This is a genomic window from Defluviimonas sp. D31, from assembly GCF_033436765.1.
Classification (GTDB): Bacteria; Pseudomonadota; Alphaproteobacteria; order Rhodobacterales; family Rhodobacteraceae; genus Albidovulum.
This window is the reverse complement of the sequence record NZ_JAWQFN010000001.1, coordinates 577,602-633,331: the sequence shown is the minus strand read 5'-3', so window position 1 is coordinate 633,331 and position 55,730 is coordinate 577,602. Positions and strand designations below refer to the sequence as shown.

Genomic DNA, 55,730 nt, shown 5'->3' with positions numbered 1-55,730 from the left:
CGGGCGCTGCACTGGGGACCGCTCTACCGGATCGCCCACAGCTTGCATCACCGGAACGTCAATGTCGGCCCCTGGTCGGGCCTGTCGATGCACCCGGTCGAGCATCTGATCTTCTTTTCTTCGATCCTGATCCATTTCCTGATCCCGGCGCATCCTCTGCACATCCTGTTTCACATGCAGCACCAGTCGCTGACGGCGGCGACCTCTCATACCGGATTCGAGAACCTGCTCGTCAAGGACCGCAAGCGTCTTGCGCTCGGCACGTTTCACCATCAGATGCACCACCGCTATTTCGAGGTGAACTACGGCAATCTTGAGATGCCGTGGGACAAGTGGTTCGGCTCGTTCCACGACGGCACGTCCGAAGCGCATGAGATGATGAGGATCCGGCGGCAAAAGCTCGGACGCTGAACGCCCTTCCGGCGGAAGGTTCAGTAGCTCGCGCTCCAGGTCATCGAATAGAGCTCGTCGGGTTTCATCACGAGTTCGAGCCCGATCTTGGCGCAGACCGCGAGCACCAGGAGCGCCAGTAGGATCCTGAGCTGCTCGGCCTTGAGCTTCAGCCCGATCCCGGCGCCGATCTGCGCGCCGATCACGCCGCCGACGAGGAGGATCACCGCGAGCACCATGTCGACGGTGTGGTTCGTCGTCGCGTGCATGAGGGCGGTGAAGGCCGAGACGAAGATGATCTGCAGAAGCGAGGTGCCGACCACGACCCGCGTCGGCATGTTCAGAAGGTAGATCATCGCCGGCACCATGATGAAGCCGCCGCCCACCCCCATGATCGCGGCGAGAAAGCCCACCGCCGCGCCGACGCCGAGCGGCGGGATCACCGAGATATAGAGGCCCGAGGTGCGGTACTTGATCTTCAGGGGCAGGTTGTGGACCCAGTTGTGCTTCTTGCGCGCCGGCACCGCGCCCGGCTTGCTCGCGCGGCGGATGGCACGCAGGCTCTCGACGAACATCAGCGCGCCGATGGCGCCGAGAAACACGACGTAGAAGATCCGCACCAGGAGATCGACCTGGCCGAGGGCCTTCAGGTGGTTGAACACCACCATGCCGAGGCCCGACCCCGCGAGCCCGCCCGCGAGCAGCGTCCAGCCCATGCGGAAATCGACGGTCTTGCGCCGGATATGGGCGAGGATCGCCGAGACCGAGGAGGCGACGATCTGGTTGGCCGAGGTCGCCACCGCGACCGCCGGCGGCACGCCGATGAAGAACAGGAGCGGCGTGATCAGGAAGCCGCCCCCGACGCCGAACATGCCGGACAGGAGGCCGACCACGCCGCCGATCGAGAAGAGAAGGAACGAGTTCACCGAGACTTCGGCGATCGGCAGATAGAGTTGCATGATTCCCCGAGCCCGTGGCGCTTGGGGCGGCACCCTATCACTCTGCAATCCATTGGCAACGGCTCGTTCGGGGGCGGGTGCCCCTAGGGAAACCTTCGCGGCAATGTGACAACCGGCTGCTCCGCTGGTAGCATGAAACCTTCGCCCGTCGCGTCGCGAGGGAGGACTGCCCTTGGCCGCCAGCTCACCGCCGCAGCCCGCCTACCGCTGGGTGATTGCCGCCGCCTCGGCCGCGATTCTCGCCGTCGCGGTGGGGCAGCTTGCCAACGGGCTTTCGGTCTTCGTGATCCCGCTGGAGACGGAGTTCGGCTGGGCGCGCGGGTCGATTGCGCTGATCAACTCCGCCTGCGTCGTGGGGATCGGCCTCGGCGGGCTCCTGATGGGGCCGCTCGCCGACCGGGTCGGTGTACGGCGGGTCGCCCTTGTCGGCGCGGCGGCGGTCGGCGGGGCGATGCTGCTGGCGGCGCAGGCCTCGGCGCTCTGGCAGTTCTACGTCATCTTCTTCCTCGCCGGGGCGCTCGGCGGCGGTGCGCTGGCCGGGCCGCTCGTCGCGCTCACCGGCAACTGGTTCGCGGTCGGCTCGGGTCTCGCGATCGGCATCGTAGCGGCGGGGCAGGGCGTCGGGCAGGGCGTCGTTCCGTTCCTGACCGTCTACCTGATCGAGGGGCTCGGCTGGCGCGGCGCGTTCGCCGCGACCGGGTTGATATCGCTCGTGATCCTCGTCCCGCTCGCGGCGCTCCTGCGCGCGCCGCCAGCCCGGTTGCCGGGACAGGCCGCTGCGGCGGAGTACATGCCGCTGCCGCTCTCCGTCGTCGTGCCGTGGCTGAGTGCGGCGGCGCTCTTCTGCTGCACGCTGATGTCGGTGCCGCTCATGCATCTCGTTCCCTATATCCAGGGCTGCGGCATCTCGGCGCCCGAGGCGGGCGGCGTGTTGTTCCTGACGCTCGTGGCGGCGACCCTGGGCCGGGTCGCCTTCGGCCGTCTCGCCGACATGATCGGCGCGCTCGGCGCCTACATGACCGCCTCTGCCTGGCAGACGGCGCTGGTCTTCGGCTTCGTCCAGATCGGCGATCTTGGCACCTTCCTCGTCTTCGCGCCGGTCTACGGCTTCGGCTATGGCGGCGTGATGACCGGAGTGCTGACGACGACGCGGCTCCTTACCCCGGCCGCGCGGCGGGCGACCGCGATGAGCATCGTGCTCGCCTTCGCCTGGCTCGGCCACGGGGTCGGGGGCTATCAGGGCGGGCTCTTCTACGACCTCACCGGCGCCTATACCGTGCCCTTCGCGAACGCGGCGATCGCCGGGATCGCCAACCTCGTGCTCCTTGGCCTCCTCTGGCACGCGCTGAACCGGCGGCGGCTCGGCCCGGCCTGAGCCGGATGGCAATCAGCCCCGGCGCGGCTTGGCGCGGAGCGTCGGCTCGGCCTCGGTCGGATCCTCGGGCCAGGGGTGCTTGGGATACTGGCCGCGCATGTCCTTGCGCACATCGGCGTAGGAGCTGGCCCAGAACCCCGGCAGGTCGAGCGTGGTCTGGACCGGGCGCTGGGCGGGCGAGAGCAGCGTTATGCGCAGGGGCAGGCGCTTCGGGCCGACGGTAGGGTGCCGGGTCACGCCGAACAGCTCCTGGAGCCGGACCGAGATCGAGGGATGGTCGCCCTCGTAGTCGATGGGCACATGCCGGCCGAGCGGGGTTTCGAACTGCGCCGGGGCGAGCCGGTCGAGGAGTTGCAGCCCGTCCCAGCCGAGCGCGTGGCGCAGCGGCTCCGCCAGGTCGAGGTTGCGCAGCTCGCCCTCGGTGCGCCTGCCCTTGAGATGCGGCAGGAGCCAGTCCTCGGCCCGGTCAAGGAGGCCCGCGTCGGAGAAGTCGGGCAGGTCGGCGCCCTCGCGGCGCAGGAGCTCCACCCGCGCGCGGAAGCGGCGGGCGGGCTCGCTCCACGGCAGGCCGATCTGGCGGAGCCCGTCGAGTGCCGCGCGGGCGGTGGCCTCGGCGGGCGCGTCGGGCCAGTGGCGGTCGTCGAGGACGAGCGCGCCGAGCCGCTCCTGCCGCCGGGCGGTGACGCGGCCCTCGCGGCGCGACCATTCGCAGAGGTCATGCCAGCCGATGCGGTCGGCGAAGAGGCGGCGGAGCGCGGCCTCGCGGATCGCGATGCCCTGGCGGATCCGCGCCTCGCGCGGGTCGCCGTCGAGATCGGTGGCGACCAAGAGCCGCTCGGCGCCGAGCGGATCACCCTCCGCCGCAATGGCGCCCTTGCCACCCGAGAGCACATAGCGCGGCTGGTCGCCCCTGCGCCTAAGCCCGATCCGGTCGGGATAGGCGAGGGCCGCCATCTCGGCCGGGCTGTAGCCCTCCGCGACGGGCGCGACCATGCGGGCAAGCCGCTTCGCCTCGGCGCGGATGCGTTCCACGGTGCCGCGGTCGACCCGGTCCGGATGGTCGGCCTCGTAGCCCTTCGGATCGCGGATCGCGGCGAGCCTCAGCGCGAGGTCGGCCGGGGCGCCGCGCAGGGGGTCGCGCTCGGCCAGAAGGGCGGCGAGCACCGCCGCCTCCGGCCCGGCGGTGATCAGCATGTGGCCAAGCCGGGGATGCAGCGGCAGCGCCGCGAGCGCCCGGCCGTGGACGGTGATCCGGCCCGCGTCGTCGAGCGCGCCGAGGGCCGCCAGAAGGGCGCGCGCCTCGGCAAGCGCGGGGGCGGGGGGCGGGGTGAGGAAGGCGAGGTCCGCCCCGTCCGAGCCCCAGAGCGCCAGTTCGAGCGCGAGCCCGGCGAGGTCGGCCGCCTCGATCTCGGCTGGCGGGAAGGCGGCGAGGCCGCCTTCCTCGCCCCTGGTCCACATCCGGTAGCAGGTGCCCTCGGCGACCCGGCCGGCGCGGCCGCGGCGCTGCTCGGCCTCGGCCCTGGTCACCCGTTCGGTGACGAGCCGCGACATGCCCGAGCCGGGATCGAACCGCGCCCGGCGCGCGCGGCCGGCATCGACTACGGCGCGGACATCCTCGATCGTCAGCGAGGTCTCGGCGATCGCGGTCGCGAGCACCACCTTGCGGCCCGTCGCGGCGGGCGCGATCGCGGCGCGCTGGGCGGCGAAGTCCATCGCGCCGAAGAGCGGCCGCACGACGCAATCGCCGGGCAGGCGGCCCGCGAGTGCCGCCTCGACCCGGCGGATCTCGCCTTCGCCGGGCAGGAAGACGAGGATGCCGCCCGGGGTTTCGGCGGCGGCCTCCGAGACAAGGCCCGCGACGGCGGCCTCGAAGCGCATGGACCTGTCCACGGGGCGGGCGAGCCAGCGCGTCTCGACCGGATAGGCGCGGCCCTCGGAGGTCACGGTCGGCGCATTGTCGAGAAGGGCGGCAACGGGACCGGCGTCGAGCGTCGCCGACATCACCACGAGGATCAGGTCGGGGCGGAGCGCGCCGCGCACCTCCCAGGTGAGCGCCAGGCCGAGATCGGCGTTGAGCGAGCGTTCGTGGAACTCGTCGAAGATCACCGCTCCGATGCCGGCAAGCTCGGGATCGGACTGGATCATCCGGGTCAGGATGCCCTCGGTCACGACCTCGATCCGGGTCTTGGCGGAGACCTTGGCCTCGCCGCGGATGCGGTAGCCCACGGTCTCGCCGACGCGCTCGCCGAGCGTCTCGGCCATGCGCTCGGCGGCGGCGCGGGCGGCGAGCCGGCGCGGCTCCAGCATGACGATCCGGCCTGTGGTCAGACCGGCCTCGAGAAGCGCGAGCGGCACCCGCGTCGTCTTGCCGGCGCCGGGGGGCGCCATCAGCACGGCGCGGCCCTCCGCCTCAAGGGCGGTGACAAGCCCGGGCAGGGCCGCATCTATGGGGAGCCGGTCGCGCACCTCGCGCTTATCGCCGTTTCAGTCGGCCTTTGCCATAGAGCGTGTCCATCGAAATCTCGACGACACGGAGATGCCCGTTGCCGAGGGGGGCGTAGTGGAGCGTGAAGGGGAAACGGACCTTCTCGGCCAGCTCCTTTTCGGAGAAGCCTTCGAGGCGGCGGTATTCGCCGGTGCAGGTGAGGCCGCCTTCGACGGGCCGGGGATCGGTCAGCATCACCTGGCTGCGCCGCCGCCCGTCGAAGAGGAAGAGCTTCAGCTTGCAGGCCTCGGCTTCCGGCACGTCGCGCAGCGCGGCATAGAGCGCGGTTAAGGGATCCACGGTGCCACCTTGAGTCGCGGGGTCGATGTCGTCCGGGCGCGGCGGCTTCGGCGGATTGTGGACCTTCACCTGCGGCACGCCGTTCTCGTAGCGCATCACCGATTGCGACTGGCGCTTGCCGGTGTCGGCATCCTCCTCGTAGCGGGTGGGCGTGAACACGCCGTCGCGCACCACGCCCCTCGCGCGGGCGTCGTAGCGGATCTTCTTCACCAGAGCCAGAAACCCGCCCGATTGCAGCACGCCCGCGGCGGCGTAGCGCGCGCCCGTGACCGTGCCGCTGACCGAGAGCGACCCGGCCGGGAGGCCGCGGAGCGTGAGGTCGAAGACGGCGCTTTCCTTCGGCCCTGCATGACCGGGACCGGATGCAAGGGCCGCCGCGAGCGCGGCCCCGGCAAGGCAACGAAGAAGGATCCTCATGGCACCGCTCGTCGTTTTTCGCGCCGAGCCACTGGACATCGGCGTCGCCAAGCAGGCAAGAAAACCACCGAGAGGTCAATTCACGACCGCGTTGGATCAGCGAAAGGCCGCCGGAACCGTAACATGGACATTACCGAACTTGCGGGCCGGCTGGCCCAGGGCGACCGGAGGGCGCTGGCGCGCGCGATCACGCTGGTCGAGAGCGGCCGCCCCGATCACCGCGCCGCGGCGGCGGCACTTCTGGACGCGCTCGGTGGCGGGCGGCAGGCGCTTAGGATCGGGCTTTCGGGCACGCCCGGCGTCGGCAAGTCGAGCTTCATCGAGGCGTTCGGTACGATGCTGACCGGGCAGGGGCTCAAGGTCGCGGTTCTTGCGGTCGATCCCTCGTCCTCGCGCTCGGGCGGCTCGATCCTCGGCGACAAGACGCGGATGGAGCGGCTGTCGCGCGACCCCCTTGCCTTCATCCGACCCTCGCCGAGCCAGACCCATCTTGGCGGCGTCGCCCGCCGCACCCGCGAGGCGGCCGCGCTCTGCGAGGCGGCGGGCTTCGACGTGGTGCTGATCGAGACCGTGGGCGTCGGCCAGTCCGAGACGCTGGTCGCGGAGATGGCCGACCTCTTCATCCTCTTGCTCGCCCCCGCCGGTGGCGACGAGTTGCAGGGCGTGAAGCGCGGGATCATGGAGATGGCCGACCTCATCCTCGTCAACAAGGCCGATGGCGAGCTGAAATCGGCAGCGCGGCGGACCTGCGCCGACTATGCAGGGGCGCTCCGGCTCATGCGCAAGCGGGCCCGCGACCCGGAAGGTTTCCCGAAGGCGATGTGCGTCTCGGCGATGGAGGAGGAGGGGCTGGAGGCCGCCTGGGACGAGATGCAGGTGCTCGTCGAATGGCGCCGCCTGCATGGGCATTTCGACCGCCGCCGCGCGGAGCAGGCCCGCCACTGGTTCGAGGAGGAGGTGCAGCAGGGGCTTCTGGCCCGGCTGACCGCCGATCCGGCCGCGCGGGCGCGGATGGCCGAGCTTGGCCGCGCTGTCGAGGAGGGGAGCGCCACGCCCGCAAAGGCCGCCGAGGCGATGCTCGCGGCACTCGCGGGCCGGGCGGAGGACTGACGGAACCGGACGGCCGGGCCTTGCGCCCGGCCGTGCGATGGGGTCTCAGCCGACTATCGTTGCCTCGGTCGCGGCGCGCAGCTCCGCTTCGCTCACGCCATCGGCCATCTCGACGATCTTCAGCCCGCCGGGAACGACGTCGAGAACGCCGAGATTGGTGATGATCCGGTCGACGACGCCCTTGCCGGTCAGGGGCAGGGTGCATTCCTTCAGCACCTTCGATTCACCGTGCTTGGAGGTGTGGTCCATCACCACGACAACGCGGCCGACGCCCGCGACGAGGTCCATCGCCCCGCCCATGCCCTTCACGAGCTTGCCGGGGATCATCCAGTTCGCGAGATCGCCGTTCTCGGCCACTTCCATCGCGCCGAGGATCGCCATCGCGATCTTGCCGCCGCGGATCATCGCGAAGCTCTGGGCGCTGTCGAAATAGGAGGTGCGATTGAGTTCGGTGATCGTCTGCTTGCCGGCATTGATCAGGTCGGGATCCTCCTCGCCCTCATACGGGAAGGGACCCATGCCGAGCATGCCGTTTTCCGATTGCAGCGTCACCTCGACGCCCTCGGGGATGTAGTTCGACACCAAGGTCGGAATGCCGATGCCGAGGTTGACGTACCAGCCGTCTTGCAGTTCCTGCGCCGCCCGGGCGGCCATCTGGTTGCGGTCCCAAGCCATTACACGGCCTCCCGTTTGCGCACGGTGCGCTGTTCGATGCGTTTCTCGTGCTCGCCCTGGATGATCCGGTGCACATAGATGCCCGGCAGGTGGATGCAATCGGGGTCGAGCGAGCCGCGCGGCACGATCTCCTCGACCTCGGCGACGCAGACACGCCCGCAGGTCGCCGCCGGCGGGTTGAAGTTGCGCGCGGTCTTCCTGAAGACGAGGTTGCCGGTGTCGTCGGCCTTCCAGGCCTTGACGATCGAGAGGTCGGCGACGATGCCCTTCTCGAGGATGTAGGTCTGGCCGTCGAAGTCCTTGTGCTCCTTGCCCTCGGCGATCACGGTGCCGACGCCGGTCTTGGTGTAGAAGCCCGGAATGCCCGCGCCCCCCGCACGCATGCGCTCGGCCAGCGTGCCTTGCGGGTTGAACTCCAGCTCCAGCTCACCCGAGAGGTACTGGCGCATGAACTCCGCGTTCTCGCCGACATAGGACGAGATCATCTTCCTGATTTGCCGCGTCTCGAGCAGCTTGCCGAGCCCGAAGCCGTCCACGCCGCAGTTGTTCGAGGCGATGGTGATGTCCTTCACGCCGCTCTCGACCAGCGCGTCGATCAGAAGCTCCGGAATGCCGCAGAGGCCGAAGCCCCCGGACGCGATGAACATGCCGTCGAAGAGAAGCCCGTCGAGGGCCTCCTTCGCAGTGCCATAGACTTTCTTCATGGTCGCTCCCCGAACTTTCGTTGCCGAAGTTGTGGCGCGCGGGCGCGGCGCTGTCAATCGCCGCGCCGCAGCAAGGGGCGGTCCTATTTCGCGGCGGTCTTCTTCGCAGCCGCTTTCTTCGCGGCTGGTTTCTTCGCCGCCGGTTTCTTCGCGGCCGCGGCCTTGGCGGGCTTTTTCGCCGACGCTTTCTTGCGCCCGCCGCCCTTCTTGGCGGCCTTCTCGGCGATCAGTGCCAGCGCCTCGTCGAAGGTGACGGCTTCGGGCGCCATCTCCTTCGGCAGGGTGGCGTTGACCTTTTCCCATTTCACGTAAGGCCCGTAACGGCCCGACATGACCTGGATCGCGCCACCGTCCGGATGCTCGCCGAGCTCGCGCAGCGGGGCGGGGGCGGAGCTTCCGCGGCCGCGGCTGGCCTTCTGGGCGAGCACCTCGACCGCGCGGTTCATGCCGACGGTGAAGACCTCCTCGACATCGGGCAGGTTGGCGTAGACCTTGCCGTGCTTGACGTAGGGCCCGTAACGGCCGATCCCGGCCTCGACCAGCTCGCCGTCCTCGGGATGCGGCCCGATCGGGCGCGGCAGGTCAAGAAGCATCAGCGCCCGCTCGAGGTCGAGCGTTTCGGCCGACCAGCCCTTCGGCAGGCTCGCGCGGGGCGGTTTCGGTGTCTCCTCGGTCGCCTCGCCGCGCTGGACGTAGGGGCCGAAGCGGCCGGTGCGAAGCGAGACCGGCTCGCCGTTCGCGTCCTCGCCGAGCACCCGGTCGCCGCCCGCCTCGGCTTCGCCGTTCACCGCCGACAGCGCGCGGGTGTAGCGGCAGTTCGGGTAGTTCGAGCAGCCGATGAAGGCGCCGCCGGAGCGCGCGGTCTTGAGGTTGAGCCGCCCCTCGCCGCAGGTCGGGCAGACGCGCGGGTCCGATCCGTCGGCGCGCTGGGGATAGAGATGCGGGGCGAGGAACTCGTCGATCTTCTCCAGAACCTCGCCGATCCGGAGATCGGCGGTCTCGGCGATCGCGGCGGTGAAGTCGCGCCAGAAGCGGGCGAGCACCTCCTTGTAATCGCGGTCGCCGGCCGAGATCTCGTCGAGCTCGTTCTCGAGATCGGCGGTGAAGTCGTACTCGACGTAGCGGCGGAAGAAGTTCGTCAGGAACGCGGTGACGAGCCGGCCCTTGTCCTCGGGGATGAGCCGGTTCTTGTCTTTCCGCACATAGTCGCGGTCCTGGATCGTGGTGACGATCGAGGCATAGGTGGAGGGCCGGCCGATGCCGAGCTCCTCCATCCGCTTCACCAGCGTTGCCTCGGTGTAGCGCGGCGGCGGCTGGGTGAAATGCTGCTCGGGGGCGATGGCGCGTTTGTCGGCCTTCTCGCCTTCCATGATCTGCGGCAGGCGGGCGCCGTCCTCGTCGCCCTCCTCGTCGCGGCCCTCGTCATAGACCTTGAGGAAGCCGTCGAACTTCACGACCTGCCCGGTCGCGCGCAGCACAACCTCGCCGTCCTGGCTCGCGACATCGACGGTGGTGCGTTCGAGCCGGGCGGCGGCCATCTGGCTGGCGATGGTGCGCTTCCAGATCAGGTCGTAGAGCTTCCTCTGCTCGCCCTCGGCCTTCAGCTTGTCGGGCGAGAGGCCCATGTCGGTCGGCCGGATGCATTCATGCGCTTCCTGCGCGTTCTTGGCCTTGTTCTTGTACATGCGGGGGCTGTCGGGGACGTAGTCCGCGCCGAAGCGGCGCTTGATCTCGTCGCGCGCGGCCATCACCGCCTCGGGCGCCATGTCGATGCCGTCGGTCCGCATGTAGGTGATGTGGCCCGCCTCGTAGAGCCGCTGCGCGGCGGCCATCGTCGCCTTGGCGCCCATGCCGAACTTGCGGGAGGCCTCCTGCTGCAGGGTCGAGGTCATGAAGGGCGCGTAGGGATTGCGGCTCGCGGGCTTGGCCTCGACCGATTTCACCGTCAGGTCGCGCGAGGTGATCGCCTGCACGGCAAGCTCGGCGGCGGTCTCGTTGGCGAGATCGAACTTGTCGAGCTTCTTGCCGCCGAGGACGGTCAGGCGGGCCTGGAACTCCTGCCCGCGCGGCGTGGCGAGGGTGGCGGTGACGGTCCAGTACTCGCGCGCCTTGAAGGCCTCGATCTCCAGCTCGCGCTCGACGATGAGGCGCAGGCAGACCGACTGGACGCGGCCGGCGGACTTCGCGCCCGGAAGCTTGCGCCAGAGCACGGGCGAGAGGTTGAAGCCGACGAGGTAGTCGAGCGCGCGGCGCGCGAGATAGGCCTCGACCAGCGCCTCGTCGACATCGCGGGGCTTCGCCATCGCCTCGGTCACGGCGGATTTGGTGATCGCGTTGAAGGTGACGCGGCGGACTGTCTTGCCCTTCTTGAGGCTGGAGGCGAGCGCCTCCTTGAGGTGCCACGAGATCGCCTCGCCCTCGCGGTCGGGGTCGGTTGCGAGAATGAGCGTGTCGTCGGATTTCAGCGCCTCGGCGATGGCGCGAACGTGTTTCTTGCTGTCGCTCGCCACCTCCCATTTCATGTCGAATCCCTGCTCGGGATCGACCGAGCCGTCCTTCGGCGGCAGGTCGCGGACATGGCCATAGGAGGCGAGAACCGTGTAGTCCGAGCCGAGATACTTGTTGATTGTCTTGGCCTTGGCGGGGGATTCTACGACGACGACGGCCATGACTGCCTCTTGAAAACGGATTGTCTGCTCTGGGCGCGTTACATGGGCGGCAAGGGCGGGGCTTGTCAATGACCGGCCGACTGGCTCTTCTTCTCGCGGCGCCGGGCTTGGGGCTTGTGTCGGGTGCGCTGCCCCTGCGTCCCGGACCGGATCCGGGGCTTTCCCGAGATATTTCGGGCAAGATGAAGGGCGCGCGAGGAAATGCCGCGCGGCGGGTCCGGCGGGTCAGTCGAGGCGCGACAGGAGGCCGCCGGGCTGACGCTGGATGCGTCCTTCGAGTTCCAGCGCGAGGAGTTCGGGGGCGACGGTCGCGCTTGGCAGGGCAAGGTCGCGGATGAGCTGGTCCTCGGCCATCGGGCTCGGCCCGAGGCGGTCGAGGATCTGGCTGTGGAGCGTCGCCATGTCGCGCCATGTTCGCTGCGGGTCCGGGTCGGGGGCGGTGCGTTCGGAGCGTTCGGGGGCGGCGGCGGTGACGGGCGCCAACGCGGCGAGCACGTCCTCGACCCCGCGGACCAGCGTCGCGCCGTCGCGGATCAGCATGTTGCAGCCCGCTGCGCGACCGTCGAAGGGATGGCCCGGCACGGCGAACACGTCGCGGCCCTGGTCGAGCGCCAGCCTTGCGGTGATCAGGCTGCCGGACCGCGCCGCGGCCTCGACCACCACCACGGCACGGGCGAGACCGGAGATGATCCGGTTGCGCAGGGGAAAGTGCCGGGCCTGCGGTTCGAGCCCGATCGGCTGTTCGGAAAGCCGCAGGCCCTTTTCGCCGATCTCGCGGGCGAGGGGGGCGTTTTCGGTCGGGTAGGTCACGTCGACGCCGCCGGCCATCACCGCGATGGTGCCCGTGGTCAGCGCCGCCGCATGTGCGGCCGTGTCGACGCCGCGGGCCAGGCCGGAGACGACCGTGACCCCCGCCGCCCCGAGCCCCTCGGCGAGCTTGCGCGCCATCCGCTGCCCGAGCGAGGAGGCGTTACGGGCACCGACGAGGGCAACCATCGGGCGGGAGAGAAGGCCGGGGTCGCCGATGCACCACAGGACCGGAGGTGCGTCGGCAAGCTCGGCGAGGGCGGTGGGATAGGCGGGCTCGTGGCGGCAGAGGAGGCGCGCGCCGGCGGCCGCGCCGGCCTTGTATTCCTTGAGGATGACGGGTTCGGGGCAGGGTTCGTAGCCCTGGACACCCGCCGCCTTCGCGATTTCGGGCAGGGCGTGAAGGGCGGCCTGGGCGGAACCGTATTCGCCGATCAGCCGCCAGAAGGTCACCGCGCCGACCCTGCGGGAGCGAATGAGGCGGAGCCACGACAGTCTGTCGTCTTCCGTGGTGGGTGGGGTGAAGGGGGTGGGGTAAGATAACAAACCTTTGTCCCTCGTGCCTTCGCCTCATTCGCAATGCCAATCTGGAGGCTCAAGGTTAATCATTGGTTACGATTCGCGGCGATTTGCGGCGGGTGCGAAAAAATCTTCTCCCGAGGAGAGGCGGACCGCGCAGGCAGGGGAAAGGGATTATGGATGCAGCTTCTTCATCTCACCGAGGACGAGAACGGCGTGTCTCATTTCAGCGATGCCGGCATCGGCCTTGCGATGGTCGATTTCGCGCCGCCGGCCCCGCCGATGCTGGTTTCAGCCTCCGAGGTGGCGCGCGCGCTTGTTTATCTGACGCTTCCGGCTGGCTGGGGCGGGGCGAAGCACCGCTCGCCGTGCCGCCAAGTCGCGTTCTGCCTCGGCGGCCGGCTCCGGGTCGAGGCCGGCGACGGCGAGGTCCGCGAGATCGGTCCGGGCGGCATCTGGCGGATGGAGGACGTCGACGGCAGCGGTCACACCACGACCGTCGTCGGCGACGAGGATGTGCGGCTGGCGATCGTCCAGCTCGACTGAGCTTGCGGCTCAGGCCGCCGAGCCGCCGACCGTGAGCCCGCCGATCAGCAAGGTCGGCTGGCCAACGCCGACCGGCACCCATTGCCCGGCCTTGCCGCAATTGCCGATGCCGGGATCGAGCTTCATGTCTTTGCCGATCGCGCGGATGTTCTTCATCGCGGTCGCGCCGTCGCCGATCAGGGTGGCGCCCTTCACCGGCTCGCCGACGACGCCGTCCTTCACCCGGTAGGCCTCGGTGCAGGAGAAGACGAACTTGCCGTTGGTGATGTCGACCTGGCCGCCGCCGAAGCCCACGGCATAGATGCCGTCCCTGACCTCGGCCACGACATCGGCGGGATCGGCCTCGCCGCCGAGCATGTAGGTGTTGGTCATCCGCGGCATCGGGATATGGGCGAAGCTCTCGCGGCGGCCGTTGCCTGTCGGCGGCACGCCCATCAGCCGGGCGTTCTGGCGGTCCTGCATGTAGCCGACGAGCACCCCGTCCTCGATCAGCACGTTCTTGCCCGAGGGCGTGCCCTCATCATCGACGCTGATCGAGCCGCGGCGGTCCGGGATCGTGCCGTCGTCGAGCACGGTGACGCCCTTCGCGGCCACCTGCTGCCCCATGAGGCCGGCGAAGGCCGAGGTCTTCTTGCGGTTGAAGTCGCCCTCGAGCCCGTGGCCGACCGCCTCGTGCAGAAGGATGCCGGGCCAGCCGGCGCCGAGCGCCACGTCCATCACGCCGGCCGGTGCCGCCACCGCGCGCAGGTTGACGAGCGCGATCCGGAGCGCCTCGCGTGTGGTGGCCTGCCAGTGCTCCGCGGTCATCAGGCCCGCGAGGCCGGAGCGCCCGCCGCTGCCGTGGCCGCCGGATTCGCGGCGGCCGTTCTCCTCGACGATGACCGAGACGTTGAGCCGCGTCATCGGGCGGATGTCGGAGACCAGACCGCCCTCGGGCCTGAGGATGAAGACCTCCTGCAGCGAGGCCGCGATCGTCGCCGAGACCTGCACCACGCGGGGATCGAGCGCGCGGGCGAAGGCGTCGATCTCGCGCAGGGTCTCGACCTTGAGACCGAAGCCCGCGTCGGCCATCGGGTCGGCGTCGGTGTAGAGCTTCACGTTGGTGCCCGCGGGCGGCGGCGCCATCACTCCGCCACCGTCGCCGACGGCGAGCCGGGCGGTCCCGGCGGCGCGCTTGAGGGCCGATTCGGATATCTCGGTGGAATGGGCGTAGCCCGCAACCTCGCCGTTGACCGCGCGCAGGCCGAATCCCTCGGAGGCGTCGTAGCTCGCGTTGCGCAGGCGGCCGTCGTCGAAGACCAGCGCCTCGGAGCGGCGGCGCTCCAGGAAGAGCTCTCCATCCTCGGCGCCACGGGTCGCCTCGCGCAGAATCGCCAGCGCGCGGTCGGGGTCGAGATGGGTCTCGAACGGGGAAAACCGGGTATCTGTCATAGTCGCTCCGTCCGTTGTCCTTGACTTCGATCAAAAAGCGGCACGTGGCCGCGATGGTTTCACTTGTCGCATTGTCACTAATATGATTTGAAAAGGCCCGGATACAACCGGCCCGGCCCGCGGTTCACACGAGGACCGTGCCGGCGCTGGAAGCGGCAGGACAAGCCGCGGCAGGAACGGGAACACGATATGCGCTTTGCGACCATTCTTTCCGGCCTCGGGGCCGCCCTCACCGCCACATTCGCGGCCGTCGCGGCCCGGGCCCAGGACGGGATCACCGGGCTCGAGATCGTCGGGGCACCGCATGCCGACGGCACCGGCTTCCAGCCGGCCGCGACCGAGCTCGCGCGGGAGCAGCAGTGGCTTGACCATGTGCTGCTCTACCTTTGCTTCGGCGTCGTCGCGCTGGTGATGGCACTCTTGCTGGTGGTCATCCTGCGCTACAACCGCCGCGCCAACCCGACGCCGGCAAGGTTCACCCACAACACGCCGCTGGAAATCGTCTGGACGCTGATCCCGATTCTGATCCTCGTGGTCCTCGGCTCGTTCTCGCTGCCGACGCTGTTCAAGCAGCAGGAGATCCCGGAAGGCGACGTGGTGATCAAGGCGACCGGCAACCAGTGGTACTGGTCCTACGAATATCCCGACGAGGGCATCGCCTTCGACAGCTTCATGCTCGGCCGCGACGGGCTCGAGGCGGCGGGCTACAGCCAGGACGAATACCTGCTCGCGACCGATACCGCGGTCGTGGTGCCGGCCGGCAAGGACGTCGTGGTGCAGGTCACCGCCGCCGACGTGATCCATTCCTGGACGATCCCCGCCTTCGCGGTGAAGCAGGACGGCGTGCCGGGGCGGATCGCGGAGCTGTGGTTCAACGCCGACCGCGAAGGCATCTACTTCGGCCAGTGTTCGGAGCTTTGCGGCAAGGACCATTCCTACATGCCGATCACCGTCAAGGTGGTGAGCCAGGAGGTCTATGACGACTGGGTCGCGCGGACCAAGACCGCCGGTCTCGGCACGTCGGCGCCGGTCGAGGTGGCCTCGGCCAACTGACGGAGAGGCGCGCGGCGACGCGCGCCGCCAAGGGGAGGGTAGCGATGAGCGATCTGAGCGCCGTTGACCACGGGCAGGAAGCGGGCTTCGGCGATTACGTCCAGCTCCTGAAGCCGCGCGTGATGTCGCTCGTCGTCTTCACCGCGATGGTCGGGCTGATCGTGGCGCCGGTGCCGGTGCATCCCTTCGTCGCCTTCACCGCGATCCTCTTCATCGCGCTCGGCGGGGGCGCCTCGGGCGCCCTCAACATGTGGTACGACGCCGATATCGACCGGGTGATGCGGCGCACCCAGAGCCGCCCGGTTCCGGCCGGACGGGTCGGCGCGGGCGAGGCGCTCGGTCTCGGGCTCGCGCTCTCGGTCCTGTCCTGCCTGATGCTGGGCTTGGCCGCGAACTGGTTCGCGGGCGCGTTCCTCGCCTTCACTATCTTCTTCTACGTCGTCGTCTACACGATGTGGCTGAAGCGGCGGACGCCGCAGAACATCGTGATCGGCGGTGCGGCGGGGGCCTTCCCGCCGATGATCGGCTGGGCCGTCGCCACCGGCGGCGTCAGCGTCGAGAGCGTTCTGATGTTCGCGCTGATCTTCATGTGGACGCCGCCGCATTTCTGGGCGCTCGCGCTCTTCATGAAGGACGACTATTCCCGCGCCGGCGTGCCGATGCTGACCGTGACCCACGGCCGCGCCGCCACGCGCAAGCACATCCTCGTCTACACGCTGCTGCTGGCGCCGTTCCCGGTGGCGCTCGCACTCACCTCGATCGGCGGGCCGGTGACGCTTGTCACGGCGCTCGTGCTCAACGCGCTCTTCATCCGGGGGGCTGTCCGCATCGCCCGGCGCGACGACGCGGCGGCCGAGGCCGATGGCTACCGGGCCGAGAAGGCGTTCTTCCGGTTCTCGCTCGCCTATCTTTTCCTGCATTTCGGCGCGCTCCTCGTCGAGGCGAGCCTTGCGCCCTTCGGGCTAGGAGGCTGGTGATGGCGATCCGTCAGGCACATGAGATCCACGGTCGCCGCCTTGGCCGGAACCTCGGCCTCGGGCTGGTGCTCGCCGTCTTTGTCGCGCTGGTCTTCGGGCTGACGGTGGTCAAGATCTCGCATCTGAAGGAAGGCAAGCTGCCCGCTGCGGAGGCCTCGCAATGAGCGTGCCCCGGAGCAATGGCCGGATCGCCACGATGCTTTCGGGTGTCGTCCTGACGATGGGCGTTCTGGCCTGGGCGGCGGTGCCGTTCTACTCCTGGTTCTGTCAGGTCACCGGCTACGGCGGCACGCCGAGCGTCCGCGCCGAGAACGCGGGCGACGTGCTAGACGAGATCGTGACGGTGCGCTTCGACGCCAATACCGCGCCGGACATGCCGTGGGAGTTCCACCCGAAGCAGACCGAGATGAAGCTCAAGATCGGCGAGACCGGGATGGCCTTCTACGAGGCCTACAACCCGACCGACAAGCCGGTCGCGGGCACGGCGAGCTACAATGTCGCCCCCGACCTCGCGGGCTACTACTTCTCCAAGATCCAGTGCTTCTGCTTCACCGAACAGGTGTTGCAGCCCGGCGAGCGGATCGAGATGCCGGTCGTCTTCTATGTCGATCCGGAGCTGGTGAAGGACCGCGACGCGGGCTCGATCCGCAACATCACGCTGAGCTACACCTTCTTCAAGACCGAATTGCCCGAGGCGCAGGCGGCTTTGTCGCCCGCCGAGGGTGAAAACTATAACTGAGGCCCAATCAGGGAAACCGACATGGCGCACGCTAAGAACCACGACTACCACATCCTCAAGCCCTCGCTCTGGCCGCTCCTGGGCGCCGTCGGTGCCTTCGTCATGCTGTTCGGCGCGGTCCTGTGGATGAAGGGCATAACGCCGTTCATGTTCCTCGCCGGCCTCGTGCTGGTCCTCTACGTCATGTACGGCTGGTGGGCCGAAGTCGTCCACGAGGGCAACACCGGCGACCATACCCCGGTCGTTCGCATCGGCCTGCGCTATGGTTTCATCCTGTTCATCATGTCCGAGGTGATGTTCTTCTCGGCCTGGTTCTGGACCTTCTTCAAGCACGCGCTCTACCCGATGACCGAGGGCTCGCCCGCGATCGACGGTGTCTGGCCGCCGGCCGGGATCGAGACCTTCGACCCCTGGCACTTGCCGCTCATCAACACGCTGATCCTGCTCTGCTCGGGCGCCGCGGCGACCTGGGCGCACCATGCGATCGCGCATGAGAACAACCGCAAGGACATGATCTGGGGCCTCGCGCTGGCCTGCGGCCTCGGCGTGCTCTTCACCATCTTCCAGATCTACGAATACAGCCACGCAGCCTTCGGCTTCGCCGGCAACATCTACGGCGCCTCGTTCTTCATGGCGACCGGCTTCCACGGCGCGCATGTGGTCATCGGGACGATCTTCCTTCTGGTCTGCATGATCCGCGCGATAAAGGGCCATTTCACGCCCGAGCAGCATGTCGGCTTCGAGGCCGCCGCCTGGTACTGGCACTTCGTCGACGTGGTCTGGCTCTTCCTTTTCGCCGCGATCTACATCTGGGGCCGCTGAACCGGCACCCCTGACGAACCGAAAAAAACGCGGGGGGCAGCGCCTCCCGCGTTTCACTTTGAGGACAATATGAGCCGCTCTCTCTCCGCCCTGATGCTCGGCGCTTTGGGCATTGCCGTTCTGCTGTCGCTTGGCGTCTGGCAGCTTCACCGGCTGGCGTGGAAAGAGGGCGTGATCGCCGCCATCGAGGCGCAGATCGGTGCCGAACCGGTGCGGCTCTCGACGATCGCCTCACCGGACCCGGCGGCCGATCTCTACCGGCCGGTGACGGTTTCGGGCCGCACCACGGGCGAGGAACTTCTGGTTCTCACCGGCCGGAAGGGCGAGGGCGCTGGGTTCGAGGTGATCGCGGTTCTCGAGACAGACGACGGCAAGCGTGTGCTGCTCGACCGTGGCTTCATCCCCGAGGCGGCGCGGGACGATGCCCGCCCGCCGGTCGCGCTCGAGGTCGCCGGCAACCTGCACTGGCCCAGGGATGCCGACAGATACACCCCACCGCCCGATCCCGGCACCGGACTCTGGTTCGCCCGCGATGTCGAGGCGATGTCTGAAAACGTCAACACTATGCCGCTTCTTGTCGTTGCCCGCAAAGTGACGGGCGACGCGCAGGGTATCGTCCCGGTGCCGGTCGACACCTCCACCATCCCCAACGACCACCGCCAGTACGCGATCACTTGGTTTTCGCTGGCCGGGGTCTGGGCGGGGATGACAGGGTTTCTTCTCTGGCGTATCAGGCAGCGGACCGATTGAGGAACTGACATGCGCTACATCTCGACACGGGGAGAGGCCCCGGTTCTTGGCTTTGGCGAGGCGATGCTGACCGGGCTCGCCCGTGACGGCGGGCTCTATGTGCCCGAGACGATCCCGACGCTTTCGGCCGACGAGATCAGGGCGCACGGCGGGCTTTCCTACGAGGAGGCCGCGTTCCGGGTGATGCGGCCCTTCGTCGGCGACGCCTTCACCGACGATGAGTTCCAAAGCGCCATCGCCAGGGCCTATGCGGGCTTCGGCCACACCGCCCGGGCGCCGCTCGTTCAGCTCGCGCCCAACCATTTCCTGCTGGAGCTGTTCCACGGGCCCACGCTCGCGTTCAAGGACTTCGCGATGCAGCTCATCGGCCAGCTCTTCCAGATCGCGCTGGGGCGCGAGGGCAGGCGGGTGACCATCGTCGGCGCGACCAGCGGTGATACCGGCTCGGCGGCGATCGAGGCGTTCCGGGGCCTCGACAATGTCGATGTCTTCATCCTCTTTCCCGAGGGCCGCGTCTCGGAAGTGCAGCGCCGGCAGATGACGACGCCGGCCGAGGCCAATGTCCACGCGCTCGCGCTGAAGGGCGATTTCGACGATTGCCAGGCGCGGCTAAAGGACATGTTCAACCATTTCGAGTTCCGCGACGCGGTGGGTCTTGCCGGCGTCAACTCGATCAACTGGGCGCGGGTGCTGGCGCAGGTCGTCTACTACTTCACCTCGGCGGTGTCGCTCGGCGCGCCGGACCGCAAGGTGAGCTTCACGGTCCCTACCGGCAATTTCGGCGACATCTTCGCGGGCTACATCGCCAAGCGCATGGGCCTGCCGATCGACCGGCTGGTGATCGCCACCAACCAGAACGACATCCTGCACCGCTGCCTGACCACCGGGCGCTACAAGATGGACGGGGTGAAGCCCTCGATCTCGCCCTCGATGGACATCCAGATTTCCTCGAACTTCGAACGCGCGCTCTTCGACGCCTATGGCCGCGATGGCGGGGCGGTGGCGAAGCTCATGGCCGAGATGAAGGAGACGGGCGGCTTCACCGTGAGTCAGGGCGCGCTGGAGGCCTTGCGCGAGCTGTTCGTTTCGGGCCGCGTCTCGGAAGAGGAAACACTCGCCACCATCGCGGCGATGCATGAAACCACCGGCGAGCTTCTCTGCCCGCATACGGCGGTCGGCGTCGCGGTGGCGGAGGCCAGCCGGGACGACGCGGTGCCGATGATCACGCTCTCGACCGCGCATCCGGCGAAGTTCCCCGATGCGGTCGAAAAGGCCACGGGTCAGCGCCCGGCGCTGCCCGAACGCATGGCCGACCTTTTCTCGCGCCCCGAACGTGTTACATCTGTGCCGAACGACCTCGCCCAACTGGAGGCGCTGGTCCATGAAAGGCGCAAGGTTTGACCACCAATCTGACGACGCTGCCCAACGGCCTGAGGATCGTGACCGAGCGGATGCCGGGGCTCGCCTCGGCGGCCATCGGCCTCTGGCTGACGGCGGGCGGGCGGCATGAGCGGCCCGAGCAGAACGGCATCGCGCATTTCCTCGAACACATGGCCTTCAAGGGGACGAAGCGGCGCTCGGCGCTGCAGATCGCCGAGGAGATCGAGGACGTAGGCGGCTACATCAACGCCTATACCAGCCGCGAGATGACCGCCTATTACGCGCGGGTGCTCGAGGCCGACGTGCCGCTCGCGCTCGACGTCATCTCCGACATCGTGCTGAACCCGGTCTTCGATCCGAAGGAGATCGAGGTCGAGCGGCATGTGATCCTGCAGGAGATCGGCCAGGCGCTCGACACGCCCGACGACATCATCTTCGACTGGCTGCAGGAGGCGGCCTTCCCGGACCAGGCGATGGGGCGCACGATCCTCGGCCCGGCCGAGCGGGTCTCGACCTTCGGGCGCGGGGATCTGACGACTTTCGTGGGCGAGCACTACGGGCCTGACCAGATGATCCTGTCCGCCGCCGGGGCGGTCGATCACGATTCCATCGTCAAGGCGGCCGAGGCGATCTTCGGCGGGCTGAAGCCGGTGGGCAGCGGGCTGATCCAGCCCGCGCGCTGGTCGGTGGGCGAGCGGCGCGAGGTCAAGGAACTGGAGCAGGTCCATTTCGCGATGGGCTTCGAATCGCCCTCGGTGCGCGATGACGATTTCTACACCGCGCAGGTCTACACGACCGCGCTTGGCGGCGGCATGTCCTCGCGGCTCTTCCAGAAGATCCGCGAGGAGCGGGGGCTCTGCTACTCGATCTATGCACAGGCCGGGGCCTATGACGACACCGGCATGATGACGATCTATGCCGGCACCTCGGCCGAGGAGATCGGCGATCTCTGCGGGCTGACGATGGACGAGCTGAAGCGCGCCGCCGACGACATGAGCGAGGCGGAGATCCTGCGCGCCCGGGCGCAGATGAAGGCGGGGCTCCTGATGGGGCTCGAAAGCCCGTCGGGCCGGGCCGAGCGGATGGCGCGGCATGTCTCGATCTGGGGCCGGGTCCAGAGCGTGGCCGAGACCACGGCCGAGATCGACGCGGTGAGCTGCGGCGCCGTGCGCGCCTTCGCCGAGCGTCTCGCCGGAGGAGCGACCGCGGCGCTCGCGCTCTACGGCCCGGTGGAGGCGGCACCGGCGCTCGGACGCCTCCGCGAAAGGCTCGCCGCCTGATGCTCTTCGGGCGACGCAGGGTCCGGATCGAGACCGAACGGATGAGCCTGCGCCTGCCCGCGCATTCCGACTACCGCGACTGGGTTTCCTTGCGCGAGCAGAGCCGCGCGTTCCTGACGCCGTGGGAGCCGTCCTGGTCGCCCGACCACCTCACGCGCAAGGCCTTCACCAACCGGGTCTACTGGGCGCAGCGCGCCCAGTCCGGCGGCACGGCGCTGCCGCTGTTTCTGGTCCGCCGCGACGACGAGACCTTCCTCGGCGCGGTGACGGTCGACAACATCCGCCGCGGGCCCGCGCAGGCGGCGACGATCGGTTACTGGATCGGCGCCAACCATGCGCGGCAAGGCTACATGGCCGAGGCTTTGCGCGCGGTGATCCACCATTGCTTCACCGAGCTCGACCTGTCGCGGCTCGAAAGCGCCTGCCTGCCGGAGAATCTCGCCTCGCGCGGGGTGCTGGAGAAATGCGGCTACAAATACGAGGGCGTGGCGCAGAGCTACCTGCAGATCAACGGCCGCTGGCGCAACCATGTGCTCTACGCCAACCTGCGCGGCGACCGGCGCGGGCGGACCGAGGCGGGCTGAGCCGCGTTCAATTTCCGAATACGTCCCGGTAGCAGCGGCGCAGGAACGGGCTGCGGCGGCCGAAGATCGAGGTGGGGATCGCGGAGCCCGGCAGTTCCCAGAGCTCGTAGCCAGGATCGAGGCAATGCGTGCCGAGCCGCGTCATCCCGAGATCACGGCAGATCTGGGCGCCTCCGAGCGACACCGATATCGACCCCATCCCGTGAAGGAAGACCTCGCGCCGCGCGAGCGTCTCGAGGAAGCTGACGAAGGAGGACAAGAGGAGCGGACCGACCGCTTCGTGGCCGCGGCGAATGACCACGGCGGGGCTGTAGCCGAAATAGGTGCCGGGCAGGATCGGCCGGCGCATCCGCTCGAGCGACAGATCCGCCTCGATCAGCCGGCCGGTGCGGAACAGTTCCTCGTCCTCGGCGTTGAGAAACGGCAGCGTCCATTTCGCCACCATGCGGTCGCCCCGCATCACCACCGCCCAGTGATCGCGGAAGGCGTCGTAGATCGGCAGGAACACCCGTTCATTGGCGGCAAGCTCTTCCGGCAGGGCATCGAACTCCTCGATGGCGAGGGCGATCGAGGCCAGTGCGGCGTCCCGCCATGAGCCGTTGTAGACCGCGTCGACGACCTCATCGTCAAGGAGCCGGTAGGCGCCACGGACCTGTGCCCCGCGCCGCGCCTCCCAGTCCTCGCGGCAGGCGACGATCTCGTCGTGGCTCCAGCCAAGCGCCTCGGCGAGGCGGTGTTCGAGGTCGCCGCGGATGAAGGAGAGCGAGCGTTCGTACTTGCCGATGGCATCGACGCTGACGCCGAGCATGTCGGCGAGCGTTTCCTGCGTCACGCGGCCATGCGCGCCGGCATGCGCGCGCCAGGCGCGCAGCTTGGTAGCGAAGAGGGAGCAGCCATCGGTCATCGTGCCTCGGTCGTTGGCGGCCGGAGGGCTCCTAGAATGACCCGATGAGGGGGGTCTGCCAAGGGACTTACGGGTGAGTTACGGGTTCTTCCGCCTCCGCCGGATCGCGTCGGTGGTGGGGCGCGGGGCGCTCGGGCACTCTTGGGGCAGGTTTAGAAGCCAAGGAGTGATCCGATGACCCACCGCATTTCCCCCATCTCCGCCGATCTCCTGTTCCCGTCGTCTCGCGAGCGTGGCGCCCGAATTGACCGGCCCGTCCCCAAGGAGCCCCCGCATGAGCGCAAGACCCGCCGCGCCGGGTGGTTCGCGGCCCTCCGGCACCGACCGCCGCTGGCCTGACCTTCCGGTTTCCGGGCCTGCTGCGGTGCGTCACGCCTCCTGCGTCATCAGGAACCGTGTCGCCATCGAGAACAGCTCCGATTGCGAGGCGACATCGAGCTTCGCATAGGCGTGGCGGCGATGCACCTTCACCGTCCCCGGCGAGATGCCCAGCACATCGGCCGCCGTCGGCGTCGAATGGCCTCTCAGGATCAGCTGGACGACTTCGGCCTCGCGCGGACTGAGGACATCTACCCCGAAACCCGCCAGCCGGTCGTCGATGGCCTCGGCCTCGACAGCCTCGACGGTCCCCTCCGCACCCCATTGCTGCAGAACGGCGGCGCGGATCAGCGGGAATGCCGCGCCGAGCGCCGCGATATCCTCGGGGGCGAAGACCGGCCGGCGCAGGCGGCGGGCCAGCGACAGGACCAGCCAGCGATCCGCCCCGTCCGGGATCAGCACGCCGATTTCGTCGCCGATGCGGATCTTGCGGTAGAAGTTTCGGTAATATTCCGAGCGGAAGAACGCGTCAGGGGCGAGGTCGCGCAGGCGATAGGCGCCCGACTCCTGACCGGTGCGGCAGGCCTTGTAGAAGGGATCGAGCAGGTAGGGCCCGGTCGCGTAGAAGGCGACGGTTATCGCCGCCTGCACGTCGTCGAGATCGTGAAACAGCGCCTGCGGCGGGGCGCCGCCGTCATAGCGTGTCACCACGAGCGAGTCGAAGCTGAAGCACAGCGCCAGCACGCGGCGAAGCGCGGCGGGAAACCGCGGGCTTCCCAGGGCTCCGATCATTTCGGCCAGAGCGATGCTCCATTCGGCCGGAAAAGGTACGCGTTGCATTATCTCGACACTCCAGACGCTATATACCCCTATAGATATACGTCTGTAGCTGAATTTACGGTAATATTCCATAACGTGTAGGCTTTCCCGATCCGAACCGGCTGTCAGGAGGGAAGCATGGCCAAAGCCACTCGCGCCAATTCAGGGACAGGGGCCACCAAGGTGGCAACGCCAAAGACCACGCTACGGGGCGCCGTCATGCTCGGGTGCGCCGTCCTCGCCGCAAGCGGCGCCGGGGCCGGGGAACTCGCCATCTACAACTGGGCCGACTATTTCGCCGCCGACACGATCGCGAACTACCAGACCGAGACCGGCGCCGAGGTCGCGCTGGATTACTACGATTCGAACGAGGTGCTGGAAACCAAGCTCCTCGCGGGTGGAAGCGGCTATGACGTCGTCTTCCCCGCGGCCGTGAACGCGGAGCGCGAGTTCAAGGCAGGCGGGCTCCTGCCCGTCGACCCGGCGCGGCTGGAAAACTACGGCAATCTCAACCCCGACATCCTCGCCGCACTCGACGCCGTGCCCGGCGGCCGCCAGCTCGGCGTGCCCTATACCTGGGGCACGATCGGCATCGCCTACAATCCCGCCCTGGTGGCCGAGCGCATCGGCGATCAGCCGGTGGATACGCTCGACCTCATCTTCAAGCCGGACCTCGCGGGCCGTCTCGCGGACTGCGGCATCGCCATGCTCGATTCCCCGGTCGAGGTCGTGTCGGTCGCGCTGAACTACCTCGGTGCCGATCCCTATTCGGAGGATCCGGGCGACTTGGAGCGCGCCCGCGATCTTCTCGCCGCGGCGACAGCGTCCGTGCGCTACTTCAGCAACCAGAAGGCCACCGCCGATCTCGCCTCCGGCAATATCTGCGCCGCGCTCGTCTACAGCGGCGATGCCGGCATCGCGCAGATGCGCGCCGAGGAGGCGGGCACCGGCGTCGAGGTCGCCTATGCGATCCCCCGCGAGGGCACGCTGATGTGGATCGACCTCATGGCGATCCCGGTGGATTCCCGGCGCATCGACGAGGCCTATGCCTTCATCGACTACATGCTCAGACCGGACGTCATCGCCGACGTCACCAACACGGTCTTCTTCGCCAATGCCAACGCCGCGGCGGATGCCCATGTCGATCCGGCGATCCTTGCCGATCCCGGCTTCTATCCGCCGCCCGAAACGCTGGCGCGCCTGTTCCCGGACCGCAGCCTCGACGCCCGGCCGCTGCGCAGCCGGACCCGGCTCTGGACCGAGGTGAAATCCGGGATCTGACGGCGCCCGGCATCGGGTGAGGGGCAAAGACGCGGCATCCGGCGCCAAAACGCGCTATTCTGTCGCTGGAGGCTTCCATGACCCTTATCCGGTTTCTAGTTGTCTTACTGGCTGTGACGGCGGCCTTGCCCGCCGCCGCCCAGAGCCGCCGGCCGAGCCATTGCATCGCCATCGCCGACGCGGCTCCCGGCATTGCGTATCTCCACCGCGCCCGCTACGGCGACCCGCTGCCGGCGGACGTGGTGCGGCTTTCCTATGTTGGCCATTCGACCTATGTCCTCGAGACCCACGGCGGGCTTTCCGTGGCCACCGACTATACCGGGATGCTCGGTCCCGCCGACGTGGTTCCCGACGTGGTCACGATGAACCGCGCCCACAGTTCGCACTGGACCTCCGAGCCAGACGAGCGCATCCCGCATGTGCTTCAGGGCTGGGACTGGACCGGCGAACGCGTCGACCACCACCTCGATCTCGGCGAGATGCTGGTCAGGAACGTGCCGACCGACATCCGCCGCCCCGGCGGCGGGGTGGAGCCCTTCGGCAACTCGATCTTCGTCTTCGAGGTCGCAGGGCTCTGCATCGGCCATCTCGGCCATCTCCACCACGAGCCGGATGATGCGCAATATGCCGCCCTCGGCCGGCTCGACGTGGTGATGGCTCCGGTTGACGGCGGCATGACGCTCGACCTGCCGACGATGATCAAGGTGCTGAAGCGGCTTCGCGCCTCGATCGTGCTGCCGATGCACTGGTTCGGCCCGGTGACGCTGGCGCAGTTCCTCTCCGGCATGGAGGACGCGTTCGCGGTCGAGCTCAGGGAGGAGACCTCGCTCGAGGTCTCGCTCGCCACGCTGCCCGCGCGGCCGACGGTGATCGTGCTTATGCCGCGGCTTCTCGACTGAGCGCCCTTGCCGCAAGCCGCTGGCCGTGCTTGATCAGGGATCATGCTGAACCCCGCCGACGCCGCCTTCGCCCAACGCCTCGCAGCACTCCTGCCGGAGGGCACGCTCGCGCCGGCGGAGCCGCGCTATCTCGAGGAGCCGCGCCGCCGCGCCGTGACGCCGGAAGCGCTCCTTGCCCGCCCGCGCGAGACCACGGAGGTCGCGCGCATCGTCACCGCCTGCGCGCGCGCGCGCGTCGGCCTCATTCCCTGGGGCGGCGGCACCGGGCTCGTCCTCGGACAGGTCCAGCCCGAAGGGCCGGCCCCGGTGATCCTGTCCCTGGAACGGATGAACCGGTTGCGCGGGATCTGGCCCGGGGAGAACCTGATGATCGTCGAGGCCGGCATGACGCTTGCCGAGGTGCAGGCTGCGGCGGACGGGTCCGGGCGGCTCTTTCCGCTGTCGCTCGCCTCGGAGGGCACGGCGCGGATCGGCGGCAACCTCGCCACCAATGCCGGCGGCACCGCCGTCCTGCGCTACGGCAATGCGCGCGAGCTCTGTCTCGGGGTCGAGGCGGTCCTGCCGGACGGTTCGGTGCTGAGCGGTTTGAAGCGGCTCCGGAAGGACAACACCGGCTACGACCTCAAGGACCTTCTCATCGGCTCTGAAGGCACGCTCGGCGTGATCACCGCCGCCACGCTGCGGCTCTTTCCGCAGCCGGCGGCGACCGCCACCGCGATTCTCGCGGTGGCCGGGCCGGCGGCGGCGCTCGAGCTCCTGACGCTCTCGCAGACCCGGACCGGCGGCGCGGTCACGACCTTCGAGTTGATCCATGCCCAGGGGCTCCTTTTCCTCGACGAGGTCATGCCCGAGCTGCGCCAGCCCTTCGCGGATCGTCCCGACTGGTCGGTGCTGGTCGAGATCGGCCTCGCGCCGGGCCTTGACCCCGACGCGGTGATGACCGGCCTCTACGAGGAGGCCGAAGCCGCAGGTCTCGTCCGCGACGGCATCATCGCCCAAAGCGGCGCGCAGGCGCGGGGGCTGTGGGACCTGCGCGAGGCGCTGCCGGAAGGCAACCGCCGGATCGGCGCGATCGTTTCGCACGACATTTCGCTGCCGCTCTCCGAGATCGCCGAGTTCCTGCGCCGCGCCGCGCCGGCGGTGTCCGGGATCGGCCCGTTCCGGGTAAACTGCTTCGGCCATCTCGGCGACGGCAACCTGCATTACAACGTCTTTCCGCCGAAGGGCGGGCGCGCCGCCGACCACCGCGACAGGGCCGGCGAGATCCAGCGCGCGGTACATGACCTCGTCCACGTGCTCGGCGGCTCGGTCAGCGCCGAGCACGGCATCGGGCGACTGAAGACCGGCGACCTTGAGACCTATGGCGACCCCGCGAAGCGCGCCGCGATGCGGGCGATCAAGGCTGCGCTAGATCCGGCCGGGATCATGAACCCTGGCGCTGTCCTCGCCCCCTGAGACGCGAAGCCCCGCCGGTGGAGAAACCGACGGGGCCCGGGCGATTTGAAGTCACATGTGCTGCAAGCTTCGACCGGCTCGCGCCGGATTGGTCGACGATAGCGAAGGAATCCTTAACGAAAGGCTAAAGTCTTTGGCGGCAATCGCGCGCCTTGCGGGCGGCCATGATTGCAATGAAGGCCCGTCGCGCATATGCCACGGAAGGCGCGTCATCGGGGCGCGGCCTTCGATCGTGCCAAACGTCAGGGAAATGCTCACGATGCGCCCACGCTTGTTTGACTGCTTCCTTTTCTTCAACGAACTGGACCTTCTGGAGATCCGGCTCAACGAGATGGATCCGGTCGTGGACGTCTTTGTGATCGCCGAAGCGACGCATACGTTTACGGGCAAACCCAAGCCGCTGTATTTCGAGGAAAACGAGGGACGGTTCGCGCGGTTCCGGGCCAAGATCCGCCATGTCGTGATCCGCGACGACACGCCGGAGATGGAAAGCTGGGCGCGCGAGAGGTTCCAGCGCGACGCCCTTCGCGGCGGACTTCACGACGCAAGGCCCGATGATCTGGTGCTGCTGTCGGACGTGGACGAGATCGTTTCGGCGCGCGCCCTTGCGCCGTTGCGGGACCGGCCAATCGGATCGCGCGACATCGTGACCTTCGAACTGCGCTGGTTTTTCTTCTTCTTCAATCTCGAGCGGGCCGAGAAATGGCTGCGAAAGGGCCCGCGCCTCACGCGTTACGCCAACCTGCGTGACATGGAATCCCTGCGCGACGTGCGTGGCCCGGTCGATGCCAAGGGGCGCGACATGGTGCGTGGCCTTCGCGCGGCGATCGGGATGCGGCGGATCGTGCGGCGCCGGGTCGTGCGCGATGCCGGCTGGCACTTCACCTGGCTGGGCGGCGTCGAAGCGGTCGTGCAGAAGGCCGCGTCAATCAGCAGCCATTCGCGGCTTCCGCCGGACCTCGCCACGGCGAAGGTCGCGGCCGCCCAGATCGACAGCGCGGTGTCGGGCAGCGATCCACATTTCCACCTGACCGGGATCGACGCCACGTTTCCGCGCTACCTCGTCGATAACCTGGACCGTTTTTCCCACCTCATCCACGAGGATGGGCAAGGGCAGGGGAGCCCCGCTGGCTGATCAGCGCAGGCAGAGCCCGGATCCGGGCGTGTCGCCGGCACGAGGTCAGCTGCTTGCCGATCCGGGCCCATGAGCGGTGCCGGTCCCGGTTGGCTGGCCGTCCCGTCGGGCTTGCGGGTTCCCATCGCGGCCTTTTGCCGTTAAAGGGGGCGTCGCGAACAGACAATCCCCGAGGTCCACGATGCCCCGATCCGCGCTTGCGGCCTTTGCCGCTGCCGTCTCGCCGTCCCATGCGCCGGCCTTCCCGCTTTCCGTCGCCGGGATCCGCACCGAGATGCTGTCGGGCCTCACCGTGGCGCTCGCGCTGGTGCCCGAGGCGGTGGCCTTCGCCTTCGTCGCCGGTGTCCATCCTCTCGTCGGGCTCTATGCGGCCTTCCTCGTCGGGCTGATCACCGCGCTAATCGGCGGCCGGCCTGGCATGATCTCGGGGGCGACCGGCGCGCTCGCGGTGGTCATGGTCAGCCTCGTCGCGGCGCATGGGGTCGAGTACCTCTTCGCCACCGTCGTCCTGATGGGGCTGATCCAGATCGCCGCCGGTCTTCTGAAGCTCGGCAAGTTCATCCGGCTCGTGCCGCATCCGGTGATGCTCGGCTTCGTCAACGGCCTTGCCATCGTCATCGGCCTTGCCCAGCTCGAGCATTTCCGCCTGCCGGACGGAGAGGGCGGACACGCGTGGATGAGCGGCGGGCCGCTCGTGACGATGCTGGCGCTCGTCGTCGCCACGATGGCGATCATCTGGGTGATGCCGCGGCTCACCCGCGCCGTTCCCGCGCCGCTGGCCGGGATCGGCATCGTCGCGGCGCTGGTGATTGGCTTCGGCATCGACGTGCCGCGGGTCGGCGACCTTGCCTCGATCCAGGGCGGACTGCCGTCCTTCCACATCCCCGCCGTGCCGTTGAACTGGCAGACGTTCGAGATCATCCTGCCCTATTCCGTCATCCTCGCGGCGATCGGCCTCATCGAGAGCCTCCTGACCCTCAACCTCGTCGGCGAGATCACTGGCAAGCGCGGCGGGGCGAGCCAGGAATGCGTGGCGCAGGGCGTGGCCAACACCGTCACCGGCTTTTTCGGCGGCATGGGCGGTTGCGCGATGATCGGCCAGTCGATGATCAACGTCACCTCGGGCGGGCGCACCCGGCTCGCGGCCGTTGCCGCGGCGCTGTTCCTTCTGTCGTTCATCCTCTTCGCCGCGCCGCTGATCGAGGAGATCCCGCTCGCCGCGCTCGTTGGCGTGATGTTCATGGTGGTGATCGGCACCTTCGCCTGGCAGAGCTTCCGCGTCCTGATGAAGGTGCCCGCGACCGATGCGGTCGTCATCGTGCTGGTGACGGCGATCACGGTGGCGACCGACCTCGCCACCGCGGTCGTCGCGGGGGTGATCGTTTCGGCACTGGCCTATGCCTGGCAGAACGCCAAGCGCATCCATGCGACCATCCGCGAAACCGAGGACGGCGCGAAGGTCTATGCGGTCGAGGGGCCGCTATTCTTCGGCTCTACCGACGGCTTTGCCGAGCTTTTCACGCCCGAGACTGATCCCGACCGGGTCGTCGTCGACTTCGCCGCGAGCCGGGTCGCCGACCAATCGGCGCTGGCCGCGATCGAGGCGCTGGCGGCGCGTTACGAGGCCTTGGGAAAAACGCTGTCGTTGCGCCATCTCAGCCGCGACTGCCACCGGCTTCTCAATCGTGCCGGCCAGCTCATGATCGACAGCGACGACGACCCCGAATACGGGATCGCGGTCGATTACGACGTGAAGGCCGGGGCGTTCGGCGCGGCGCATTGACCGCTTGAGGCGGCTACTCCTGACCGGGCCGCAGCATCTCGAAGACCTCGGTCACCACCGAATAGTCGCGGTATCCGCCGCGCGCGAGCGGCTGGAACCGGGTCACGTCGAAGCGTCCCTCGACGAGGCAGTCGTCGCGGAGGTGGATCCCGGTGACCTCGCCGAGAATCAGGTGGTTGTCGCGGCCGAGCAGCTCCACGATCCGGTTGACCCGGCATTCGAGGACCGCCGGCGCACCCCGCACATGCGGGCAGGGGATCGTCACGCACTCGTCGCGCTCGACCCCGGCAAGCGTGAACTCGTCGGTGTCGGGCGGATAGGTGCCCGAGGTCAGGTTCATGCGCTCGCGGGCCGCGTATTCGACGATGTTGACCGCGAAGACGCCGGTCTCTTCGATGTTGCGAAGGCTGTCCTTGCGGCCGGTCGAGGCGAACATGACCTGCGGCGGGGTGTAGGCGATGCCGTTAAAGAAGGAATAGGGGGCGAGGTTGTCGCCCGACGCCCCGCGCGAGGAGATCCAGCCGATCGGCCTGGGCGTGATGATCGCGTTGAACGGGTTGTGCGGCAGGCCGTGGCCTTCGGCCGGGCGGTAGAACATTGCGGACCTCATAGGGTTTGAACCGATCCTGCCCGCATGTTAGGGCCGATTTCCAGCGGATTCGGGGAGTGGCGCGGCTTGTACAGGCTCGAGGAGGAGACTGAGGCGGACTGGTGGGAGGTGGAGGCGCTCTACGACCTCTGCTTCGCGCCCGGCCGGACGGCGCTCTCGTCCTACCGTTTGCGCGACGGTGTCGCGAAGGTGGCGGAGCTGTGCCTTGTCCTGCGCGATGGCGACGGCGCGCTCGCCGCGGTGATCCGCTACTGGCCCGTCCTCGTCGGCGGCCGGCGGGTGCTGCTGCTCGGTCCGGTCGCCGTGCACCCGACCCGTCAGGGCGAGGGGCTGGGCGGCATCCTGATCCACGAGAGCCTCGCCGAGGCGGCGCGGCTCGGCTGGGAACGGGTGCTATTGGTCGGCGACCTTCCCTACTACCGCAAGTTCGGTTTTTCGAAGCTCGACGGGGTCGAGATGCCGCCGCCGACCAACCCGGACCGGGTGCTTGGCCGCGCACTCAGGCCCGGCGCCTGGGACGGGGTGCGGGGAACGGTCACCAAGTACGGGGCGGACCTGCCGGATTGAAGCCCTGCGGGGCGGTACATATCTCATGGTGATGACCAATGATCCCGCCCCTGCCGAGATGACCCCGCATGGCGTTCCCGCGACGGTTCTGCCGCCCGACGCCCTGGCCGAGATCGCGGCGCTTGCGCTGCGGCTTCGCCGCGCCAACGGGCCGGTGATCGGGGCGCTGAACGCGCTGGGCGGGCTGATGGAGGCGCGGGCGACTGCGCTGCCAGCGGGCCTGCGGCGCCTCATCGAGACCGGAACGGTGGAGATCCTCGAAGGCGCCTACCAGATCGCCGGCCGGGTGGGGACGCACAGCGCGCTGCCCGAGACCGGCGACTGGGGCCACCGCGTGGCCGCGGCGACGGGCGGCGCGCTCGGCGGCGCAGGCGGGCTCGGCACGGCGCTGGTGGAGCTGCCAGCCACGGTGACGCTGTTTTTCGCGGCGATGCAGAAGGTGGCGGCCCGGCACGGTTTTGACCCGGCGTCGCAAGAGACGCGGGCGATGTGCCTCGAGATCTTCGGCTCGGGCGGGCCTCTGGCAAGCGATGACGGCGTCAACACCAGCTTTCTCGGCACGCGCCTCGCGGTCAATGGCACCTCGGTCCAGGCGCTGATCCGGCAGGTGGCGCCGACTCTTGCGGCCGTGATCGGACGCAAGCTTGCGAGCCAGGCGGTGCCGGTGATCGGCGCGGCGGCCGGGGCCGGGGTGAACTACACCTTCTTGTCCTATTACCAGGAGATGGCCCACGTCCGGTTCGGTCTGAAACGTCTCGCGGAACGCTACGGCGCCGAGCGGGTCGACCTGGCATTCCGCGACGACCTGAGGCGTCTCGGCGCCGGGTGACGCCGTTGGCCGCTCTCAGATATCCTGCTTCGATAGCCAACCCATCACGCCGGCGCGGACGTTCGTGACGCCGCTGGCGCATTCGCGGTCGATCACTCCGCGCAGTTCCGTCAGGTCGATCCTGCGGATCAGGTGCTTGACCGGGCCGATCGAGGCCGGCCGCATCGACAGCGTGCGAAGGCCGAGCGCGGCGAGGCAGAGCGCCTCAATCGGCCGCCCGGCATCCTCGCCGCAGAACGACAGGTCGGTGCGGGCCTCGCCGCAGCGCTCGACGATCCGGCGGATGAAGGTGAGGAAGCTCGCGTTCAGCATGTCGTAGCGGCGCCGGACCTGCTCGTTCTCGCGGTCGGCGGCGAAGAAGAACTGCTTGAGGTCGTTGCCGCCGATGGAGACGAAATCCGCAAGCTCGAAGAACGCGTCCGGGGCATAGGCGAGCGAGGGCGTCTCGAGCATCGCGCCGATCTCGAGCGCGCCGGGAAGCTGGTGGCCGAGCTGGCGCTCGCGCTTGACCTCGTCGAGCAGCATCTGGCGGGCGGCGCGGAATTCATCGAACTCGGCGATGAAGGGGAACATGACCGAGAGCGGCCGCCCCTTGGCCGCGCGAAGGAGCGCCTGGAGCTGCATCCGCATCACGCCCGGCTTGTCGAGCGCGACGCGGATCGCGCGCCACCCCATCGCCGGGTTGGGCTCCTCGACCCGCTTCATGTAGGGCAGCACCTTGTCCGAGCCGATGTCGAGGGTGCGGAACACCACCCGCTTGCCATGTGCGGCGTCGAGGACGCCGGCATAAATCTCCGCAAGCTCGCCCCGCTTCGGCACATGGGCGCGGATGAGGAACTGCAGCTCGGTGCGGAAGAGCCCCACACCCTCGGCGCCGGAACCGACGAGCGAGGGCAGGTCGGCCATCAGCCCCGCGTTCATGAGCAGCGCGACCGTCGTGCCGCATTTCGCGGTCGCGGGCAGGTCGCGCAAGGACGCGTAGCGGCTCTGGGCCTCGGCCTGCATCGCGATCTTGTCGCGGAAGGCCGCGGCGACCGTCTCCTCGGGCCGCAGATGAACGACACCCTGGTCGCCGTCGACGAGGATCGCGTCTCCGTTCAGCGCCTCGGTGGTGATGCGCTCGGCATGGATCACCAGAGGGATCGCCAGCGCGCGGGCGACCACGGCGGCGTGGGAGCCGACGGAACCTTCCTCGAGCACGATGCCCGAAAGCTTGCGGCCGTAGTCGAGAAGCTCGGCCGGGCCGATGTTGCGGGCGACGAGGATCGGGTTCTCCGGCATCTCGGCGCCGGTATCGGCGCCCTGTCCGGTGAGGATCCTGAGTAGCCGGTTCGACAGATCGTCGAGATCATGGAGCCGGTCGCGCAGATACGGGTCGGGCACCGACTCGAGCCGCGCCCGCGCCGCCGACTGTTCCTTTTCCACCGCCGCCTCGGCCGAGAGGCCGCGGGCGATGTCCTCTTCCATCCGCCGCATCCAGCCGCGGGAGTTGGCGAACATCCGGTAGGCCTCGAGGACCTGGCTCTGCTCCTTGTCCTGGCCGTCGGTCATGGTCAGCATCGCGTCGACCGAGAACCGGAGCTGGTCCACCGCCTCCTTGAGACGGGCGCGTTCCTTTTTCGGGTCGTCGCCGACCGGGTTGGTGATTACGACCCGCGGCTCGTGCAGCCAGACCCGGCCCTCGGCCGCGCCTTCCTGGCCGGTCGCACCGCGATAGAGCACCGGCTGCTGGTGCAGGGCCGACAGCGCCTCTCCCTCGCCGATGAAGGCGCCAAGCTCGGTCATCTCGGCCAGCACCATCGCGACGACCTCGAGCGCGTAGACCTCGTCGTCGGAAAAGAGCCGGGCCTGTTTCGACTGCACGACGAGCACGCCGAGCTTCTCGCCCAGACGCTGGATGGGTACGCCGAGGAACGAGGAATAGATCTCCTCGCCGGTCTCGGGCATGTAGCGGAAGCCCTTCTCGGCGGGGGCGTTGGCGGTGTTGATCGGCGTCGAGGTCTTGGCGACGCGGCCGACGAGGCCCTCGCCGAGCCGCATCCTTGTCTTGTGAACCGATTCGGGCTTGAGGCCCTCGGTGGCGCAGAGCTCCAAAGTCTCGTCGTCGCGGAAAAGGTAGATCGAGCAGACCTGGGACCGCATCGAATCGGCGATCAGATGGGTAATTCGGTCGAGCCGTTCCTGCCCGGCGCCGGGTTCGGCAAGCGTGTCGCGCAGGCGGCGGAGCAGCTTTCGGCTTTCGCTTTCGGTACGGTCAGGCATCGTCATTCCTCAACGCCCCGCGCGGCGCCCGCCCAAGGTTAGATCACAGCATGAGCCAAAACGAAACAACCTGATGATGTGCCGGGGCAGGGATTGTCACCCGGACAGAAACGGGCACCGACCGTCGAACAGATCAGCCTTTTCGCGGTGCAGTTCGGCCAGGAAATCGATCACAGCGCGCACGCGCGGCGCCCGGTGGATGTCGATATGGGTCACGGCCCAGAGCGTGCTGCGTTCGACGATGTCAGGGTGCCACCGCCGCAGCCCCGGATCGGCGTCGGCGACGACGCAGTCGATGAAACCGACGCCGAGCCCCGCGCGCACGGCCGCGATCAAGTGGCCTTCGGTGTTGCCGCGCAGCGCCACCCGGCTCTCTGGCAGGTGCCGCGAGAGCAGTTGCATGAACCCGAGCGCCTCGCGTTCGCGGGGCAGGCCGACGACCGGCGGGGCCGGTCCGAAATCGCTTTCGGCCGCACGATAGAGCGCCATCGCCGTCGGCCCGATCCGGATGCCCACCGCGTCGGGCTCGGTCGGCTGCATGACGCGCAGCGCGATGTCGGCGTCGCGGCGCGACAGGCGCAGGACGTCGAAGCCCGAGGCGAGCGTCAGTTCGAGCCCCGGATGCTTCGCCAGGAGGCGCGGCAGGTTCGGCACGATCAGCGCGTCGATCATCGCGTCGAGCGCGGTCAGCCGCACCGGCCCCTCGACCCGCGTGTCGTGGCCCTGAATACGGCCCTCCACCGACAGCGCCATCTCCTCCATCTGCTCGGCCTGGGCGACGGCGATCTCGCCCGCGGCGGTCGGCCGGTAGCCGTCAGTGAGCCGGTCGAAGAGCCGCGTCGCGAGCTGGGACTCGAGCGCGAGAACCCGCCGCCCGACGGTGGTGGGATCGACCTGCAGGCTGCGCGCGGCCGCCGCGAGCGTACCCTCGCGGGCCACCGCGAGAACGTATTTCAGATCGTCCCAGTTCATGCCTGCATTTTTGCACGCCGAAACGGTGAAATCACTTGTTTTCAACGCGTACCGCCATCGGCGATACTCGATCACAGGCCAAGAGGTCACAAGAAAACTCAACGATACAACAGGATACCGCCTGAGAAAGGAGGAAACGATGCATGTGCATCGAACCGCTGCGTCATGCATTCTTGCCGTGACGCTCGTTGCTGGCCAGCCATCCCTTGCCGAGGAACCCGCCATGACCGATACCCAGCTCACCGATCTCGTCGCCCGGTTCGAAACCGCCGTGAACGGGCATGACGCCGCACTTGCCACGGATCTCTTCAGCCCAGGCTTCGTCGATCACGCGCCCTGGCCGGGCCATACCCCCGACGCGGCGGGCTTCACCGCGGGGCTCGCGGAGATGACCGAGGCCTTTCCCGACTTCCGGGTCGAGGTGCTGCAGACGGTGGCGCAGGGCAACATGGTCACCTGGCGTTTCGCGGTCAGCGGGTCCCAGCTCGGATCGTTCATGGGGGCGCCGGCGACCGGCAAGACCTTCAACATCGAGGCGGTCGACATCCTGCGCATCGAAGACGGACGCATCGCCGAACATTGGGGCGTGATGGATTCCGCCACGATGATGGAGCAACTCGGTATCTAGCTGCCTGAGCCCGGTCACCGAGAGAAGCGGCGGCCCGTTCGGGGCCGCCGGACCGCTCAGACCTTCTCGAGCTCGAAGGCGTCATGGAGCGCCTGCACCGCAAGCTCCATGTACTTGCGGTCGATCAGCACCGACACCTTGATCTCCGAGGTCGCGATGACCTTGATGTTGATATTCTCGGCCGCGAGGGCGGCGAACATCCGAGAGGCCACGCCTGACTGCGAGCGCATGCCGATGCCGACGACCGAGACCTTGGCGACCTCGGTGTCCACCACGAGATCGTCATAGACGATGGTGCCGGCGGCGCGGGCATCCTCGAGCGCCTTCCGGGCTCGCGCGACCTGGTTGGTCGGGCAGGAGAAGGTCATGTCGGTCACCGCCATCGTGTGACCCTCGTAGTTCTTCTCCGAGATGTTCTGGACGATCATGTCCACGTTGATCCCGGCCTCGGCGAGGGGGCCAAAGATGCCGGCGGCGATGCCCGGCCGGTCCTCGACCGTGACGAGCGTGATCTTGGCTTCGTCGCGGCTGTAAGCGACGCCCGAGACGGCTTTCGATTCCATGATATCCTCCTCGTCACAGACCAGGGTTCCGGAGTTTTCGTCGGTTTCCTCGAACGAGGAGAGCACCCGAAGGCGCACCTTGTAGCGCATTGCCAGCTCGACCGAGCGGGTCTGCAGGACCTTGGCGCCGAGCGAGGCCAGTTCCAGCATCTCCTCGAAGGCGATCTTGTCGAGCTTGCGGGCCTTCGAGGTGATACGCGGATCGGTGGTGTAGACCCCGTCCACGTCGGTATAGATGTCGCAGCGTTCCGCCCCGAAGGCGGCGGCGAAGGCTACGGCGGTGGTGTCGGAGCCGCCACGGCCGAGCGTGGTGATCCGGCCTTCCTCGCTCAGGCCCTGAAAGCCGGCGACGACGGCGACCTTGAAGCCTTCCTCGAACTTGGCGTCGATGTTCTCGCGCGGGATCGACACGAAGCGTGCCGAGGAATGGGCCGAGGTGGTGTTGATCGGCACCTGCCAGCCCTGCCAGCTGCGCGCCGGGACGCCCATCTCCTGCAGGCGCAGGGCCATGAGCCCGGCGGTCACGTTCTCGCCGCTCGCCACCACCGCGTCGTATTCGCGCGCGTCGTAAAGATGCGAGGTCGTCTCGACCCAGCCGACGAGTTCGTTGGTCTTGCCCGACATGGCCGAGACGATGACGATCACGTCATAGCCGCGCTCGACCTCGCGCTTGACCTTTTCGGCGGCGTTGGCGATGCGGTCGAGATCGGCCACCGAGGTGCCGCCGAATTTCATCACGAGAAGCGGCATTCCGGCCCCCCTGTCGCCCCGAGTCAAGTCGCGCGCTTCTTATGCGGGCGGGGGGCGGAGGGCAAGGGGCGACCGACGTTGCGTCAAGCGCCGAGCAGCGGCGGATCGTCGCTCGCCAGCGAGCAATGGCTGATGAGCCAGCTGCCGTCCTTCTGCCGCCGGAGCACGTTCAGCGACTTGCCGCCATCCGAGCCGTCGCCCTCGGAATAGGCCACGAGGCACCAGCCGAGGTCGCCGGCCGATTCCGCCTCGATCACGGTCAGCGTCTTGGCGCCGCCCGGCGCGGTCCAGTCGCGGTGCAGCGCCTCGACCGCCGCACGTCCCGTCGTCTCGGGCGCATAGGGCGACAGGAGAACCGCGTCCTCGGTGAAGCACGCCGCGCAGCCCCCGGCGTCGCCGGCGCGATAGGCGGTCACCATGCGGTCGAAGAGGGCTTGCGCCTCGTCCGGGAATGTCATGGTCTGTTCCTTCCGCGTCAAAGGGGAATGGGGCGTCCGGCGTAATCCTCGTAGCAGCCGGTCGTCGCGACGCCGAGCGCGTCGAACCTGTTCAGCAGCCCGTCGACCGAGGTCGCAACGTCGATATCCGCGTCGGCGCCGCCCATTTCGGTCTGGACCCAGCCCGGGTGGTAGATGCCGACGGCGATGCCGTCGAGCGCGAGATCGGCCGCAAGGTTGCGGCCGAGATTGACGGCCGCCGCTTTCGAGGCGCGGTAGACATAGCTGCCGCCGGGCGCGCGGGCCTGCGAGCCCATCACCGAGGAGATGATCGCGATCCTGCCCTGAGCGGCGCGCAAATTGGGCAGGAGCGCCTGAACGGTCAGGAAAACGCCGGTGACATTCGCGGCGAAAGTCTCGGCCCAGATCGAGGCGGGATAACCGTCCGCGAGGTGCTCGCCCCGGTCGAGGTAGACCCCGGCATTGCACACGAGCAGGTCGAGCGGTGCCGCCCCGAACGCCTCGGCCATCGCCCGGATCGACGCCGGGTCGGTCACGTCCAGGTTGAGAAAGCCCTCGCCGGCATCACGGCGCGTCGTGCCGGTCACTGCATCGCCGCGGGTTTGGCAGGCGTCGAAGAGCGCCCTTCCGATGCCGCGGTTCGCGCCGGTGATCAATATCCGCATGTGCCCTCCCGTTGGATCATCCGCCCCGAACGCGGGCCGAAAGGTGCGTTGGAGTTCAGTCTAGCCAAAGGCAAGACGGTGGAGAACCCTGCGGGCGTCGCGCCGCCGACGACGACGGCCAGGGGTCAGTTGGTTTTTCGCGCCGGCATGAAGGGCAGGGGCGCGACCGGGATGCCGTCCTTGATCAGGCGCTTGGCGTCCTCCACCCGCGCCTCGCCGTAGATCGAGCGTTCGGGTGCCTCGCCCTCGTGCATCGCCCGCGCCTCGGCGGCGAAGTTGAGGCCGACATAGTCGGAGTTCTGCTCGATCTGGCGGCGCATCGCTGCAAGCGCTTCCTCGGCCTTGCTCGCGGGTTTCGAGAGTGGCGCCTCGCCTGCCGCCGCCTTGCGCGCCGGGCGAACGGCCGGCGCCATCAGGGTCTTGGTGACCGATGTCGAGCCGCAGACCGTGCAGGAAATCATGCCCGCGACGAGCAGCCGGTCGAAGGCCTCGGCAGACTGGAACCAGCTTTCGAAGCTGTGGTCATCTGCGCAGGAAAGCGCGTAGCGGATCATGGTCCTACCCTGAAGAGTCACTGCTCTATTTGTGCAGAACGCTGCAAAAATCAAGCGTTTCCGGCGTTGCAGCAGTTCAGTTTCGACGGGTCGAACGCCGCGAGCATGTCCTTCAGCTCCGGCTCGTCCACGCGCGCGGCGGCCTTGGCCGGTGCGAACCACTTGCGCCGCCTCTGGCCCTTCTCGGGATAGTCGGCGCACATCTTTTCGACTTCGAGCGGGAAGACCGAGACGACGACCGGCTGGAGCATGCCGTCGTCCATGACCTTGTCGTAGGTGAAGAGCCCGGTGCAGTGGTCGCAGGCCCAGCCCCTGGCGCCGGCTTCCTCGAAGGCTTCCTGGCGAGCCGCTTCGGCATCGCTCTTGCCTTTCATCGGCCAGCCCTTGGGGATGACCCAGCGCCCGGTGTCGCGGCTGGTGATCAGGAGGATCTCGACCCCCTTCTTCTTCGTCTGCCGATAGCACAGAGCCGCGAACTGCGTTGCCGCCTTTCTCGCGGCGGAGGATTTCCCGTCATGCTTCTTCATTGGCTGCCCGAGGCCTTCGGAGACCCCAGTCCCTCAATAGATACCGCTCTTTGCATCCCGTTCTTTCGTGGGAATGTGACGACCCTAGCATGGAAATGCAGGCGTCGCCACTGTCACGGGGCGGGCGTGGTGCCGCCGAGGATAGCGGCAAAAGGCCCGGTGTCGATATTGCCGCCCGAAAGGATTATGCCCACCCGTCGGCCGCGCATCCTTTCGCCCTCCTGAAGGAGCGCGGCGAGCGCCGCCGCCCCGGCACCCTCGGCGACATTGTGGGTATCGGCGAAGAGGATCCGGACCGCAGCGGCCACCTCATCCTCGCTCACGGCGAGGATCCGGGCCGCGCCGGGTGCGTAGATGTCGAGCGCGGCCTGAACGGGAACCCGGACCGCCATCCCGTCGGCGAAGGTGCGGGCGCTTTCGGTCTCGACCGGCCGCCCGGCCTCGGCCGAGAGCTTCGCGCCGGCGGCCTCGGTCGAGACGACGCCGATCACCTCGGTCGACAGCCCGAGCGCGTCGCGCGCGGCGATAACGCCGCAGATGCCCGAGCCGCAGCCGATCGGGACATAGACGGCATCGAGCGGCGGGGCGGCGCGGAGGAACTCCAGCCCGTAGGTCGCGACGCCACGCACCAGTTCGGTGTGGAAGGGCGGCACGGGAAAGAGCCCCTCGGCCTCGGCCGCGCGCATCGCCTCCTCGCGGGCGGTGTCGAAATCCTCGCCGAATTCGCGCAGCTCGGCGCCGAAGGCGCGCATCGCGGCGTTCTTCTCGACCGAGTTGCCGCGGGGCACATAGACGACGGCGCGCAGGCCGGCCGCGCGGGCGGCGCGGGCCTGGGCCTGGCCGTGGTTGCCGCGTGTCGCGGTGATGATGCCAGGGCAGTCGGGATGGGTGCGCCGCAGCCAGTCGATGAAGGCGATCGCGCCGCGAGCCTTGAAGGCGCCGGTGGGCCCGTGGTTCTCGTGCTTGACCCAGACCTCGGCGCCGGTCCGCGCGGCGAGCTGGGGCCAGGCGTATTGCGGCGTCGGCGGCATGTGACGATGGACGAGGCGGGCGGCGTCCTCGATCTCGGGGAGCGTGAAGAGCATCGGTCTTTCCGGTTTCAGGAGGCGAGCGAGGGCAGGCCGGTGGCCTCCCCGAGCGCCGCGTAGAAGGGGTCGAGTGCCGCTCCGGCCGCGAGAGGCGCGAGGGCCGCGGTGGCGGCGGCGGCGAGCCGTGCCTGAGCCTCCCCGTCGGCAAGCGCGACGGTCGCGGCCGCGAGCTCGGAGGCGTTTGCGACCTCGATCGCGGCCCTGGCCGCGGTGAGCGCGGCATAGGCGGGAGCGGAGTTGGCGGTATCGGGGCCGTGCAGGATCGCCGAACCGTGGGCGGCGGGCTCGAACGGCGTGTGGCCGCCGCGGTCGACGAGCGATCCGCCGACGAAGGTCATCCCGGCGGCCTGGTACCAGAGGTCCATCTCGCCCATCGTGTCGGCAAGGTAGACCGGGGTGTCCCGGTCGGGCCGCGCGCCGCGCGAGCGGGTGGCGAAGGCAAGGCCGCGCGCGCGGATCAGCGCCTCGACGGCGTCGCGGCGGCGCGGATGGCGCGGCGCGAGGATCAGCGCGAGGCCGGGGATCTGCAGCCGCGCCGTGGCGAAGGCGTCGAGGACTGCCGCCTCCTCGCCCTCGTGGGTGGAGGCGGCGAGGAGCGTGGTCTCGCGCTGGAAAGGTAACGATTCCGATGTGTTGCGGGCGGTTGTTGCGGATTTTAGGTTCACGACCGGGCCGATCCGCGCGGAGGCAAGGCCGAGGTCGTGGAACCGGCCTTCGGATCCGGAATCCTGTGCCGAGAGATAGCGGATCGCGCCGAGGATCCGGGCGGTGAGGCCGCGCAGGCGGGTCCAGTTGCGGTAACTGCGCGCCGACATGCGGGCGCCGATCACGAAGACCGGGATGCCGCGCGCGGCGCAGGCGGTGAGGCGTTCGGGCCAGAGCTCGTTCTCGATGACCACGAGCGCGGCGGGCTGCCAGCGGTCGAGGAAGCGGCGGACCGCGCCGGGATAATCGAGAGGCGCGAGCGCGGCATGGAGGCGTGTCTGTTGCCAGCTTTGCGCGAGGGCGCGTCCGGTCTCGGTATTCGCGGTGACGAGGACCGACAGGTCCGGCGCGCGGGCGATGAGGGTGTCGATCACCGGCCGGGCCGATGCCAGCTCTCCGTTCGACGCGCCGTGGATCCAGATGAGCGGGGCTGCGCCGTCGCGCTCCGGCCCGCGCCCGAGCCGTTCGTCGAAGCTCTCGCGTGCAAGGCGGCCTGTCGCGACCGCGAGCCGCAGACGGAACGCGTAGAGCCGGAAGACGATCTGGGCGAGGAGGCGGTAGAGGAGCACGACGGGCCGGCCTTGTTGCGGTCGGGGCGGACTAGACCAGCCGCGGCGGGGCAAGGCAAGGGGTGTGCGAGCCCCGGCGGGAGCCGGGAGGGCGCTGCCCTCCCGGACCCTCCCGGGGTATTTTCGCAATGAAGAGGACTAGTTGCCTAGGATCGTCGGCAGTCTTAGCCCGTGGTCGCGGGCGCAGTCCATGGCAATGTCATACCCTGCGTCGGCATGGCGCCAGACGCCCGAGGCGGGATCGTTCCACAAGACACGTTCGAGGCGCTTGGCGGCCTCCGGTGTGCCGTCGGCGACGATCACGACGCCGGAATGCTGGGAAAAGCCCATGCCGACGCCGCCGCCGTGATGGAGGCTCACCCAGGTCGCGCCCGAGGCGGTGTTGACGAGCGCGTTGAGGAGCGGCCAGTCGGAGACGGCATCGGAGCCGTCCTTCATCGCCTCGGTCTCGCGGTTGGGCGAGGCGACGGAGCCGCTGTCGAGGTGGTCGCGGCCGATGACGACCGGCGCTTTCAGCTCTCCCGAGGCCACCATCTCGTTGAACATGAGCCCGGCGCGGTGGCGGTCGCCGAGGCCGATCCAGCAGATGCGGGCGGGGAGCCCCTGGAAGGCGATGCGCTCGGCCGCCATGTCGAGCCAGCGGTGGAGGTGCTGGTTCTCGGGGAAGAGCTTCTTCATCGCGGCGTCGGTCTTGGCGATATCCTGTGGGTCGCCCGAGAGCGCGCACCAGCGGAAGGGGCCGATGCCCTTGCAGAACAAGGGGCGGATATAGGCCGGGACGAAGCCCGGGAAGGCGAAGGCGTTCTCCAGCCCTTCTTCCTTCGCGACCTGGCGGATATTGTTGCCGTAATCGACGGTGGGCACGCCCGCCTCGTGGAACGCGACCATCGCGGCGACATGGGTCTTCATCGAGGCGCGGGCCTCGCGCTCGACCCGTTTCGGATCGCTCTCCTGCGCCGCGCGCCATTCGGCTACGCTCCAGCCGAGCGGCAGGTAACCGTGGACCGGGTCATGCGCCGAGGTCTGGTCGGTCACGATGTCGGGGCGCGGGCCGCCCGCCTTCATGCGCCGGGCAAGCTCGGGGACGATGTCGGCGGCGTTGCCGAGGAGGCCCACGGATTTCGCCTCGCCGGCCTTGGTCCATTTCTCGATCAGCGCGAGCGCTTCATCAAGCGTCTTGGCTTTCTCGTCCAGGTACCTGGTGCGCAAGCGAAAATCTATGCGCGTCTCGTCGCATTCGACGGCAAGGCACGAGGCGCCGGCGAAGACCGCCGCCAGCGGTTGCGCGCCGCCCATGCCGCCGAGGCCCGCGGTCAGGATCCACTTGCCAGTGAGGTCGCCACCGTAGTGCTGGCGGCCGGCCTCGGCAAAAGTCTCGTAAGTTCCCTGCACAATGCCTTGAGTGCCAATGTAAATCCACGATCCAGCCGTCATCTGGCCGTACATCATCAGGCCCTTGCGGTCGAGCTCGTTGAAATGCTCCCAGGTGGCCCAGTGCGGCACGAGGTTCGAGTTGGCGATGAGCACGCGGGGGGCGTCGGGATGGGTCTTGACGACCGCCACGGGGCGGCCGGACTGGACGAGGAGGGTCTCGTCGGCCTCGAGGTCCTTCAGCGTTGCGACGATGCGGTCGAAATCGCCCCAGCTGCGCGCCGCGCGGCCGATGCCGCCGTAGACGACGAGCTCGTGCGGGTTCTCGGCAACGTCGGGATGGAGGTTGTTCATCAGCATCCGGAGCGGCGCCTCGGTCTGCCAGCTCTTGGCGTTGAGCTCGGTGCCGGTGGGCGGGAAGATGTCGCGGGTGTTCTTGCGGTCGAGGTCGAGCATTGGGGCCTCCGTCAGATGAGAGCGCCCGAACGGGCGAGGCGGTCGAGATTGGTCAGGACCCGGCGCAAGGTGGCGCGGGTTGGCTGGGCGGTCGTGGTGCAGTAGCTCCAGGGCGCGGCCTCGTCGGCGAGATAGGCGCGCTGGGCAAGCTCCATCTGGATCGCGTGGACGCCGGTTTCGGGGCGGCCGTAGTGACGCGTGGTCCAGCCGCCCTTGAAGCGGCCGTTGATAACGGTGCCCGCGCCTTCGGTTTTCAGGCAGGGATCGGCGGTGCCGCATTGGATCCGGGCGGCGCAGGTCGCGCCGTTGTTCGTGCCAATGGAGAAGACCGGGAGCTTGCCCTCGAACAGGAACGGGATGGTCGACCTGATCGAATGGCAGTCATAGAGGATCGCCACGCCGTGGCGGGCCTTCACGCGGGCGATCTCTTCGACCAGCGCGGCGTGGTAGGGGGCGTGGAACGCGTCGCGGCGGGCGAGGATCTCGTCCTCCGACGGCTCCTGGCCCTCGGCCCAGATCGGGTTGCCGTCGAAATCCGTGACCGGGCAGAGACTCGTGGTGTTCTGACCGGGGTAGAGCGAGACACCCGCCGGGTCGCGGTTGGCGTCGATCGCGTAGCGGTGGACGTTGGAGCGCACGACCGTCGCGCCGTCGAGGAGACCGTCGTAGAGCCGCGTGATGTGCCAGTCCGTGTCGGCAAGCGAGCGGCCGTTCTCGTTGAGTCTTGCGGTCAGGTCATCGGGCAGCCAGGTCCCGCCATGCGGCTGGCCGAGCACGATGGGACTGTCGCCACGCTCCACTTCGAAGACGTTCATGCGGCGAGCTCCGGCAGGGCGATGCCCGCGGCGGCGGCGATCTCTCCGCTCGAGACGAGCCGCGCGGCGGTCTCGAGGTCGGGCGCGAGGTAACGGTCCTCGGCAAGGGGCGCGACGTCGCGGCGCAGCCGCTCGATGACGTCCTGCAGCGACCGCGAGGTCTTCAGCGGTGCGCGGAACTCGATGCCCTGCACGGCGCAGAGAAGCTCCACGCCGAGGATGCGGTCGAGGTTCTCGACCATGCGGCGGAGGCGCCGGGCGCCGTGGGCGGCCATCGAGACGTGATCCTCCTGGTTGGCGGAGGTGGGTGTGGAATCCGTCACCGTCGGATGGGCGAGGTGCTTGTTCTCGCTCATCAGCGCGGCCGTCGTGACCTCTGCGATCATGTAGCCCGAGTTGAGGCCGGGGTCGGGGGTCAGGAAGGGCGGCAGGTCATGGGAAAGCGTTGGATCCACCATCAGCGCGACGCGGCGCTGGGCGATGGCGCCGACCTCGGCAAGGGCCAGCGCGATCATGTCGGCGGCGAAGCCCACCGGTTCGGCGTGGAAGTTGCCGCCCGAGACGATCATCCCGGCCTCGGTGAGGACAAGCGGGTTGTCGGTCGCGGCATTGGCCTCGATCTCGAGCGTCCTTGCGGCCATGCGCAGGACGTCCATTGCCGCACCCGTGACCTGCGGCTGGCAGCGGATGCAGTAGGGGTCCTGCACGCGCGTGTCGCCCTCACGGTGGCTTTCGCGGATCTCGGAACCGTCGAGTAGGGCGCGCAGGAAGGCGGCGGATTCGATCTGGCCGGCATGGCCGCGCAGGGTGTGGATCTCAGGCTGCAGGGGCGCGGTGGAGCCCATGACTGCGTCGGTCGAGAGCGCCGAGGTGACGAGCGCGGCTTGCGCCGAGCGCCAGGCCTCGAAGAGACCGGCGAGCGCGAAGGCGGTGGAGAACTGGGTGCCGTTGATGAAGGCAAGGCCCTCCTTCGGCCCGAGCGGGATCGGGGAGAGGCCCGCTTTCGCAAGCGCCTCGGCGCCGGGCAGCACGCGGCCCTCGAACTCGGCCTCGCCGGCGCCGATCATCACCGCGGTCATATGGGCGAGGGGGGCGAGGTCGCCGCTGGCGCCGACGGATCCCTGCGCCGGGATCACCGGGGTGACGCCCTTCTCCAGCATGTTTTCAAGGAGTTCCACCAGTTCCCAGCGCACGCCCGAGGCGCCGCGGCCAAGCGAGAGAAGCTTCAGCGCCATCATCAGCCGGGCATGTGCGCGCGGGATCGCTGGACCCACGCCGCAGCAATGCGACAGGATCAGGTTGCGCTGCAGCGTCGCGGTATCCTTGGGCGCAACCCGGACCGAGGCGAGCTTTCCAAAGCCGGTGTTGACGCCGTAGACCGGTACGTCGCCGGCGGCGGCATCGGCGATGGCGGCAGCCGCGCGGTCCACCGCCGCTTTCGCGTCGCGGTGGAGGCGGGCGGGCAGTTCCTCGAAATAGAGCCTTGCGAGTTCCGCGAGGGTGACGGCGCCGGGTCTAAGCGAGAGGGATGTCAATCCAGCCTCCGATGATGCGCTGATGGAGAGGGTTGAAGCCGAAACGGTAGCTGAGTTCGGCCGGATGCTCGGCGTTCCAGACTGCGAAATCGGCACGCAGGCCCGGGGCGATCCTGCCCCGGTCGCTCAGGCCAAGGGCTTTCGCGGCGTTGCAGGTGGTCCCGGCCAGCGCCTCTTCCGGGGTCATGCGGAAGAGCGTGGCGGCCATGTTCATCGTCAGGAGCAGAGAGTTCAACGGCGAGGAGCCGGGGTTGAGGTCGGTCGCGACCGCCATCGGGACCCCGTGCTTGCGCAAGAGGTCGATCGGCGGGGCTTTCGTCTCGCGCAGCGTGTAGAAGGCGCCGGGCAGGATCACGGCGACGGTGCCGGCCTCCGCCATCGCCTTGACGCCGGCCTCGTCGAGGTATTCGAGATGATCGGCCGAGAGCGCGCCGTAGCCGGCCGCCATCGCCGCGCCGCCGAGGTTGGAAAGCTGTTCGGCATGGAGCTTCACCGGCAGGCCGAGCGCCCTGGCCGCGTCGAACACGCGGGCGATCTGGGCGGGCGTGAAGGCGATGCCCTCGCAAAAGCCGTCGACCGCGTCGACCAGCCCCTCGTCATGGGCGGCCTTGAGCGCGGGAAGGCATATCTCGGTAAGGTAGTCGTCGGGGCGGCTCTTGAACTGCGCCGGCACAGCATGGGCGCCGAGGAAGGTCGTCACCACCTCGACCGGGCGGAGTGCGGCCAGCCGTCGGGCGGCGCGGAGCATCCGGAGCTCGGTCTCGATGTCGAGTCCGTAGCCGGACTTGACTTCGATCAGCGCCACGCCCTCGGCGATCAGGGCGTCGACCCGGGGCAGGGCGGCGGCGATCAGATCCTCCTCGCTCGCCGCGCGGGTCGCGCGGACGGTCGAGACGATGCCGCCGCCGGCGCGGGCGACCTCCTCGTAGCTCGCGCCGTTGAGCCGCATCTCGAATTCGTTGGCGCGGTTGCCACCGTGGACGAGATGGGTGTGGCAGTCGATCAGCGCCGGCGTCACCAGCCTGCCGCCAAGATCGTGGCGCGGATAGTGCGCGACGGCCGCAGGGATTTCGTCGGCTTTGCCGGACCAGAGAATGCCATCGGGCGTGACCGCGATCGCGGCGTCATCGACCAGCCCGTAGGGCGCGTCGCCCGTCAGCGTCGCGGCGCGGCAGTTAAGGAAGAGGGCGTTGGGCTGTCGCATCAAGGATACCGGGTTTGGGCGAATTTGGTTGCCGACTCATGTTCTAGGCCAGTATAGCTAATATGTCTAGACATAAAGAGGCCGACATGATCTTTGCGAAACGTGCGCTACTGCCCGGGGGCTGGGGGCGGGATGTCCGGGTGACGGTGGCGGAGGGTCGGATTGCCGGGGTCGAGGCCGGCCGGTCGGCCGAGCCCGGCGATGCCGTTGTCGACACGCTCCTGCCCGCGCTGGCGAACCTGCATTCGCATGCGTTCCAGCGCGCGATGGCCGGGATGACCGAGTACCGGGCCGCGGGGCGCGAGAGCTTCTGGACCTGGCGCGACCTTATGTACCGGTTCCTCGACCGGCTCACGCCCGAGGATGTCGAGGCGATCGCGGCGATGGCCTTCGTCGAGATGCAGGAGGCCGGCTATGCCGCCGTGGGCGAGTTCCACTATGTCCATCACCAGCCGGGCGGCGCGCGCTACGCCGATCCGGCGGAACTGTCGGTGCGGATCCTCGCGGCGGCGGAGGCGACCGGCATCGGGCTCACGCATCTGCCGGTCCTCTACACCTACGGCGGCGCCGGGCGGCAGGCACTCGGCGGCGGCCAGCTGCGTTTCGGCAATGATCTTGACGGGTTCGCCGACCTCCTGGCTGAGGTGCGCCGCGCGGCGGGCGGCGCGGCGGCCGACACCCGCGTCGGGGTCGCACCGCATTCGCTGCGCGCGACCTGCCCGGAGGATCTGGCCGAGGTACCAGAACTCGCGGCGGGCGCGCCGATCCACATCCATATCGCCGAACAGCCGAAGGAAGTGACGGACATCTCCGACTGGCTCGGGGCGCGGCCGGTCGAATGGCTAATGGCGAACGCGCCGGTCTGCGCCGATTGGTGCGCGGTCCATGCGACCCACATGACCGCGGCCGAGACTTCGGCGCTGGCACTGAGCGGGGCCGTGGCGGGGCTGTGCCCGATCACCGAGGCCAATCTCGGGGACGGACCGTTCAACGGACCGGGTTGGATCGCCACCGGGGGCGCCTTCGGTGTCGGGTCGGATTCGAACGTGCGGATCTCCCTGACCGAGGAGCTCAGGACGCTCGAATACTCGCAGCGGCTGCGCGATCTGGAGCGCAACGTGATGGTGCCGGGGGCAGGGTCCGTCGGCGGGTTCCTCTACACCGAAGCCGCGCGCGGCGGCGCGCAGGCGCTGGGCCGGACGGCCGGGGCGATCGAGGCGGGGCTCTGGGCCGATCTGGTCGCGATCGACTCCGATCACCCTGCGCTCTGCGCTCTGAGCGAGGCGCAGCTTCTCGACGGGCTCTGTTTCGCGGCGTCGGACGCGGTGGTCACCGACCTCTGGTCCGCCGGGCGTCACCGGGTCCGGGACGGGCGGCACGTCGCGCGCGCGTCAGTCGCCGACACCTACCGCAAGGCCGTCGCCGGTCTCGTGGCGCGGCTCTAGGCGGGGCTGCTCAGATCCGGTCGAGTGTCGCGACGAGGGCCGGCGCGCCTTCGGCCACCGCGTTCGCGTCATGGTCGACGAGCGAAACCGCACCCTCGGGAAGGGAGGTGTCGCCAAGGCGGCAGCCCGGCCCGAGGCAAAGCAGCGCATGCAGGCGCCCCGGCGCAGCCCCGAGCGCGGATTCCGTTCCCGCGCCGAGCACGCGCACGGCGGCGCGGATGCGCCGGGGATCGTAGATCACGTTGAAATCGCGGACCGCGCCGGCGATCCGCGTGCAATCGGCCGGCAGGTCGCCCGGAAAGGCGAGCGGCGCGAGCGGCAGCGCCGAAAGCCGGCCCTCGGGCGTGTCGAGCAAAAGTCCCTCGCCTGCGATCACGGTGAGGATCCGGGCAAGGCCGGGAAAGGCCGAGAACGGCCCGTCCGAGCCAACCTCGGCGATCGACAGCCGCCACAGAAGCCGGCCCCGCTCCTCCTTCCGGGCGATCTCGTGCGTGATGCCGCCGCCGTTCTTCCACGGCTGCGTTTCGAAACCGGATGGCGGGATGAGTTGCATCGCTTGTGCTTTTCCTCAGTCAAAATGTCGATATGATTGGACAAATAACACAAGGATGGTTCCTGTCCATGAATGATGATCCGAGCGCCGGGATAACCAGCTACCGTGACGTGAAGGCAGCGATCCTGCGCCGGATCACAGAGGGCGGCTGGGCGCCCGGAACGCTCCTGCCGGGGGAGGTGGAGCTTGCCGAAAGCTTCGGGGTGGCGCGGGCGACGGTCAACCGGGCGATGCGGGAGCTGACTGACGAGGGGCTGCTGGAGCGCCGGCGCAAGGCCGGCACCCGGGTGCGGCCGATGCCGCTGCGCTCCGCGCGGTTCGAGATCCCCCTGGTACGCGCCGAGATCGAGGCGAGCGGCGCGACCTACCGCTACGCGCTGCTGTCGCGGGACGTGCGGCAGGCGCCCGTCTGGCTGCGCGCGCGTCTCGGCCTCGCCGAGGGCGCGCGGGCGCTGCATCTGGCCTGCCTCCATAGCGCTGACGGCGCGCCCTACCAGTTCGAGGACCGCTGGATCAGCCTCGTCGCGCTTCCCGCGGCCGAGGACGCCGACTTCACCGGGTCCGGCCCGAACGAATGGCTGGTGAAGGCTGTGCCCTATTCGGAGGTCGAGATCAGCTTCCTCGCCACCGCGGCGGACCCGCGGATCGCCGGCTACCTGTCTATGGAACCGGGCGAGCCGGTCTTCACCGCGGAGCGCACGACCTGGTGGGAGGGCAAGGGGATCACCCATGTGCGGCTGCATTTCGCGCGTGGCCACCGGATGACGACGCGCTACTGAGCGAGGAGCGGCGCCGGCATCAGCGAGGCCGGGTCCTGGAAGAGGGCGATCACCACCGGCGAGGCGAAGCAAAAGCGCCTTGCCGATCTGCGCCTCGAACTGGGTCAGAACGACCGAGAGCGCCGGCTGGGACACGCTCAGCGCGCCGGCCGGCGCTTCCCGCCGAACCATCTGCATGACAGCTGGGTCGATTTCCTCTACTGGGACGCCGAACTCGACGCCTGAGACGCGGCCGCATTTTTCTTTTGCAGAGGGAACCGTAGTTATCACAGAACGGGCAGTTCTGCTTCCTTGATGGAAGCGTCGGTTTCACCATCAGCGATCTGGGCCTCGGTTTCGGAGGAGGTGGACGCCAAGATCCGCGACCAGATCAAGGCGGGCACCTTCCCGGTGCGCCTCAAGCCCGAGGACTGGCAATCGGGCAACATCAACTGGCTTCTCGACGTCATTGCGCCGGACCGCAAGACGGCAGGACTGGTGATCGCCAATTTTCGCCAGGTGGTGAAGGAGGGCGAACTCCGCCTGCACCCCCATATCGCCGGGCTTGTGGAGAAGGAGATGCTGGCAAATATGGGCGCGGCGCGGGCCGGGATCGGTACGGACGGGGCGGCGGAGTGAGGGATGCTACGGGGCCCCGGGCTGGCATGATGGCGGCGTCGGGGCACCGCAATGGTACCCGGTTCGTAGCAGCAAAGGAGAGTTGAGATGGTCTGGGCAATGGAAAAGCCGTCAAGCTTCGGAGATTATTTTCCGGACGGAGACTATGTCGGTTGGCGTGAAGGTCTGGCGGAACATTTCAACCGGATGCCTGAGGCGGAGAGGGTCAAGTATGATAATCGTCCGCCAGAATACATTTTTCGTATTAGTGCCAAGTTTAAGTACGAGATTGGAGTACCTTTCGGCCTCAGCGCCCCCCTGACGCCGATCGAGCCGCACGAATGGCCGACCGAGTTGCGGACCGAGAAGAGCTACAAAACACTGGGATCGCTGATCCAGATGACCAATCGGTTTTTGGCCGTGGACACGCCGATGAAGGAGCTGATCGAACGGTTCGAACCGGGGGTCCATCTGTTCCATCCACTCAGGATCACCATGCCGCGCGGGCGCGACTATCCGGCCCCCTATCATATGCTGGTGATCGGCCGCTATTTGGATGCCTTCGTTCCGGAGAAAAGCGATGAAGGGTCGTGGGAGGATGCGAGCAGCGGTCCCTTCGTATTCTATCGTCGCACGACCAACAGTAAGAAATGCATCGAAGGCCTAGCGATATCAGCCTCGGCGACGGCCGGGGCGCATCTGTGGTCGGACCGGAAACTGCGGACGCCGGAAATCTTTCTGTCGGACGAACTCAGGGACGCGGCCATGGAAGCGGGGCTGCGGCTGCCGAAACACTACAAAGTCAAAGACGCCTGAAAACGGGCCGGGAAGGGAAGCAATGGGTTGGTTTTCGTCGCAGTGCCGACCGTTACCTGTGGCAAGGCTGGAACTTTTCACGTCCGACCTAGATCTGTTCCGAGCCCCTGTTTCTGCGCCTCAAGGAGCTTTGTCGGCGCGGTAGGGCAGCTGGCGACTATTGGGAAGTTCTAAGCCTCTGGATCAACAAGATCGACGAGACGGGCGAACTCTGGGATGCCGCGAAACAAGCCGCGCCTTGGCGCGACTGGGTACGGGCCCATCCCGATGAGGCAGAAGAACTGGGTTATCAACAACATCTTTGATTCGAACCACCTCTCTGCCGGCCCGAGGGGATTGCGACGAGCCTTTATCACCGGTCGAAGAGGTTCCTGGACGCCGGCAAGATGCGTAATACGGGCTCTCCCGTGGAAAGAGGCAGCTTTACCTTTGGAGCGCGCCGGTTAAGCTCGCGGTCGGCAACAGGGGAGCGGCCATGAGCGATCGATTTTTCCACCCGGTATCCGGCATGGAGATGCCGCGCTTCGCGGGCATTCCGACCTTCATGCGGCTGCCGCATGTGCCCTTGGACCACCCGCGCGCGGGCGAGGTGCAGATCGGACTTGTCGGCCTGCCCTGGGACGGCGGCGTCTCGAACCGGGCCGGGCCGCGCCACGGGCCGCGCCAGCTTCGCGACGCCTCGACGATGATCCGCGCGCAGCACGCCGTGAGCGGGATGCGCCCGTTCGAAGCCGCGAACTGCGCCGATCTCGGCGATGTCGGGCCGAATCCGGTCGACAACCCCGACACGCTCAGGCGGTTCGAGACCTATTTCACCGGGCTGAAGGCGCGCGGCATCCGGCCGCTGGTCGCGGGCGGCGATCACCTCTGCACGCTGCCGGTGCTGCGCGGCATCGCGAAGGACGCGCCGCTCGGTCTTGTGCATTTCGACAGCCATACCGACCTCTTCCCGGCTTATTTCGGCGGCACCACGCTCACGCACGGCAACCCGTTCCGCTCGGCGGTGGAGGAGGGGCTGCTCGATCCCGCGCGGATGATCCAGATCGGCATCCGCGGCACGATGTACGACAGCGAGGATCGCGACTTCGCCAAGGCGCACGGGATCCGCATCGTCACGATCGAGGAATTCTTTGACCGCGGGGTCAAGGATGTGATGGCGGAGGCGCGCGCGATCGTCGGGACGAAGCCCGCCTACATGTCCTACGACATCGACTTCGTCGATCCCTCGGTCGCGCCGGGAACCGGCACGCCGGAATGGGGCGGGCCGGGCGCCTACGACGCGATCCGCGTGGTGCGCGAATGCGCCGGGCTCAACATCGTCGGCGCCGATCTCGTCGAGGTGTCGCCGCCGGTCGATCCGACCGGCGGCACAGCCTGGCTTGGCGCCTCGCTGATGTTCGAGATGCTCTGCCTCATGGTCGCGGCCCTCTGAGCCGGCCTGTTTTTTCGCAGAAAAAATGCCGATTTTTCGGCGAAAAATCGGACGCCGCTCAGGCCTGCGCGGCGGTGATGATGATCTCGACCAGATAGTCCGGCGTGGCGAGCTTGGCTTCGCCGGTCGCGCGGGCGGGGGCATGGCCCTTCGGAACCCAGGCGTCCCAGACCGCGTTCATCGCGGCGAAGTCGGCCTTGATGTCCGCGAGCCAGATCTGCGCGCGCAGGATCCGGGTCTTGTCCGAGCCGGCGAGTGACAGAAGCCGGTCGATCTCGGCCACGCAGTCGCGGGTCTGCTGAGTGGCATCGCCGCCCGGCTCGCCGACGACGCCGGCGAGGTGGATCACGCCGTTGTGGATGACCGCATTCGACATGCGGGTTTCGGTCTCTAACCTGACGATCTCGGTGCTCATTCCTTCGGTCCTTTGCTGGGGCAGTCGCGCATCGATCCCTAGCGTCTCGGCGGGCGGAAGGAAACCGAAACCATCGTCCCCGCCACCAGAGCGGCAGCGGGTCCGTCCGGCAATGCGGTCAGGTCTTGTCAGCCGCCGAGCAGCGCCAGCGCCGCGTTGAGGTCAGCGACCGAAGCGTCGTGGTCGCCCGCCTCATGCGCGGCCTTGCCGGTCTCGTAGAGCGCCATGACCTCGGCCTTGGTCGCGTCGTCGGCGGTGGAGGCGGCCAGCGCCTCGTCGATCTGGGCCATGATCGAGGGGCATTGAGCCGCGAAAGCCGCGCCGGAACCGGCGAGAACGATGGCTGCTGCAAGGATCGTGGTTTTCATCTGAATCTCCCTTGGTTGATAGGTTGGTTGAACCGGTCGTCACAAGGATTGGAGCGGGTGAAGGGAATCGAACCCTCGTATTCAGCTTGGGAAGCTGCTGCTCTACCATTGAGCTACACCCGCGTAGATCGTTGATTAGCGCGGGTAATGGGATGTGGCAAGGGGGAAGCGGGCTGCAGCGCGCTTCAGAACCAGTTCCGCCAGCGCAAGGTGATCCACAGACCGAGCCCGAGGAGGATCATCGCCAACGAGAGCGTCGCGAAGGCCCAGGGCCACACCGTGCCCGGAATGCCCGCGACGTTCATGCCGAAAAGCCCGGTGAGGAAGCTCAGGGGAAGGAACACCACCGCCACGACCGACAGGATGAACCCGTTGCGGCCGAGCCGCGCGGTCTGCAGGCTGTCGATATGCGTGCGCAGCGCCGTGAGCCGGTCGCGGACCGTGTCGAGTTCCTCGACCGCGCGGGTGGTGCGGTTCGCGGCATGGCGCAGGGCGTAGCGGCTGGGGCTGGTGAGGAAGGCGGCCTCGATTCCCGCGAGCCGGCTCAGCGCCTCACGCTGCGGGGCGATGTGGCGGCGCAGCTTGATCACCGAGCGCGCGAGCCGGGCGATTTCGGTGGTGTGGGCGGCGAGGGCGTCCGACTGATCGTCGAGAAGCGCCTCCTCGATCCCGTCCAGAAGATCCTCGCGCGCCGACGAGGCGGTCTCGATCCGCTCGGTGACGAGGTCGGCGAGGCGGGCGACGAAGGCGGCGGGAGAGGCGGTGGCCCGGCCCTCGGCGATCTCGCGCCGGAGGTCGTCCATCGGAAAGACCCGCCGGAGCCGCGCGGTCACCACGAGGTTCGCCCGGATCCAGAGCCGGAGCGAGACCATGTCCTCTTCGGCCTGGCCGGGGTTGAGGTTCATCCCGCGCAAGGTGACGAGCAGCCCGTCGCCGATCGCGTCGCAATGCGGCCGGGTCTCGGCCTGCAGGAGCGCCGCGCGCACCGGCGCGGGCAGGTGCTCGGCGCTCCAGGCGACGAAGCCGGGATCGGTGCGTTCGAAATGCATCCAGCGCCAGGCCGCGTCGGGGGCGGGCTCCGCGGCGGGCCAGGGATCGGACAGGGCGCGCGCCGTGCCGTCGGGCAGGATGTCGTAGGCGGCGATCGGGGTGAGCGTCTGTGTCACGGTCCGTTCCTCGGGATTGCCGCGATGCTGGCCTTGAACCGCGCCGAGCGCAATCGGGTTTCGGGTGGCATGGTCAGTTCGGCACGGCGTCGGGCGGCGGCGGGTCGATCCGCAGGTCGGCCCAGACCGGCAGATGGTCCGAGGCGATCCGGGCCGGCGCGGCGGCATGGACGGCTGCATCCACGAGATGCAGGCCGGGGCCTAGCGCGATCCGGTCCAGTGGCGCGATCGGGCGCGCGGCGGGAAAGCTTGGCCCGGGCGCGTGGAGGCGAAACTCGGGCGCCAGCGCCTCGCCACTGCCGCGCGCCGACCAGTCGTTGTAATCGCCGAGGATCGCGGTCGGCATTGCCCGGCGGCGGCCGATCGCGGCGCGGATCGCGGCGATCTGCATCGTTCGGTAGCGCCGGATCAGCCCGAGATGGACGCCGACGACGCGGATCGCCCCCGCCGTCGTCTCCGCCTCGA

General features: G+C 68.5%; 55 protein-coding genes, 1 tRNA gene and 1 pseudogene (2 of these 57 cut by a window edge). 27 read left to right on the top strand and 30 right to left on the bottom strand.

Annotated features, from left to right (window positions below; translation table 11 throughout):
• On the top strand, positions 1-411 hold the end of the coding sequence (locus R5H32_RS03060; RefSeq protein WP_318337207.1) for a sterol desaturase family protein. The gene continues 585 nt to the left of window position 1, outside the view; the window shows 411 of its 996 coding nt (coding positions 586-996); the start codon falls outside the window, past its left edge; the stop codon is at positions 409-411.
• A 20-nt stretch (positions 412-431) separates the two neighbouring features.
• Here the strand turns inward: R5H32_RS03060 and R5H32_RS03055 are convergent, their stop codons facing one another.
• Positions 432-1,349 (bottom strand): sulfite exporter TauE/SafE family protein, encoded by a 918-nt coding sequence (locus R5H32_RS03055; RefSeq protein WP_318337206.1) that lies wholly within the window; start codon positions 1,347-1,349, stop codon positions 432-434.
• A 172-nt stretch (positions 1,350-1,521) separates the two neighbouring features.
• Between R5H32_RS03055 and R5H32_RS03050 the strand changes: the two genes are divergently transcribed.
• Positions 1,522-2,724: an MFS transporter gene (locus tag R5H32_RS03050; protein ID WP_318337205.1), complete on the top strand. Its 1,203-nt coding sequence runs from the start codon at positions 1,522-1,524 to the stop codon at positions 2,722-2,724.
• Between the two features lie 12 nt (positions 2,725-2,736).
• Here the strand turns inward: R5H32_RS03050 and hrpB are convergent, their stop codons facing one another.
• Together hrpB and R5H32_RS03040 are read right to left on the bottom strand one after the other, a co-directional pair.
• Positions 2,737-5,190 carry an ATP-dependent helicase HrpB gene (gene hrpB / locus R5H32_RS03045; RefSeq protein ID WP_318337204.1) on the bottom strand — a complete coding sequence of 818 codons (2,454 nt, stop codon included), beginning with the start codon at positions 5,188-5,190 and terminating at the stop codon, positions 2,737-2,739.
• 7 nt (positions 5,191-5,197) lie between these two features.
• A complete protein-coding gene (locus tag R5H32_RS03040; RefSeq protein ID WP_318337203.1) occupies positions 5,198-5,926 on the bottom strand; it encodes a DUF3108 domain-containing protein in 729 nt (242 codons plus the stop codon).
• A 123-nt stretch (positions 5,927-6,049) separates the two neighbouring features.
• On the opposite strand from R5H32_RS03040, the gene meaB reads away from it, so the two are divergent.
• Positions 6,050-7,036, top strand: coding sequence for a methylmalonyl Co-A mutase-associated GTPase MeaB (gene meaB, locus R5H32_RS03035; RefSeq protein WP_318337202.1), 987 nt, complete (start codon positions 6,050-6,052; stop codon positions 7,034-7,036).
• A 45-nt stretch (positions 7,037-7,081) separates the two neighbouring features.
• Here the strand turns inward: meaB and R5H32_RS03030 are convergent, their stop codons facing one another.
• The 4 genes from R5H32_RS03030 to dprA form a co-directional block, all read right to left on the bottom strand.
• Positions 7,082-7,711 (bottom strand): 3-oxoacid CoA-transferase subunit B, encoded by a 630-nt coding sequence (locus tag R5H32_RS03030; RefSeq protein ID WP_318337201.1) that lies wholly within the window; start codon positions 7,709-7,711, stop codon positions 7,082-7,084.
• The gene (locus R5H32_RS03025) at positions 7,711-8,415 is read right to left on the bottom strand and encodes a CoA transferase subunit A (RefSeq protein WP_318337200.1); all 705 of its coding nucleotides are present in this window, start codon (positions 8,413-8,415) and stop codon (positions 7,711-7,713) included. Before R5H32_RS03025 ends, R5H32_RS03030 begins: the two co-directional genes overlap by 1 nt.
• A gap of 83 nt (positions 8,416-8,498) precedes the next feature.
• On the bottom strand, positions 8,499-11,084 hold the full coding sequence (gene topA, locus R5H32_RS03020; protein ID WP_318337199.1) for a type I DNA topoisomerase: 2,586 nt from the start codon (positions 11,082-11,084) through the stop codon (positions 8,499-8,501).
• Positions 11,085-11,309: 225 nt separating this feature from the next.
• Positions 11,310-12,437 carry a DNA-processing protein DprA gene (gene dprA, locus R5H32_RS03015; RefSeq protein WP_318337198.1) on the bottom strand — a complete coding sequence of 376 codons (1,128 nt, stop codon included), beginning with the start codon at positions 12,435-12,437 and terminating at the stop codon, positions 11,310-11,312.
• A gap of 153 nt (positions 12,438-12,590) precedes the next feature.
• Between dprA and R5H32_RS03010 the strand changes: the two genes are divergently transcribed.
• Positions 12,591-12,956 carry a cupin gene (locus tag R5H32_RS03010; protein WP_318337197.1) on the top strand — a complete coding sequence of 122 codons (366 nt, stop codon included), beginning with the start codon at positions 12,591-12,593 and terminating at the stop codon, positions 12,954-12,956.
• A 9-nt stretch (positions 12,957-12,965) separates the two neighbouring features.
• Here the strand turns inward: R5H32_RS03010 and tldD are convergent, their stop codons facing one another.
• Positions 12,966-14,387, bottom strand: coding sequence for a metalloprotease TldD (tldD, locus tag R5H32_RS03005; protein WP_318337196.1), 1,422 nt, complete (start codon positions 14,385-14,387; stop codon positions 12,966-12,968).
• A 189-nt stretch (positions 14,388-14,576) separates the two neighbouring features.
• Here tldD and coxB point away from each other — a divergent pair, with 189 nt between their 5' ends.
• From coxB to R5H32_RS02960, 9 genes are all read left to right on the top strand, one after another.
• On the top strand, positions 14,577-15,440 hold the full coding sequence (coxB, locus tag R5H32_RS03000) for a cytochrome c oxidase subunit II (protein ID WP_318337195.1): 864 nt from the start codon (positions 14,577-14,579) through the stop codon (positions 15,438-15,440).
• A 44-nt stretch (positions 15,441-15,484) separates the two neighbouring features.
• Positions 15,485-16,417 (top strand): heme o synthase, encoded by a 933-nt coding sequence (gene cyoE, locus R5H32_RS02995; RefSeq protein ID WP_318337194.1) that lies wholly within the window; start codon positions 15,485-15,487, stop codon positions 16,415-16,417.
• A complete protein-coding gene (locus tag R5H32_RS02990; protein WP_263333572.1) occupies positions 16,417-16,581 on the top strand; it encodes a hypothetical protein in 165 nt (54 codons plus the stop codon). The genes cyoE and R5H32_RS02990 overlap by 1 nt, the downstream gene beginning before the upstream one ends.
• Positions 16,578-17,156 carry a cytochrome c oxidase assembly protein gene (locus tag R5H32_RS02985; protein WP_318337193.1) on the top strand — a complete coding sequence of 193 codons (579 nt, stop codon included), beginning with the start codon at positions 16,578-16,580 and terminating at the stop codon, positions 17,154-17,156. Before R5H32_RS02990 ends, R5H32_RS02985 begins: the two co-directional genes overlap by 4 nt.
• Before the next feature lie 21 nt (positions 17,157-17,177).
• Positions 17,178-17,978 carry a cytochrome c oxidase subunit 3 gene (locus R5H32_RS02980; protein ID WP_318337192.1) on the top strand — a complete coding sequence of 267 codons (801 nt, stop codon included), beginning with the start codon at positions 17,178-17,180 and terminating at the stop codon, positions 17,976-17,978.
• Between the two features lie 69 nt (positions 17,979-18,047).
• Positions 18,048-18,728 carry an SURF1 family protein gene (locus R5H32_RS02975; RefSeq protein WP_318337191.1) on the top strand — a complete coding sequence of 227 codons (681 nt, stop codon included), beginning with the start codon at positions 18,048-18,050 and terminating at the stop codon, positions 18,726-18,728.
• Between the two features lie 9 nt (positions 18,729-18,737).
• Positions 18,738-20,129, top strand: coding sequence for a threonine synthase (gene thrC, locus R5H32_RS02970; protein WP_318337190.1), 1,392 nt, complete (start codon positions 18,738-18,740; stop codon positions 20,127-20,129).
• Positions 20,126-21,388, top strand: coding sequence for a pitrilysin family protein (locus tag R5H32_RS02965; RefSeq protein ID WP_318337189.1), 1,263 nt, complete (start codon positions 20,126-20,128; stop codon positions 21,386-21,388). The genes thrC and R5H32_RS02965 overlap by 4 nt, the downstream gene beginning before the upstream one ends.
• The gene (locus R5H32_RS02960) at positions 21,388-21,972 is read left to right on the top strand and encodes a GNAT family protein (protein ID WP_318337188.1); all 585 of its coding nucleotides are present in this window, start codon (positions 21,388-21,390) and stop codon (positions 21,970-21,972) included. The genes R5H32_RS02965 and R5H32_RS02960 overlap by 1 nt, the downstream gene beginning before the upstream one ends.
• A gap of 7 nt (positions 21,973-21,979) precedes the next feature.
• Here the strand turns inward: R5H32_RS02960 and R5H32_RS02955 are convergent, their stop codons facing one another.
• The gene (locus tag R5H32_RS02955; protein WP_318337187.1) at positions 21,980-22,876 is read right to left on the bottom strand and encodes a helix-turn-helix transcriptional regulator; all 897 of its coding nucleotides are present in this window, start codon (positions 22,874-22,876) and stop codon (positions 21,980-21,982) included.
• 369 nt (positions 22,877-23,245) lie between these two features.
• Entirely contained in the window at positions 23,246-23,986 is a 741-nt protein-coding gene (locus R5H32_RS02950) for a helix-turn-helix transcriptional regulator (RefSeq protein ID WP_318337186.1), read from the bottom strand.
• Positions 23,987-24,151: 165 nt separating this feature from the next.
• On the opposite strand from R5H32_RS02950, the gene R5H32_RS02945 reads away from it, so the two are divergent.
• The 5 genes from R5H32_RS02945 to R5H32_RS02925 all read left to right on the top strand — a co-directional run bounded on the left by R5H32_RS02945 (position 24,152) and on the right by R5H32_RS02925 (position 30,566).
• A complete protein-coding gene (locus R5H32_RS02945) occupies positions 24,152-25,294 on the top strand; it encodes an extracellular solute-binding protein (protein ID WP_318337185.1) in 1,143 nt (380 codons plus the stop codon).
• Between the two features lie 77 nt (positions 25,295-25,371).
• On the top strand, positions 25,372-26,193 hold the full coding sequence (locus R5H32_RS02940; protein WP_318337184.1) for an MBL fold metallo-hydrolase: 822 nt from the start codon (positions 25,372-25,374) through the stop codon (positions 26,191-26,193).
• Between the two features lie 42 nt (positions 26,194-26,235).
• Entirely contained in the window at positions 26,236-27,648 is a 1,413-nt protein-coding gene (locus R5H32_RS02935) for an FAD-binding oxidoreductase (protein ID WP_318337183.1), read from the top strand.
• 88 nt (positions 27,649-27,736) lie between these two features.
• Positions 27,737-28,783, top strand: coding sequence for a hypothetical protein (locus R5H32_RS02930; RefSeq protein ID WP_318337182.1), 1,047 nt, complete (start codon positions 27,737-27,739; stop codon positions 28,781-28,783).
• Between the two features lie 181 nt (positions 28,784-28,964).
• Complete coding sequence (locus tag R5H32_RS02925; protein WP_318337181.1) at positions 28,965-30,566, top strand: SulP family inorganic anion transporter; 1,602 nt, start codon at positions 28,965-28,967, stop codon at positions 30,564-30,566.
• 13 nt (positions 30,567-30,579) lie between these two features.
• On the opposite strand, the gene R5H32_RS02920 is transcribed toward R5H32_RS02925, so the two are convergent.
• Entirely contained in the window at positions 30,580-31,164 is a 585-nt protein-coding gene (locus R5H32_RS02920; protein ID WP_318337180.1) for a flavin reductase family protein, read from the bottom strand.
• Positions 31,165-31,242: 78 nt separating this feature from the next.
• Between R5H32_RS02920 and R5H32_RS02915 the strand changes: the two genes are divergently transcribed.
• Both R5H32_RS02915 and R5H32_RS02910 read left to right on the top strand, forming a co-directional pair.
• Positions 31,243-31,743: an N-acetyltransferase gene (locus R5H32_RS02915; RefSeq protein WP_318337179.1), complete on the top strand. Its 501-nt coding sequence runs from the start codon at positions 31,243-31,245 to the stop codon at positions 31,741-31,743.
• Positions 31,744-31,774: 31 nt separating this feature from the next.
• Positions 31,775-32,572: an EcsC family protein gene (locus R5H32_RS02910; RefSeq protein ID WP_318337178.1), complete on the top strand. Its 798-nt coding sequence runs from the start codon at positions 31,775-31,777 to the stop codon at positions 32,570-32,572.
• Positions 32,573-32,587: 15 nt separating this feature from the next.
• Here R5H32_RS02910 and ptsP read toward each other — a convergent pair whose 3' ends face one another.
• Both ptsP and R5H32_RS02900 read right to left on the bottom strand, forming a co-directional pair.
• Positions 32,588-34,834 (bottom strand): phosphoenolpyruvate--protein phosphotransferase, encoded by a 2,247-nt coding sequence (gene ptsP, locus R5H32_RS02905; protein WP_318337177.1) that lies wholly within the window; start codon positions 34,832-34,834, stop codon positions 32,588-32,590.
• A 96-nt stretch (positions 34,835-34,930) separates the two neighbouring features.
• On the bottom strand, positions 34,931-35,806 hold the full coding sequence (locus R5H32_RS02900) for a LysR family transcriptional regulator (RefSeq protein WP_318337176.1): 876 nt from the start codon (positions 35,804-35,806) through the stop codon (positions 34,931-34,933).
• Between the two features lie 223 nt (positions 35,807-36,029).
• Here R5H32_RS02900 and R5H32_RS02895 point away from each other — a divergent pair, with 223 nt between their 5' ends.
• Entirely contained in the window at positions 36,030-36,434 is a 405-nt protein-coding gene (locus R5H32_RS02895) for an ester cyclase (RefSeq protein WP_318337175.1), read from the top strand.
• Positions 36,435-36,490: 56 nt separating this feature from the next.
• Here R5H32_RS02895 and R5H32_RS02890 read toward each other — a convergent pair whose 3' ends face one another.
• The 11 genes from R5H32_RS02890 to hutI form a co-directional block, all read right to left on the bottom strand.
• A complete protein-coding gene (locus R5H32_RS02890) occupies positions 36,491-37,747 on the bottom strand; it encodes an aspartate kinase (RefSeq protein ID WP_318337174.1) in 1,257 nt (418 codons plus the stop codon).
• An 83-nt stretch (positions 37,748-37,830) separates the two neighbouring features.
• Entirely contained in the window at positions 37,831-38,205 is a 375-nt protein-coding gene (locus R5H32_RS02885; protein WP_318337173.1) for a YybH family protein, read from the bottom strand.
• Positions 38,206-38,222: 17 nt separating this feature from the next.
• Positions 38,223-38,870: an SDR family NAD(P)-dependent oxidoreductase gene (locus R5H32_RS02880; protein ID WP_318337172.1), complete on the bottom strand. Its 648-nt coding sequence runs from the start codon at positions 38,868-38,870 to the stop codon at positions 38,223-38,225.
• A 125-nt stretch (positions 38,871-38,995) separates the two neighbouring features.
• Entirely contained in the window at positions 38,996-39,424 is a 429-nt protein-coding gene (locus R5H32_RS02875; RefSeq protein WP_318337171.1) for a DUF1178 family protein, read from the bottom strand.
• Positions 39,425-39,474: 50 nt separating this feature from the next.
• Positions 39,475-39,951, bottom strand: a complete 477-nt coding sequence (locus R5H32_RS02870; RefSeq protein ID WP_318337170.1) for an NUDIX hydrolase — start codon at positions 39,949-39,951, stop codon at positions 39,475-39,477.
• A gap of 113 nt (positions 39,952-40,064) precedes the next feature.
• Positions 40,065-41,036 (bottom strand): threonine dehydratase, encoded by a 972-nt coding sequence (locus R5H32_RS02865; RefSeq protein WP_318337169.1) that lies wholly within the window; start codon positions 41,034-41,036, stop codon positions 40,065-40,067.
• Positions 41,037-41,050: 14 nt separating this feature from the next.
• Positions 41,051-42,313 (bottom strand): 3-deoxy-D-manno-octulosonic acid transferase, encoded by a 1,263-nt coding sequence (locus R5H32_RS02860; protein ID WP_318337168.1) that lies wholly within the window; start codon positions 42,311-42,313, stop codon positions 41,051-41,053.
• A gap of 138 nt (positions 42,314-42,451) precedes the next feature.
• On the bottom strand, positions 42,452-44,140 hold the full coding sequence (gene hutU, locus R5H32_RS02855; protein ID WP_318337167.1) for a urocanate hydratase: 1,689 nt from the start codon (positions 44,138-44,140) through the stop codon (positions 42,452-42,454).
• Between the two features lie 11 nt (positions 44,141-44,151).
• The gene (gene hutG, locus R5H32_RS02850; RefSeq protein WP_318337166.1) at positions 44,152-44,955 is read right to left on the bottom strand and encodes an N-formylglutamate deformylase; all 804 of its coding nucleotides are present in this window, start codon (positions 44,953-44,955) and stop codon (positions 44,152-44,154) included.
• On the bottom strand, positions 44,952-46,490 hold the full coding sequence (gene hutH / locus R5H32_RS02845; protein WP_318337165.1) for a histidine ammonia-lyase: 1,539 nt from the start codon (positions 46,488-46,490) through the stop codon (positions 44,952-44,954). Before hutH ends, hutG begins: the two co-directional genes overlap by 4 nt.
• On the bottom strand, positions 46,471-47,694 hold the full coding sequence (gene hutI / locus R5H32_RS02840) for an imidazolonepropionase (RefSeq protein WP_318337164.1): 1,224 nt from the start codon (positions 47,692-47,694) through the stop codon (positions 46,471-46,473). The genes hutH and hutI overlap by 20 nt, the downstream gene beginning before the upstream one ends.
• Positions 47,695-47,780: 86 nt before the next feature.
• Between hutI and R5H32_RS02835 the strand changes: the two genes are divergently transcribed.
• On the top strand, positions 47,781-49,139 hold the full coding sequence (locus R5H32_RS02835) for a formimidoylglutamate deiminase (protein ID WP_318337163.1): 1,359 nt from the start codon (positions 47,781-47,783) through the stop codon (positions 49,137-49,139).
• A gap of 10 nt (positions 49,140-49,149) precedes the next feature.
• Here the strand turns inward: R5H32_RS02835 and R5H32_RS02830 are convergent, their stop codons facing one another.
• The gene (locus R5H32_RS02830; protein ID WP_318337162.1) at positions 49,150-49,692 is read right to left on the bottom strand and encodes a HutD family protein; all 543 of its coding nucleotides are present in this window, start codon (positions 49,690-49,692) and stop codon (positions 49,150-49,152) included.
• Positions 49,693-49,760: 68 nt separating this feature from the next.
• Here R5H32_RS02830 and R5H32_RS02825 point away from each other — a divergent pair, with 68 nt between their 5' ends.
• The 5 genes and pseudogenes from R5H32_RS02825 to R5H32_RS02805 all read left to right on the top strand — a co-directional run bounded on the left by R5H32_RS02825 (position 49,761) and on the right by R5H32_RS02805 (position 53,316).
• A complete protein-coding gene (locus R5H32_RS02825; RefSeq protein WP_318337161.1) occupies positions 49,761-50,471 on the top strand; it encodes a GntR family transcriptional regulator in 711 nt (236 codons plus the stop codon).
• Between the two features lie 144 nt (positions 50,472-50,615).
• Positions 50,616-50,696, top strand: a pseudogene (locus tag R5H32_RS02820) (HNH endonuclease); the annotation flags it as partial.
• A 69-nt stretch (positions 50,697-50,765) separates the two neighbouring features.
• Complete coding sequence (locus tag R5H32_RS02815; protein ID WP_318337160.1) at positions 50,766-51,089, top strand: toxin-activating lysine-acyltransferase; 324 nt, start codon at positions 50,766-50,768, stop codon at positions 51,087-51,089.
• An 87-nt stretch (positions 51,090-51,176) separates the two neighbouring features.
• Positions 51,177-51,884: an imm11 family protein gene (locus tag R5H32_RS02810; RefSeq protein ID WP_318337159.1), complete on the top strand. Its 708-nt coding sequence runs from the start codon at positions 51,177-51,179 to the stop codon at positions 51,882-51,884.
• Between the two features lie 475 nt (positions 51,885-52,359).
• Entirely contained in the window at positions 52,360-53,316 is a 957-nt protein-coding gene (locus R5H32_RS02805; protein WP_318337158.1) for an agmatinase, read from the top strand.
• A gap of 58 nt (positions 53,317-53,374) precedes the next feature.
• On the opposite strand, the gene R5H32_RS02800 is transcribed toward R5H32_RS02805, so the two are convergent.
• The 5 genes from R5H32_RS02800 to R5H32_RS02780 all read right to left on the bottom strand — a co-directional run.
• Positions 53,375-53,731, bottom strand: a complete 357-nt coding sequence (locus R5H32_RS02800) for a RidA family protein (RefSeq protein WP_318337157.1) — start codon at positions 53,729-53,731, stop codon at positions 53,375-53,377.
• Positions 53,732-53,859: 128 nt separating this feature from the next.
• Complete coding sequence (locus R5H32_RS02795; RefSeq protein WP_264772089.1) at positions 53,860-54,099, bottom strand: hypothetical protein; 240 nt, start codon at positions 54,097-54,099, stop codon at positions 53,860-53,862.
• Positions 54,100-54,148: 49 nt separating this feature from the next.
• Positions 54,149-54,222 (bottom strand) — tRNA-Gly (locus R5H32_RS02790).
• A gap of 62 nt (positions 54,223-54,284) precedes the next feature.
• Positions 54,285-55,265, bottom strand: coding sequence for a zinc transporter ZntB (locus R5H32_RS02785; RefSeq protein WP_318337156.1), 981 nt, complete (start codon positions 55,263-55,265; stop codon positions 54,285-54,287).
• 73 nt (positions 55,266-55,338) lie between these two features.
• On the bottom strand, positions 55,339-55,730 hold the 3' portion of the coding sequence (locus R5H32_RS02780) for an endonuclease/exonuclease/phosphatase family protein (protein WP_318337155.1). The gene runs 328 nt beyond the window's last position; the window shows 392 of its 720 coding nt (coding positions 329-720); its start codon lies off the right edge, out of view; its stop codon occupies positions 55,339-55,341.

Coding starts and splice junctions, on each gene's coding strand:
- R5H32_RS03055 (WP_318337206.1), bottom strand. CDS start 1,349: ATGCAACTCTATCTGCCGATCGCCGAAGTCTCGGTGAACTCGTTCCTT.
- R5H32_RS03040 (WP_318337203.1), bottom strand. CDS start 5,926: ATGAGGATCCTTCTTCGTTGCCTTGCCGGGGCCGCGCTCGCGGCGGCC.
- meaB (WP_318337202.1), top strand. CDS start 6,050: ATGGACATTACCGAACTTGCGGGCCGGCTGGCCCAGGGCGACCGGAGG.
- R5H32_RS03030 (WP_318337201.1), bottom strand. CDS start 7,711: ATGGCTTGGGACCGCAACCAGATGGCCGCCCGGGCGGCGCAGGAACTG.
- R5H32_RS03025 (WP_318337200.1), bottom strand. CDS start 8,415: ATGAAGAAAGTCTATGGCACTGCGAAGGAGGCCCTCGACGGGCTTCTC.
- topA (WP_318337199.1), bottom strand. CDS start 11,084: ATGGCCGTCGTCGTCGTAGAATCCCCCGCCAAGGCCAAGACAATCAAC.
- R5H32_RS03010 (WP_318337197.1), top strand. CDS start 12,591: ATGCAGCTTCTTCATCTCACCGAGGACGAGAACGGCGTGTCTCATTTC.
- tldD (WP_318337196.1), bottom strand. CDS start 14,387: ATGACAGATACCCGGTTTTCCCCGTTCGAGACCCATCTCGACCCCGAC.
- coxB (WP_318337195.1), top strand. CDS start 14,577: ATGCGCTTTGCGACCATTCTTTCCGGCCTCGGGGCCGCCCTCACCGCC.
- cyoE (WP_318337194.1), top strand. CDS start 15,485: ATGAGCGATCTGAGCGCCGTTGACCACGGGCAGGAAGCGGGCTTCGGC.
- R5H32_RS02990 (WP_263333572.1), top strand. CDS start 16,417: ATGGCGATCCGTCAGGCACATGAGATCCACGGTCGCCGCCTTGGCCGG.
- R5H32_RS02985 (WP_318337193.1), top strand. CDS start 16,578: ATGAGCGTGCCCCGGAGCAATGGCCGGATCGCCACGATGCTTTCGGGT.
- R5H32_RS02980 (WP_318337192.1), top strand. CDS start 17,178: ATGGCGCACGCTAAGAACCACGACTACCACATCCTCAAGCCCTCGCTC.
- R5H32_RS02975 (WP_318337191.1), top strand. CDS start 18,048: ATGAGCCGCTCTCTCTCCGCCCTGATGCTCGGCGCTTTGGGCATTGCC.
- thrC (WP_318337190.1), top strand. CDS start 18,738: ATGCGCTACATCTCGACACGGGGAGAGGCCCCGGTTCTTGGCTTTGGC.
- R5H32_RS02960 (WP_318337188.1), top strand. CDS start 21,388: ATGCTCTTCGGGCGACGCAGGGTCCGGATCGAGACCGAACGGATGAGC.
- R5H32_RS02955 (WP_318337187.1), bottom strand. CDS start 22,876: ATGACCGATGGCTGCTCCCTCTTCGCTACCAAGCTGCGCGCCTGGCGC.
- R5H32_RS02950 (WP_318337186.1), bottom strand. CDS start 23,986: ATGATCGGAGCCCTGGGAAGCCCGCGGTTTCCCGCCGCGCTTCGCCGC.
- R5H32_RS02945 (WP_318337185.1), top strand. CDS start 24,152: ATGGCCAAAGCCACTCGCGCCAATTCAGGGACAGGGGCCACCAAGGTG.
- R5H32_RS02940 (WP_318337184.1), top strand. CDS start 25,372: ATGACCCTTATCCGGTTTCTAGTTGTCTTACTGGCTGTGACGGCGGCC.
- R5H32_RS02935 (WP_318337183.1), top strand. CDS start 26,236: ATGCTGAACCCCGCCGACGCCGCCTTCGCCCAACGCCTCGCAGCACTC.
- R5H32_RS02925 (WP_318337181.1), top strand. CDS start 28,965: ATGCCCCGATCCGCGCTTGCGGCCTTTGCCGCTGCCGTCTCGCCGTCC.
- R5H32_RS02920 (WP_318337180.1), bottom strand. CDS start 31,164: ATGTTCTACCGCCCGGCCGAAGGCCACGGCCTGCCGCACAACCCGTTC.
- R5H32_RS02910 (WP_318337178.1), top strand. CDS start 31,775: ATGACCAATGATCCCGCCCCTGCCGAGATGACCCCGCATGGCGTTCCC.
- ptsP (WP_318337177.1), bottom strand. CDS start 34,834: ATGCCTGACCGTACCGAAAGCGAAAGCCGAAAGCTGCTCCGCCGCCTG.
- R5H32_RS02900 (WP_318337176.1), bottom strand. CDS start 35,806: ATGAACTGGGACGATCTGAAATACGTTCTCGCGGTGGCCCGCGAGGGT.
- R5H32_RS02895 (WP_318337175.1), top strand. CDS start 36,030: ATGACCGATACCCAGCTCACCGATCTCGTCGCCCGGTTCGAAACCGCC.
- R5H32_RS02890 (WP_318337174.1), bottom strand. CDS start 37,747: ATGCCGCTTCTCGTGATGAAATTCGGCGGCACCTCGGTGGCCGATCTC.
- R5H32_RS02885 (WP_318337173.1), bottom strand. CDS start 38,205: ATGACATTCCCGGACGAGGCGCAAGCCCTCTTCGACCGCATGGTGACC.
- R5H32_RS02880 (WP_318337172.1), bottom strand. CDS start 38,870: ATGCGGATATTGATCACCGGCGCGAACCGCGGCATCGGAAGGGCGCTC.
- R5H32_RS02875 (WP_318337171.1), bottom strand. CDS start 39,424: ATGATCCGCTACGCGCTTTCCTGCGCAGATGACCACAGCTTCGAAAGC.
- R5H32_RS02870 (WP_318337170.1), bottom strand. CDS start 39,951: ATGAAGAAGCATGACGGGAAATCCTCCGCCGCGAGAAAGGCGGCAACG.
- R5H32_RS02865 (WP_318337169.1), bottom strand. CDS start 41,036: ATGCTCTTCACGCTCCCCGAGATCGAGGACGCCGCCCGCCTCGTCCAT.
- hutU (WP_318337167.1), bottom strand. CDS start 44,140: ATGCTCGACCTCGACCGCAAGAACACCCGCGACATCTTCCCGCCCACC.
- hutG (WP_318337166.1), bottom strand. CDS start 44,955: ATGAACGTCTTCGAAGTGGAGCGTGGCGACAGTCCCATCGTGCTCGGC.
- hutI (WP_318337164.1), bottom strand. CDS start 47,694: ATGCGACAGCCCAACGCCCTCTTCCTTAACTGCCGCGCCGCGACGCTG.
- R5H32_RS02835 (WP_318337163.1), top strand. CDS start 47,781: ATGATCTTTGCGAAACGTGCGCTACTGCCCGGGGGCTGGGGGCGGGAT.
- R5H32_RS02830 (WP_318337162.1), bottom strand. CDS start 49,692: ATGCAACTCATCCCGCCATCCGGTTTCGAAACGCAGCCGTGGAAGAAC.
- R5H32_RS02825 (WP_318337161.1), top strand. CDS start 49,761: ATGAATGATGATCCGAGCGCCGGGATAACCAGCTACCGTGACGTGAAG.
- R5H32_RS02815 (WP_318337160.1), top strand. CDS start 50,766: ATGGAAGCGTCGGTTTCACCATCAGCGATCTGGGCCTCGGTTTCGGAG.
- R5H32_RS02810 (WP_318337159.1), top strand. CDS start 51,177: ATGGTCTGGGCAATGGAAAAGCCGTCAAGCTTCGGAGATTATTTTCCG.
- R5H32_RS02805 (WP_318337158.1), top strand. CDS start 52,360: ATGAGCGATCGATTTTTCCACCCGGTATCCGGCATGGAGATGCCGCGC.
- R5H32_RS02800 (WP_318337157.1), bottom strand. CDS start 53,731: ATGAGCACCGAGATCGTCAGGTTAGAGACCGAAACCCGCATGTCGAAT.
- R5H32_RS02795 (WP_264772089.1), bottom strand. CDS start 54,099: ATGAAAACCACGATCCTTGCAGCAGCCATCGTTCTCGCCGGTTCCGGC.